The organism is Enterococcus sp. M190262, assembly GCF_005843965.1.
Classification (GTDB): domain Bacteria; phylum Bacillota; class Bacilli; order Lactobacillales; family Enterococcaceae; genus Enterococcus_D; species Enterococcus_D gallinarum.
In genome coordinates this window covers 115,343-173,013 of the sequence record NZ_CP040461.1, presented here as the reverse complement: position 1 = coordinate 173,013, position 57,671 = coordinate 115,343, and the positions used below count along the sequence as shown (strand labels likewise).

Below are 57,671 nucleotides of genomic sequence, written 5' to 3'. Positions count from 1 at the left end.
TCAAATCAGCATTCTTGATCGTGGAGAGGCGATGGGCAATGACAAAGCTTGTTCGATTTTTCGTCAATGTGTCCATTGCTGTTTGGATCATTTGTTCGGTTCGGGTATCAACACTGGAAGTCGCTTCGTCCAGAATCAAAATAGCTGGATCTGCCAAAATTGCACGAGCAATCGTCAAAAGTTGTTGCTGACCTTGTGATAGTTCGGTTTCGGATCCTATGATCGTCTCGTAGCCCTTCGGCAGTGTCCGAATAAAATGATCGCATTGTGCTGCTTTTGCGGCGGCAATGATTGCCTCTTTCGTTGCATCTTTTTTGCCGTAAGCAATATTCTCTGCAATCGTTCCTTCAAACAACCATGTGTCTTGTAAAACCATCCCAAATTTTTTGCGAATGTCTGTGGCTGAGAAATCCGTCATATCGTAGCGATCGATCCGGATCTTGCCTCCATTCAGTGGATAGAAGCGCATCAGCAAGTTGATCAAAGTTGTCTTGCCGGCCCCAGTAGGCCCCACGATGGCTACTGTCTGTCTAGGTGCAACTTGTAGGTTCACATGTTGCATCAATAATTTATCTGGAGAATAGCCGAAAGAAACATCTTCAAAATCGATTCTCCCCGACAATTCTTCTGGGACTGCAAGAGGGTGTTGGGTTTCTTTTTCTTCTGGATAATCCAAAATCTCAAAGATCCGTTCCAATGACGCTAATGCACTTTGTAACGTATTAATAATATAAGAAGCTTGTGTGATCGGTTCGGAAACTTGATTGGTATATTGCAAGTAGGCTTGGATCAACCCGATGGATAACTGTCCATTGATTACCATCATTCCACCAATCACAGCACTTACGACAAACCCGATTTGGTTGATAAAGCGAATGAACGGATTGATCGCATAGCTAGCAAATTGTGCTTTACGAAAAGCATGAAATTGCTTTTCACTTAATTCGTGCATTTCTGAAGCGACAGCAGATTGCTGATTGTAGGATTTGATCAATAAATGGGCAGTATAAAACTCTTCTGCCCGGCTACCGACTGCTCCCAATGTTGTCTGATTTTCTGAAAAGTAAACCAAATTTCGCTGAGCCAGTCGATGGGTAGCGAAAGCACTTATCAGTAGGATAATGATAATCCCTACAGTTAATAATGGACTGAGCCAAAACATCACACCAAGACCAAATAAGATACTGAGAGTGGCTGTAATGAGTTGCATCAATCCGACTTGAAGGACTTCAGAGACTTTATCCAGGTCTAGAATTGCTCGGCTTAAAATATCGCCTGTCTGATGCGTATCGTAAAATCGTACCGGCAACCGATTAAACTTGTGCGTCAATTCTTTTCTGAGGGTTAAGGTCAATGTTTCGCTGACACTTGCCATTGTGTATTCTTGTAAAAATGAAAATAGACTAATCATCAGCCAGGAGATCCCTAGAAGGAGCAGTGGCCATTTGATGACTTGCAAGAATTCACTTGGTTGCCAGCCTCCTTGCTGAAGCAAAGTGATGAGATTATCCAATCCTTGACCCAACAGTAATGGTGCGATTGTCATAAGTGTCGCGTAGCAGAGAGCAGAAATCAAAATCAGTCCGAAGCGGCTTTTTTGCTGGAATAATAATTGTAAGAGCCGCATGCTCGTATGTTTTAAATTTTTTGGTGCATCAGTTATTTTTTTGCTCATTTTTTTCTCCTCCTATTCCTTGCGAAGCCGCAAATTCTTGATAGGTGCTACAGGTTTCCATCAGTTCTGAATGGGTCCCTTTTCCGACGATTTTTCCTTCATCAAGAACGATGATTTGATCAGCATCCATGACAGTTGCAACACGCTGAGCCACGATCACTACGGCTGAATCACGGACATAAGATTTTAATGCTCGCCGTAAATTTGCATCTGTTTGATAGTCAAGCGCCGAAAAACTGTCATCAAAAAAGTAAATGTGAGCGGGCTTCACTAATGCGCGCGCAATACTCAAACGTTGTTTTTGCCCGCCAGAAAAATTGCTGCCCTTTTGAGCAACGTGACTGTCGATCCCATCGGGTAGACTTTCGATGAACGACTCTGCTTGCGCGATTTTGACGGCCTGTGCTACTTGTTGCGGATCGGGATTGACAATCCCGAAAGTCAATGTGTCCCAGATCGATCCACTGATCAACAATGCTTTTTGAGGAACATAGCTGATAAATGATCGTAGTGCGACCTGTGAGACTTCTCGAATATCACGATCATATAATGTGATTGAGCCGTTAGAAACGTCTTTTAACCGCAAAAGTGCTTTGGCGATCGTACTTTTTCCTGATCCGGTGCCGCCAACAATCGCAGTGGTCTGTCCGCGATGGATCTCAAAATCAATATCTTCCAGTACGGGTTCCTCTGCCCCAGCATAGGTGAAGGAGACATGATGAAAGGCAGCTACTAATGAGCTTTCTTTTGGCAAGATTGGCTGTGGACCGTCTGTCATCGTTTCTTCTTCAGACAAAACTTCTTCAATCCGCTGCAAGGATGTCAATCCTTTTGGGATCATGACGATCACCATTGCTGCCATGGTCAAAAACCAAAGGCTCAAAACGGTATATTCGATGATCGCAGTGATACTGCCGATGGGCAGGTTTCCTGAGAGACTTTGGAAACCGCCGAATCCCAAAATGCTTAGAATGGACAGCCCCATGAAAAAGTGTACGGCTGGATTCAAAACAGCGAATAAACGATTGACTTGGATCATCACTTTTGCGTACCCTTCAAAGGTTTGGTCTGTCCGCTTTTTTTCGAAACTAGCTTTGTCAAAGGCGCGAATCACCCGTACGCCTGTATAGGTTTCACGCAAAATTCGCATCATAGTATCTACTTTTTTCTGCGTTTTCTTTGCCAAAGGGATTGCTTGATAAATGACGAAAAGTGCGACGATCGAGAAACAAGCAATCGCTGCAATAGGGATCCACACCATTCGCCAAGATACACTACCTGTTAAAATAATCGAAGCCAAAATGATCAGTGGAGCGGGAAGAATCATTTGTAAAGCCATCATCAAGATTTGTTGAATGTTATTGATGTCATTCGTTGTTCTTGCAAGCAAGGTTGGTGTACCATATTTTTCAAAACTAGAGATCGCAAGCTCCTGTATTTTGTTGAATAGTTTGATCCGAAGATGATGTCCGAACTTCCCTGCTAGATGGGCAGAAAAATAACTAGCACTGACAGCAATCACACCAGTTCCTAGTGCAACAGCCAGCATCCAGCCCCCATAGCGGATGATAGCTGATTGGTCTTGTTTTAAAATGCCATCATCAATGATCTTGGCTACAAAATAGGGAAGAAAAAGTGTCCCGAAAGAATGGATCAGCATAAATAAAAAAGTACCTAGAAATAGGCGTTTTTCGGTGAAAAAAAATTGTTTTAATTGTTTCATAAAAATTCCCTCCAATTACGTCGTTCTGTGCTAGAATAAACTGTAACGTAACGTAACAGTCAATAGGAGGGAGGCATTTTTTTTGAAAAAATTTTTGACCATCAGTGAACTTGCGGCTTATGGCGGTGTTAGTCGTCGTACACTGCTTTATTATGATCAAATCGGGCTGTTCAAACCTAAACAGATCGGTGAAAACGGGTATCGTTATTACGGATTTGAACAGTGTGCGGAATTAGATGTGATTTTGGTCTTGCGAGCATTGGATATGTCCTTAGAGGAAATCCAAACATTTCTAAGAAACCGCAATCCTGAGACGATGCAAAAAGAGTTAATCATCCGTCGTAAAGAAGTAGATCAGAAAATAACGGAACTAGAGGAACATAAAGCCGTTTTGGATCGGTTCATTTCGCGATTTGAAAAAGTACAGACAGCCGATTTTACCAATATGACTTATAGTTATCGGTCAGAAGAATATTTTGCTGTTTCTGAAGAAATCAATGAGTATGATGAGACTTCGGTCTTTCAGGCTTTTTCACGTTTTTATCCTTATTTAGATTACAAGGATTTATTTAGTGGCTACCCCATCGGTTATTTAGTAGAAGGATCTGCATTCGATCAAGAGTCGATCCATGAAGCGCCTTACCGTGCATTAGTGATGATTCCCAAAGAACGACTGCCTCTGTACTCGGATCAGGCAATTATTTGTAGACCAGCAGGAAATTATGTGTCGGGATTCGTCAGAGGGGAGATCCATCATTTAAAAGATTTTACAAAACGATTCAAAGCCTATCTGGAATCAGCTAATTTACAGATAGATGGAGATATCTGGGAACTGATGTGGCAAGATGATGTATCCACGGATCAAAAAGAACAGCAGATTTTTGAAGTGATGTTGCCTGTTAAGGAAAGAATACCAAGCTAAATCTACACAAGAATGGAGAGAGGAAGTCTGTTGACGACATTTTTGCCAAAATGTGTTATAATGATTGAATACGAGAAATATTTTTGTACCAACGTTATCTTGTTTTTAGGAAATTTATTCAAAACTGGCGTAACTTCAGAGTTACAAGGATGCAGTAGAGGTTAGGGATTGCATCGTTTAAATGAGAAATAAATAATAGTAGTAATAGTCTGCTTCAACTTTCAAAGAATAAATATTGCATCGTTAGATAGCCTTCCCGTCTTATGACAGGAAGGCTATCGTTCATTTTATGGGAAGTGTCAGCGCATTATCTGGACTCTTATCTTCCAATAGCGAGTCAACATATTTGTTTTAGAAAATAAGAATATGTTGCCAGCAGCTGGTATTCTTCAGAATGTCGAATCGTTTCTTTTTCTTCTTGCGAATAAGCGTCGTCACCAGTAAATAACGCTGCATTCATCTTTGCAATAAATGTACATAATGTGTTGATTTGTTCTTCTGTCAATTCAGTAACAGATGCGAGCTGTTGGCGCACCATTTTAGTTGTATCTTGTTGAAAAATGGTTGCTTGATAGTTGCTATACTGCAAAAGGTGAGGATCTTTCCGCTTGTTCTTAGCAGCCCATTGGTCCAAATCAATCACCTTTTTTTCGTAGTTGATCGTTTTATCAGTAAGTGTTACGACCCCATAGCCAAGTTCCTGTGTGGAATAAGAGCCGGTGACAATTTCCTGAATACCAGAGGGCCCTTCTGTAATATCTTGGATATGGATGTGTCCAGAAAAAATCGCTGGTACCTGATAAGCAGTGAGTAATTGCTGCAATTGCGCCGAGTTATCTAAAATATAACCTTCTTTCAACAATGAATTATGTTCCAGAAGATTATGGTGCATGAAGAGAAGCGGTGTCTGCTGCTGTTGTTTAGCTGCTTCTAGTTGATCCTTCAGCCATTCTAAGGTGCTTTCTTTCAAGCGGCCATTCGTAGTTGGCTGGTTCCAATTCACTTGTTCTTCATAAATACATGAATCGAGTAATACTAAGCGATACTGGTCATTGAGATTGATGCTATAGCTTAATGAGGTCCGATCAACACTGTCAGCTTTCTCGTAGCCTTCGGAAAAAATATCTTTGAAATCTTGCGGGCTGATTTGATCGGCATAAAATTCCTTATCCCCATCAAAAATTCTGGCCCAACCATTGTAAATCTCATGATTGCCGGGCAAACTCAGTACCATGATCGAAGCTTCTTGTAATGGTGCCAATAACTCGGCGAGAGATTCTGCACTTGCTTTCTCTCCATTCAATGTCATGTCCCCTGTCAAGATCACTCCTGTTGGCCGTTTTTCTAGGGCTTCAGCAACAAAAGCTTCCAAACTTTCTGCCTGATAGCGCATTTCTTTACCAGCGGCACCTTCAGCAAACTGGTTGAAGGCTATACCATTATCGTGAAGTGCTGACGACAGGAAATGAACATCGCTTAGCAGCCAAAATTCGCTTTCTGAATCTTGCTGCAACACACTGTTCGCTTTTTTGGTCGTCCAAAGAGCAAGCAAAAGTAAGCCGCAAACCAAAATGCTACTGATCCAGATAATTATTTTTCTTTTGGAAATGATGCTTCCTCCTTTCGAGCGGTATTCTTCCTATTATAGGAAGAGAAAACTTGCTTGTCACTTAGGAAGGATCAAGTATTTTGCTTACACGGTATCTTCTTTAATGAAAAAAGAAACGGATAAAGAGAGGGCCAAAAGAGAGAAAAAAGGGGATTCACACTGTAAAAAAGCAAATTTTTTGGTTTTTTCAGGAGTTTTTGGACTACCTGAAAAATAAAAAAGCGCTTTTTTATCGATTTCTTTTTTTGAAAAACATTTTAAAAATGCTGTTTTATCAAGCTTTATAGCTAGCATAGAAGAATATTTCTGATAAGAATTGTCTTTGAAACATTTTTGTAACATTCCTTTTATCTGTATGTCATATGCTTATGTTAGAATTCATTTGTCGTTAAATCGAACTTTAAATTTTCTTATATTAAGTAAATTTTTTATTAAGACAACTAATTTACACAAAAAGCGCTAGTCGGAGGAAAAACGAGTGAAGAAAAGTTTGTTATCAGCATTAATGGTGTGTTCTCTAACATTAACAGCAGTTGCAGGACCAGGATTAGTATCAGCAGATTCCATTGATGATCAAATCGAACAACAAAATCAAAAAATCGATTCCCTAAAAGGACAACAAGCAGATGCTCAATCACAAATCGATTCTCTAGAAGCAGAAATTGATTCAGTGAGTGCAAAAGTCAGTGACTTAGAAGCTAAACAAGTTGCACTAGGTAAAGAAGCAGAAAAATTACAAGATAAAATTGCCACTTTAAAATTACGTATCGCAAAACGTGAAGAAGCCATCAAAAAACAAGCACGCGATGTGCAAGTAAATGGTCAAAGCACAAACTTTATCGATGCAGTTCTAGAAGCGGATTCTTTGACGGATGTTATTGGTCGAGTACAAGCCATGACAACAATCGTAAATGCCAACAATGATCTAGTTGAGCAGCAAAAACGCGACAAAGAAGATGTTGAACAAAAAGTAAAAGAAAATGAAAGCAAAATTCAAGAAGTAGCAGCAACTCAAGCTGAGCTGCAAAATCAAAAAGATGCATTGGCTACAAAACAAGCAGACCTGAATGTGTTGAAAGCTAATTTAGCTGCTGAACAAGCAACAGCTGAAAAAGACAAAGATGCGTTGAACAAGAAAAAACAAGAAGCGGAAGCTGAAAAAGCACGTGTCTTGAAAGCTCAACAAGAAGCAGCGGCTGCTAAAAAAGCAGAAGAAGCAAAACAGGCAGCAGCATTGAAAGAAGCGCAAGAAAAAGCAGCTGTTACAGAAGATGTTCAAACAAGTACAACGAAGACAGAAAGTTCTTCAGATACTTCTGTTGTTGAAACAGCAACTGCTGGATCATCAAGCAGCTCAAGTTCATCAAGTAATAGTTCAAATTCATCAAACAGTTCTTCATCAAATACAAATAACAGCAATAATTCTACAGTCAATACCGGTGGTAGTGGTAAAGACCACTCATCATCAGGTAACATGTATGCAGTAGGACAATGTACATGGTATGTTAAAAATCGCGCACCATGGGTTGGTACTTACTGGGGAAATGGTGCCCAATGGGGTGCCTCAGCAGCAGCTGATGGATACACAGTGAATGGAACACCAGCCGCTGGAGCAGTTGTTGTCTTTGCCGCAGGCCAATCCGTTGGCGGAGAGTGGACAGCAGATGGTACGTATGGACACGTAGCCTATGTAGAATCTTATGATCCTGCAAGCAACACCATTACGATCTCTCAAGGTGGAATGGGCTTCCCTTCACCTACAGGACCAAACACAGCAACAATGAATGCATCTGGTTATACTTACATTCATCGTTAATCAATAGATTTAACCACTAATGATTCGTCATTAGTGGTTTTTTTGTATCTGCAAATAGCGGACGCTGCTCCAACTATTCCAACTGACAGTTGGACATTCAATGCTCTACTGTTGTTAAAATTTATGTAAAAAATCCTTCCGCGCTTGAATAAAACAATTGAATTGGAGCAATTGACACGAGCTTCCAGGGTTGACGATCGCTGCAATTTCAATTATTGGACAAATGTTGTGACGAAATTATTCCGTCTAGTTCTCATCCCATGGGAAATTTTTGCATCTACGTTTTTAAGATCATAAAAGAAGACAAGTAAGATTATCACAAAGGGATGCGGATCAACGAAGAAGAGTCGGAGGTTGAAGGGACAAGTCAAAAAGGCTTAGGGTAAATAAAGTGAAACTTCATTTATCCTAAGCCTGGACAGATGCATTTGCTCAAATAGACAAAAAGGTATTTTTTTCTAAAAAAACTTAGTTGTTAAGTGCTGGATCTGGCAGTAGTTTGATTCTGGGCTTTATTCAAGAATCAATGGTTTTCGGATTAGAAAAAGGCACTAAGTTCTTTTTTATAAGTAACCAGCATACTTTCCATGCCACGGGACAGCAGTGTATACAATATTCGCTTGTCTTGTGTTGTATAGAATTGTTCGTTTGAAACGTCATAAAGAATGACATGATCAAATTCTCTTCCTTTAGCGATGTCAATCGAATAAACAGGAAAGGGGAGTTGATTTGTCTGTCCTTTGAGATATTCTTCCAAAAAAGCAGCCTCCTTATGGCTCTTTGTCAGTATCGTATATTGCCTTCCCTTTTTTATGAAAGGTGTGATAGTTGCCAGCCATTCCAACTCGTTTTCAAAACGAATAAATCGAGGAGGCTCTCCGGCCGGGCGAACAGGCATGATCGACATAGTTGTATGGTTGGCAAGCTTTGCAAACAATTTAGTAATTTCACCACTGGAACGGTAGCTAGTTCGTAAGTCATAGCGTGTGACTGATCGATTGTTAGCCTCAAAGATTTCTTGAATCTCTCTAAAATCAATCGCAGAATTAAAAATTGCTTGATTTTCATCCCCAACCATGGTGAAGGCTGCTCGAGGAAATAGTGTCAATAACAGCGTACACTGAGCGGGTGTATAATCTTGGATTTCATCGATCAGCAAAAAATCCAGCGAGGGTACAGGAAGTTTCTCGATAAATAGGTGTCGGTTGAATAAACGAATTACTGCTTCATCTAACGTGATAGTAGAATGTTTCAGATAAGGCTGTTGGGTGAACGCCGTATAATAGTGTTCTAAAAATTGATCCTCATCGATCCAGCTATTCTGTTTCAATTGTTCATCAACGACTTGATACCTCGTTCGCAATAATTGTTCAGTATACTTTTGAATACTGGAGGGAGAGTCGTCTTCGATCAAATGACCAAAGTATCGTTGCTGCTGCTGTTCAGAAAGTGCTAATACTTGATCTTGCAAGTGGTTCTTTTTGGCATTTCTGATCAATTGTGACTCCCACTCACTTATTAATCGTTTCTTGGTTGCTTGCAATCGCTCGATCATAGGGAGTTGTGGTGTAGATTGATAGATTGACTGAATCTTTTCTTTGGCTATAACGACTTTAACCTTTCGAAGGATTGAGTGAAACGAAGGTTCGATCAGGGCTGTCTTGCTGGCTGATTCTTGCAGAAAGGCCACAAACTCATTGCTGCGGAGCGTTTCTGTTTGAAAAGAAGTAGGTTCTTGTAAACGGGAAAAATAGGCTTCCTCATTTTCTAAAGGAACTGTATTTGCTTCTTGCAGCAAATACGAGCAAAATTGACGAATCGTCTGATTTAAAGGATTCTTTTCACCTAATGAAGGCAAGACATCTGAGATATAGTGGATAAAATCTTGATTGGGTGAAAGGATCAGTACATTGTCAGATGTGATCTGACTACGGTATTGATACAATAAATAAGCGACCCGTTGCATAATAACTGAGGTTTTTCCACTACCGGCTACTCCATTGACCAATAAGGTTTGACTTGATTGGTCACGAATGACTGCATTCTGCTCTCTTTGGATGGATGCTGTGATGTCGCGCATTTTTTTGCCGTCGTTCTTTTCTAGTGCGGTCAATAAGACATCATCTTGGATCGCGACAGAAGTATCGAAAAAGCGGATCAGTTTATCATGAGCGACAATTAATTGCCGTCTATTTTTAATAGATACAGCAATTTCATGTTCATTGACTTGGTAAGAAGAATCCCCTAACGTATTGTTATAAAAAAGCTCAGCGATTGGAGAGCGCCAATCATAGACTAAGTTATGACTATCTTCATCTGCAAAGCCGCTGATGCCAATATAAAAGGATTCAGCGGATTCACCATCAAGAAAGTCAACGACTATTTTCCCGAAATAGGGTGACTGGAGCAAACGTTCTACGGCTGCCAGTTCTTTTTCGGCTGTTTGCAAACTCAGATTCATTTGGTCAATTTCACGATTTTTGCTCTCAATGGCAGCATAAGTTTCCAGACTGTCTGACAAGTTATCAAAATTGAGTCGAATATCCGTGCCAATTGTTTGGAGGTCTTGCAAATGGCTTGCGTAGCCTTTATCCAGAAAAGAGCGTAGGGCTTTTTTTCGAGTGACCAATTTTTGATAAACAAAAGATAAATGACGTTTCTCTAATATGCGTTGCTTTTCCATCTGTTTTCACATCCATTTCCCAGAGTATGTTTCATTATACGAGGTGGCGGCAAAAATACTAGTCTGTTTTTTACTCGTTTTTTCCTGTATAATAACTATAGGGAAAAGAATTGCTGATAGAATTATTAATCAGCAATTCTTTTTTGTTTTTAAAAATAATAAAGGCTAACTCCATACTTAGCTAACGGGAGACTGTAGTTTTCAGCAAAGTAAATTGACTTTTGGTCTATTCGCCTACTGTTCTTTGATTCATGTTCAAAAAAACAAACTCTTTCTGCTTGTATTTCTATGTGTAACAACTATACTGATAACAAGCAGAAAATGCAATTTAATGAGTAGCGGAGGAATGTCAGTATGTCATTACTATTATCGCCAGTTGAACTGGCGGGGTTATCGTTAGAGAATCGTGTTGTCCTTTCACCAATGTGCATGTATGAAGTGAAAAAAGAGGATGGGATTGCCACGCCATTTCACTTTGTTCACTATGGTGCTCGTGCATTAAGTAAAGTTGGCTTGCTGATCATTGAGTCAACTGCTGTGGAAGCAGATGGACGAATCACCAAGAATGATCTTGGTTTATGGAATGAAGCGCAACAAGTTGAGTTATCAAAACTCGTTGCATTGCTTCATGGTTTCGGTAGCAAAGTGGGGCTTCAGTTGAACCATGCTGGGCGCAAAGCAGCGGATGCAGGTTACCCAATAGCACCTAGCGCCGTTCGCTTTAACGAAAGCTATGCTGTTCCTCACGAAATGACGCTTACTGAAATCAATCGTGTCCAAGAATCCTTTGTGGCAGCAGCCAAACGTGCGCAAGCTGCTGGCGTAGACATGATTGAATTGCACGGAGCTCACGGATATTTGATTGATCAATTTCTCTCACCAATCGTGAATCAGCGGACAGATGAATATGGCGGATCATTAGCAAGCCGCTATCGTTTCGTCAAAGAAATTGTTCAAGCGGTTCGAGCTGTCTTTGATGGGTCACTTTGGATGCGGTTGTCGTTAACCGATTATGAAACAGAGGATAAACAAAATTCAATCACAGAATGGCAACAAATTGGACAGTGGCTTGAAGCAGATGGGATTGATTGTTTAGATATCTCTACGGGCGGTTTGTTAGATAGAAAGCCAACGATCCCGGTTTATGAAGGGTATCAAACACCTTTTGCAACAGCTATGAAAGCAGCTGTTAAGATCCCAGTGGCTACCGTTGGGATGCTGGATAACCCTAATTTATGTGAACACATTCTGCAAACCAAGCAAGCGGATTTAATTTTACAAGGACGAGCGTTGATTAGAAATATTCACTGGTTGGCAGATGCCGCTACCCAACTCCACGATCGCTCATTTCAACCTTATAATGATTCCTATGGGCGAGGAATCAAAAGATAACCGAAAACACAGTATGTTTACACGTACTGTGTTTTTATTTTTTTAACTAGTATGCTTTACATACTAGATGCTTTTTGATATACTCAAATCAACTAATAGGTAAAACATACTAGTAGAAGATGATTCATGGAGGTGAAAGTCGTGAAAGAAACGCAGTTGTTAAAAGGTGTGTTAGATGGTTGCGTCTTGCAAATTATTTCAAAAAAAGAAATTTATGGCTACGAACTTGTACAAGAATTGAGAGGATATGGTTTTGAAACGATCGTTGGCGGTACGATTTACCCCTTACTTCAGAAACTGGAGAAACAACGTTTGATCAAAGCTGAACTGAAAAAATCACCAGATGGACCAGACAGGAAATATTTTTCATTGACCGAAGCTGGAGAAGAGTACCTAAACAGCTTTAAACAACAGTGGGAAAACCTAGTGAGTAAAGTAGAACGAATTATTGAGGAGTGAGAGCATGAATAAGAAAAAACAACTAGCTTATTACCGAGACAAAACAAATGAGATTTCAAAACAACTGTCAGCAAGCAATCAGAAATATTTTGAAGATTTGAGAGAGTATTTACTTTTTTCTAGCCTGTTTCAAGATGAATATGCTGTGGTTGCTCAAGTCTATGAGATAGCCAATGATTTACTTGAAGCCCAAAATCATGGTGAAACAGCAAAAGAATATTTTGGGAAAAATCCTAAAGAAATGGCAGATGAGCTGTTGCGTAACACACCCAAAAGCCGTTTGATCGATCAGTTGAATTTGATTTATATTATGGTCGGCGTCTCATGGCTGGTCAAACTGTTTAATGACTTTTCTTCTGATAGTGTCTTGCAGTTAAATCTTTATTCTTATGTGACAACTGCTGTTTTTTCAGTCGTTTTGGTCATCCTCTTTTTCTTTGGGGTGCAAAAAACGATTTATTTAAAGCAAGGTTTTTTTCAGAGTAAGTTAAAGAAATTTCTGGTTTTGTGGGTGATAGCGATGGTCTGGATTGGTGGTTTGGTTTTACTGAATCTATATACCCCTAACCTTTTTGTGGTGACGTTATCTTATCCAATGGATATGGTGCTAATGTTGGTGCTATTAGTCGCTGCCTGCGCCTTGATTTTCTTGCGCAAGGAAAAAGACTTTTATCCCGTCGCCTTTATGCTAACGATTTTCGTTATACTTGGAATCCTTCAACGATGGGCCTCCAAAGAGAATTTGACAAATGATAATCGGTTTAAAGGGCTGTTGATTGCATTGCTTGTGGCAGCTTTTGCTGTTTATATCCTTTGGACCAGACGTTCTGCAAAAGATAAGTAAGCCGTGATCGAGAATACGAACAGAAAAATCGTAGATCTTACAATCCTGGATTGGTGAAAACGTCATAAGCCATCTTTTATGCCATTCATGCTACACTAGTTATAGCTGAATGGAGGGAATGTATGGCGATTACAACAGATCTTTTTTTTCATGGCAATACGAAGAAAGCTGCATTTTTTGAAGGATGGTATTTCAAACATCAAATTGGGGATGAGGTGTATGCATTTATTCCGGGGCTATCGATTGAATCGGATGGAAGAAAACAGCCATTTATTCAAGTGATCAGCCATGAAGGCTCTCATTATTTTCCTTTTAGTGAAGCGGAATTTTCAGCTGCTGAAGATCAGTTATTAATTAAGATCGGGGAGAATCACTTTAGCGAACAGGGAATTTCGTTATCATTAGAGAGTGCGGAATTATCAGTTAAAGGCACATTGACCTACGGTGCCTTTCATCCAATATCTCGGAGTCGCTATGCCCCAAGTATTATGGGGCCATTTTCCTACCTTTCATTTATGGAATGCTACCATGGTATTTTAAGTATGGCTCATAGCCTCTCGGGAACTTTGCTATGGAATGAGCAGTCACTTGATTTCTCTGAAGGAATCGGGTATCTCGAAAAAGACTGGGGAACATCGTTTCCCGCTGCCTATCTTTGGGCGCAATGCAATCAATTTGAAGCGCCTGATGTCCGATTCTTTTTCTCAGCAGCAGACATTCCTTTTTTAGGAACGGCTTTTTTAGGGATTATTTCAGTCTTACAAATAGGGGATAAAGAATATCGCTTGGCAACGTATTATGGTGCCCGCTTAGATTCTGTGACTCGCAAACAAGGTCGATTAGTGATTATTGTTAGGCAAAAAGGGCTTGAACTAACGATTGAAGTTGCAGAAAAAGAGGGCCATTCCTTGATGGCACCAACGGATGGTGTGATGAATCGAATTATTCGGGAAAGTGCCAGTACGGAGATTTTGCTGACGTTGATAGAAAATGGCCAGACGATTTTCCGACAAACGGGTTTCTCTGCCGGTTTTGAAGAATCCGGCATCGTTCGTGGATATACCTATTAAGAATAAAGAGTGAATCCGCTGACATCATGTCAGCGGATTTTGCTATAATGGAATTATCCTAATTTTGGAGGCGGGTAAATGAAAATAAAAAAAGAGTCGTTGTTTGAGTTGAAAAGTGTGGCACAGCCAGTAGTTGCTGGTGAGCGCATATTCTATCTTGAGAATACAGTCAATGAGGAAAAGAATTGCTATGAATCGGAGATATTCAGTGTTGATCGAGTGACAAAAGAATCTCAGGTATGGGGCAACCAATTAAAAAATAGTACCGAGCTAAAAGTTTCTCCCGATGAAAAATGGCTGAGCTTTCTGTCGACAGAGAAAGAAACAGAAAAAAATCAACTAATGATTATGCCGTTAAACGGTGGACGAGCTTCTGTCTTAGTAGCAGAGCAGGGAATCAGCAATTATTTTTGGACAGACGATGCTACAGCGGTCTATTATCAAGTCTCAGCAGATAAATCAAAAGAACGAGTGGATGACTCTGAGAAAAAATACGATACGTCAAAAGAAAAAGCTGCTGAAAACGATTTTCCTAAAATAAAAATGACGACCAAATTAGGCTATCAAGCAGATGGTGCGGGCTTTTTATCTGAGAAAATCACGCGAGTAAAGAAAGTCTTATTAACGACGAAAGAATCAGCAACTATTTTTGAAACAGATCTGGAAATCCATCTTGAAGCAATCATGGAAAAAGAGCAAGGTCTACTCTATACCGCAGAGACGAAACCCGAACGAGAATGGCATTATGGAAGTATGCTGTATGCGTATGATCTGACAACGAATCAGCATCACTCATTTGAATCTGATCTGCCTGAAGGGACTTATTCTTTTGCTGCTTTATCTGGCAACCAATTGCTGCTTTTGGGGAATGACCTAACCTATGGATTTGTTACCCAGGAAGATCTTTATCTCATGGACCTTGAAACAAAGGAAGTAGTCAACCTCTCAAATGAACAAGACCTTGCCATCGGCAATACGATCATCGGTGATTTTCAACAAAAAAATCGTGGTGTTTCAGTAACCTGGATCAACAAACAACAGTTTATTGTACCAGTGACTACTCATGGAAAATTGCAATTGTACCGTGTCGATACGAAAGGACAATGGACATTACTATTTGACCAATTAATGGATATCACTGATGCAACAAAGATTGATGAAACCCACTTAGCAATCACTTATTCGACACCAACGATCCCAAGTCGACTAGCGGTGCTTGACTTAACTAGTGGCGAGCTAGAACTAGTAGCTGATCCGAATGAAGCTCTGATGAATGACCTGTCGATCAGTGAACCGCAGCGTTTTTGGTATGAGGGAGCAGATGGTTGGCAAATCCAAGGATGGTATCTACCACCGATCGAGACCAGTCAAGAGCACCCTGCGATTTTATATATTCACGGTGGACCGCAAGTTTGCTACGGGGAGACTTTCTTTCACGAAATGCAAGTTCATGCAGCCAATGGTTACGGAGTGATTTTGCTGAATCCTCGCGGTGGGCAAGGCTATGGTCAGGAGTTTGTTCGCTCGATCCTAGGAGATTATGGCAATAAAGATTACCAAGACTTGCTCTTAGGTGTGGATGACGTGCTTAATCATCATCCAGAGATCGATCCCCAAAAAATTCATGTCGTTGGCGGTAGTTATGGGGGCTTTATGACCAATTGGATCGTAGGGCACACGGATCGTTTCTGCTCTGCCGTCACACAGCGGTCTATCTCCAATTGGATCAGTTTCTATGGAACCAGCGACATTGGACCATTTTTCGTAAAATATCAGTTGCTGCATGACCTAGATGAGTCTAAGACACTCTGGGAAATGTCACCATTAGCGTATGCAGATCATGTCAGCACACCAACGCTTGTTTTACATGGCGAAAATGATCTGCGTTGTCCGCAAGAACAGGGGCAACAATTTTATACGGCATTAAAACGGAATGACATTGACACGAAATTGATCCTCTTTCCGCATTCTAGTCATGGCCTTTCTCGCAGCGGATTGCCCAATCTACGTCTTGAACGCTTATCGGCCATCACGGATTGGATGAAGACACACGAATAATAAAAAACAAGATACCAGTAAAGTATTGGATAATTACTAGAACAATTTTTAAGAAGTTGTTCTAAAATACCAGCTTGCGGGTATCTTATTTTTTTGTTAAAACAAAGTTTTTAAAGAGAGAAACAGCTATTTTTATTTCTGGTATTTTATTAAGTAGAATTTTTTTCAGAAACGATCAACGACTCATATGAAACATCTTTCATTTATAAAATAACAAAAATATAAAAAACTTCTTGAATCTTCTACTTTTCTATGATAAGGTTTAAAACGTAATCGTTACGTTTTGTTTTTGAAGAGATTTTTGGAAGGAGTTTGAGGATGCGAAATAATATTATATTGGAATGTGTAGAAACCGGAGAACGACTCTATCTGACTAGCAAAAATCAGCGCAACACACCCTATCGATTGGAATTAAAAAAATATTCACCAAAACTACGGCGAAAAGCAATTTTTCGTGAAATAAAGAAGTGAGTAAAGAATACAGATGAATCTTAAAGAGAGAAGTAGGACGATAAAGGAGGAAAAATGATTGGAAAAAACAGATCTGGCAAGTGCTTATCGCCGCTTGAAAAGTCCAAATATCAAGACTCGCAAGCGTGCGCTAAAAATTATCCATGAATACAAGCGGAACAAGAAAAAAATTAGCTAACGAAACTATTTTTCCAAGAAAGGATTAAAAAATGGCAGTACCAGCTAGAAAAACTTCAAAGGCAAAGAAAAACCGGCGGCGGAGAAATCAACAATTGAAGAAGCCAGCCATCCATTTTGACAGTACCAGTGGGAATTATACACGAAGTCACCATGTGTCATTAAAGGAATATCTTTTGAAGAAACTGATCATAACGAAAGCAAATGACTGAAAGGAAGTAGAGAATAATGATGATCCAATATCCATCATTGGTTGAAGAGGCTTATTGCTACCAAAAGAAAGTTGATCCGACAGTCACTAAAGCAGAAATTTTTCAGCTTTTATATCACAAAGGATTGATTGGGCCAAAGGGTGAACCAACCAAAGAAGCATTAGATTCAGGTTACGTAAAGGATTATACAGAGTCCATGGACCTGACATACACTGATTTCTTAATTCTCTATCCAGTATTTGCCAGATTTTCGGCTGACCATTTCAAAAAGATCGACCATTTCTGGGAAATGGATCGAACACTGCAAGAAAGGATTTTAGGTGAAGTAGAAACGAATCAGTTTACAGAGGATGAATTGATTGATTTATCGGCTTATTTTGAAGACCGTAGATTATCAGAACCAACTGTCGAATAGAAAGATCAATTGAAAAAAGCTTCTTTTCAATAGAAGATATGCAAATACTTTAACAAAAAAACGGTGTTGTTTTCCATCCGAAAAATAGCCCTTCCTACTTTCGTTTTTCTTTTGGAGATATTAAAACTGGGAAAAACAAAGCAAATCAATTTGGTTTTTAAATAGAAGTTGCTACAATAAGATTCAGGAGGGGAAGTACAATGAAAAAAATTGAAGATGTGAAAGAAACTGAGGTGCTTGCCAAAGCCTATATCGCTGTAAAAGGGTATCAAGACCAAATCAATGTTTCAGGGGATGAAGTAAGTTTTTCCGGAGAAGTCGACAGTGGTAAGCATGATGGGGTACCAAGCAAATTACCCGATACAGAAGATGAAATCAAACAAGCAATCGATCAAATGATTGAAACCATTAAAAAAGAAACGATTTAAGTAGCCACAGCTGACAATGATGCAAAAACATGAAGCATCCATTGAAACGCATGATGAGCACAACCAATCATTTATGATTTTAATTGTATTCAATAAAAAGGCATTGGCAAAATCAGGTGATTTTTGCCAATGCCTTTTTATTCAATTATTGAAATCAGCAAAGGACATAATTAGACGACTAGCTGTTTTAAAGAAAAAATAGTAAAAAAAGAAAGAGGTGATACGAATGAGGCTGCTAGATTCTTTTATTCGTTTATTAAAACCCTTTGATTACCTCCTCTTTGCTGCATTGATTGTAGGATCTTTTCTGCCATTCTTTTTCTCTGCACAAGCTGCGGAGAATACAGGTGATCGTTACGCGATCGTTCGAATCAACGGGCAAGAGGTTGACCGATTCAATCTCGAACAAATTGAATCATTGACAAAAACGTATGCTCCGTCTGGAAAACAATATAATATTATCGAAATAAATAACGGGAAAATTCGCGTGAAAGAAGACAATAGTCCAGATCAGATTGCTGTTAAAACTGGCTGGATCTCTCAAAATGGACAAACCAGTATTTGTTTACCTCATAAATTAGTGATCGAGATCTATCAGGCAGGAAGCGATGACTATTATATTTACTGATTGAGACCGTCTGGATTGAATAGTATTTATCGTAGAAGCAGTTGAAAAGTGCTCTTGCCAGTCATTCTAAACAAGAGTTAATTCTGCCTTTTTGAATGATCAGCAACTCGTCTTTGTTCTTCTAAAAAATAGTTGAATGTTTCGTCATTGTTTCCGGTAATATCGATGGTGCCTCTATTGATTTTAACGAGTGCACCATTCGCACCGCCGGATCCGGTATCGACCATGGGGTGCCACCCTTTATGAGGATCTTTTCCTCTTTCACGTAATTCAAAGTTCTTTTTTCTTAAAATCAGTTTTTTTTGCTCTTTTTTCTTTTGGTGATTTTCAATGGAGTTCTTGATGATTTTCATGAGAATACGCCCTTTCACGATGTGTTGTCGGCCTTTTGATCCTATATAGCTTTATTGTAATGTTTTTTTGCTTTAAATACAATAAAACACCTTCTCAATTCAGTTGAGAAGGTGTTTTGCCTTTTACGAATTGCATCAATAGATTTTTTTTGTAAAATATTTCAAAATCAGTGGGGAGATCAGTGTGCTCAATAAAACCACAATTACTAAGGGTGAATAAAGAGCAGGTGTGATCAAGTTATTTTGTTGTCCGATTTGTAAAATAATCAGAGCCATTTCGCCGCGAGATATCATCCCTGCACCAACCATCCAAGCACTATTGTTGGAGAACTGAGCGATTTTTCCGCCAGCAAAGCCTCCGACAAGTTTAGTCAAAATAGCTACTACCGTAAAGGCTAAGATAAAGAGTAATTGCTCATTCAACAAAGAAAAGTCTACTTCTAAGCCGACACTAACAAAGAATACTGGAATAAACACGGCATATCCCAATGCTTCTACACTGTGTTCCACTTCTTCTTTGACTTTTGTTTGGCTAACAGCGATCCCGGCAAAGAAAGCACCAATCACAGAGCTCAAACCGACTAAGTCAGCAAGATAAGCCATACCTAAACAGATGATCAGAGACATGATGATGACTGAGGCATTGGCAAAGAGCTTTTCTGCTAAAGAAAGTAAGAACGGCGCAATCCATTTAACAAGTAAGAAGATCAAAACAAAATAAATAAGTTCTACAAATAGTGTGACAGGCAAAGGGGTGCTTTGCGTACCAGAACCTCCCAAAAAGGAAAGGCTGAGGCTCAATACCAAAACGACCAAAATATCGTCGACAACTGAGGCGCCTAGAATCGTCGAACCCTCTTTGGTATTAACAACATTTAGTTCTTTGAGTACCTCGACAGAGATACTGACAGAAGTTGCTGCTAGAACAATACCAAAAAAGAAGGCTTCCGTTCCGCTGCTTTGAAATCCGATACCTGTGAGATAGCCGAATAACATCGGGAAGAGGATCCCCAAGATCGCTACAAACATTCCAGGGCGAAAATAGCGTTTCAGTAAAGAAATATCACTTTCTAAACCAGCTAAAAACATTAGCAAAATAACACCGATCTCAGAAAAATCGTGTACTAAAATGTCTGGATGTACCCAATTAAGTCCTGCACCTCCTAATAAAACACCAGCCAACAATTGCCCAATTACAGCAGGGACGCCAATCCGTCTTGCTATATGAGAGAAAAGAGTTGTTGTGAGGAGGATTAGGCATAAGATACCCACAAATTCCATTAAATTCATCCTTCTTTCTTTCAAATAATCATTTTTAGTATAGCATGTAACCAGCAATCTTGGTGTAAGTAAGCATTGTTTGCTGATTTTCAAGTTGAAAGAGAAGAAAAATTGATCAAAGGCAGCAGAGGGTTCTTTTTATAACACTCTGCTGCCTGTCAAAAATGATTTTGTTTTAGTTTTTTTGTCAGTGGTCATTTAACCAGGTATTTAAACGGGAAAAAACCATTTGGACTTGGTCATCATCTGTTTCTTTCAGGAAGTCATGCGGCAGGTCATAAACAGCTATAAATTTACTATCTGGAATTTTCTTTAATGCCTTACTATAGCGAAATGGGACTTCTTCATCGGTACTGCTGGCTGTACTAAAAACAGGAGGAAAGAGTTGTAGCTCTTCCGCTGGGAGCGCATAATCCGTCAACTGATTGGAGGAAATGCCATATACCTCAGTCAATTTTTGTTGCTGAAGTACATAAATATAAAAGAGATAACGCTGAAACTGGGGATCATCCCATACTTTCTCTGTTAACTCGTTTTTTGGCAGAAGGGACTCAGACAATGGTGGTTGAGTCGTCTGACGAGAAGTTTCAATGAAAGCTAAGTCTGTATAGCCATAAAAGTTAATTAGGCTTTCGGGCATTGGCAGTTTTTCAGCAAAAATTTTTTTCGTCAGTGCCATCATCAAATACCCTCCCGCTGAACGACCGCAGATTCGATAAGGGTGCTCCTTGATTACTTTCGCTTTTAATTCCAAGAAATTCTCCCAGGTAGCGGCAATAATTTCAGAAAGTGAACTGTTTGGTGCCAACAAATAGTCCATAGATAGGATCGTATAGTTGTGTTCATGAAACAATTCGATCAATGGTTTGGGAATATCCTGCCGACTGCCGTAAACGAATCCGCCGCCATGCAAGTAAATCAGATAGCTCTCTTGCTCAATGGAATCAGCAGGGTAAAGACTAACTGAGGCACCGGTAGATAATAAAAAGTCTGTTTTCATTTATAAACGACTCCTTTTCTTCAATTCTAATAAATACGTACCGATTTCATAATTGACCAATTGGATAGGATTTGTCAAATCAATCTCCAGCAACTGCTCGATTTTGTTGAGACGATAGCGAATCGTTTTCGAATGCAGAAAAAGAGCCTCGGCAGTTTTCTTGTAATTGCGGTTGCTGATAAAAAAAGTATAGAAAGTAGTGAATAATTCCTCGTCTTCTTCTGACATTTGGTACAACTTTGGGGGAATGCTTTGCTGCAGTCGTTCCAGCTGATTTTCTTTGATAAAGGAGCTAAAGATTCCTAAATCACTGTAAGTTAAGATCGGTCCTAGATAGAACTGGCGGTTGAAGCGAATGGCATCGAGACATTGGGGCAAGATTTCCTTGATATGTTCTTTAGTGAAGACTTCGCTGACTGCTAAGCAAGCAGATTCTTCTGATAAGAGAGAGACTTCAAATTGTTTTTCCAAGTTCTTTTTACTGATTTCTTGGGCTAGCTGCTGAAAATTATACAGGACGACTAAATAATTATGATGCTCAAAAAACACATGGGCAGTTTTCAATGCCCGTAATTTGTGCAGGACAGCTATTTTTCTTTGCTTATCTTTAAAGGTATTGGAGGCAAAAGCAATTCCTTGGTAGTAATCATAACGATCTAATTGTGCCTCTTGCAGCAATGCAGCTAATTCTTCGGAATTATTCGGTGTACTTTGCAAAATGGCTTCGGCCAGATTGTTCATCCGATTATAGCGCTCTTTTTTTAGAAGATATTCCATTTGCAGCCGTTCGTAAATAACGTCTACGACATTCTCGATAATCATGACCTTTGCTTCGGGGATCTGAGAATCTTTTTGATAAACGATCAATGTACATAAGTCATTGAATGGGTTGATGATATCCACTTTGATTGCAGTGACATACTGATTGTTCTCATGAGAAAAAAGCTCTAGATATTCATAATGATTTTTTGTGAATTCGATGGTTTTCATTGGTTCACTCTTTGTGACTACATAATTCTTAAAGGATTGACCGATCGCAACTTGAACATCCAAATGGGGGATCCGTAATGAACAAGGTTTTTCGATCAACTGATAAAACTCTTGCATGATCTGCTCAAAGGACGAATGGTTGCGTTCAACCTTCATGAAACGCTGACGGACCTCATAGTAGGTTCGCAAGAGATGTGTTTGGTGATTCAAAAGCGGTTCATAAACCGCCAACATGATTGCTTCGTAACTAACATCTTGCTGTACTTTGATCAATGGGATCTGATAATCAAAACTAAGACCAATGATCCATTCAGGAATCATTGGAATCAGGCGATCGACTTTGACGACTAACCCACTGACCCCAATCTGCTGCATCTTTTCAAAAAAAACACGCAACTGATCCATAGAAAGATCCGTGAAGGCATAGAATGAAGTCAAGATCAACTGATCTTTCTTACTCCATTTTTCAATATCGATGGCTTCAAGCACCATGACAGAGGCCACTGGATTTGTTAAACCAATCGTGCCAGTCAGTGTCTTGCTATCTTTGAAAAGCGGCAGCTCAATCAATTCTTTTAATTGCATAAGATTCTCCTTTTTCCCCTTTTGGATAAAAAGTATAGCATTTTTTTAGACTTTTATCCAATGAAAACGCAAACAAGTCACGTTAGAATAAAAATATAAGAAAAGGAGGAGAACAAATGTTAAACACAGTGATCTTAAAGAACAACTATCAAGATTCGATCAATCTCATGTTGTTGACGAATACGATCAATGATCTTGATGGCGTGACAATGAGTCAGATCATGATGGGGACAGACGCAAACAAAGATATTTTAAATAACACTGGCTTGCTGACGCCTGAAGCAGAAGCTGCTTCCCCGAATGACATGATGATCGTTGTCGACAGTGAAGACGAGCAAATCATGGAGGAAGTTTTACCGGCGATCGATACCTTTCTAGCTGATCTTTCCGCTAAAGGTGACGACAAAGAGAAACCTGCTGCAGCTTCTTGGCAAGAAGCACTGACTGCTTTGCCGGATGCCAATGTGGCGTTGTTCAGTATTCCGGGAGAATATGGCGCAGCCGAGATGGAAAAGGCTTTGAAGAATGGTCTGCATGTTTTTTCTTTTACGGACAATGTAGCTATTGAAGATGAAGTTCGCTTAAAGAAATTAGCACATGAAAAAGGACTATTAATGATGGGACCAGATTGCGGAACAGGGATCATCTCTAGTATCCCGATTGCCTTCACCAATGTGGTTTCACCTGGAAATATTGGTGTAGTTGGTGCATCAGGGACAGGGATCCAAGAAGTCACAACGATCATTGATCGTCTAGGTGGCGGGGTAGTACATGCAATCGGAACTGGTGGACGTGATCTCAGTGATAAGGTGGGAGCCATCACTGTGAAAGATGCGATCGTCGCTCTGGAAAATCATGAACCAACCGATGTGATTTGTGTCATTTCGAAGCCACCTGCAAAAGAAGTGCGGGATGAAGTCGTTCAATTGCTTCAAAGCATCAGCAAGCCAGTCGTTGCTATTTTCTTAGGTGAAAAACCTGAAGCCCATGAAGGAAAAGTTTACTTGGCACACACATTGGAAGAAACTGCACAAATCGCTGTTGATTTAGCAAATGAAGAAGCTGTCAAACGGAATTATTTTACAAAATTGGACAAACCAAACGTATCCACTTTAGACAAAGACAAAGTTGTTAAAGGCCTTTATTCTGGCGGCACACTAGCTGCTGAAGCGGGCATGTTGATTTCGGAAGCGTTGAACTTAGAAGGTTTAGTCAAGCAAGAAGGATATATTTTGCATTCTCACGGCTACGATGTGATCGATTTAGGCGATGATATTTATACGCAAGGAAAACCTCATCCAATGATCGATCCAGAGGTACGGATTCAAAAAATCGAAGAGTATGCAGAGGATGAACAAACAGGAATTATTTTGTTCGACGTGGTTTTAGGTTACGGTGCACATGAAGATATGGTCGGAGCATTGCTACCTGCCATCGAAGCAGCACAAACAACAGCTAAAACAGCTGGGCGTGATCTTTACTTCGTGGCTACAGTCTGCGGAACCACGAAAGATCCGCAAAATTATCAAGATGCAGTCGATCGCTTGAAAGCAGCGGGGGTTTATGTAGCAGAAAGCAACGCGAAAGCTGTTCAATTAGCACTCTTGTTAAAAGGTGTCGAAATGTCAGAAGCAGATAAAGCGGTGGAAGACTACACGGGGACAACGATTGATGTACCAACGGTTAGTGAGCAAGTGATGGAATTATTGACAACAAAACCGCGAATCATCAATGTCGGCTTACAAAGTTTTAATGAATCGATCTTGCAATATGGTGGACAAACGGAGCAATTTAACTGGCGTCCTAGAGCGAGCGGCAATAAAAAAATGATTCGCATTCTGGATGCACTGGAAGATTTTGAGGATCAAATTGCAGCGGACAACCAAGAAGTGACAGACAAAATCAAGAATGCGCAACCTTTCTTGATCGATGTGGTACCTGCTAAAACAGTCATTGCTGAACTAAATGAGCAGCAAAAAACGTTATTACATGCTGGACCTCCAATCGAGTGGTCAGAAATGACTGGACCGATGCAAGGTTCTTGTATTGGCGCGGCGTTATTTGAACGGTGGGCAACGAATGAAGAAGAAGCACGCCGGTTGTTGGAAAGCGGAGAAGTTCGTTTCATGCCTTGTCATCATGTACAAGCTGTTGGCCCGATGGGTGGAATCACTTCTGCAAACATGCCTGTCTTTGTGGTTGAAAATCGTCTGACAGGAAATCGTGCTTACTGTATTTTGAACGAGGGTATCGGCAAAGTGTTACGTTTTGGTGCTTATTCCCAAGAAGTCATTGATCGCTTGGATTGGATCAAAGATGTTTTAGGACCGACGATCGCTAAAGCATTGCAGTTGACAGAAGAAGGCATCAATTTGAATGTCTTGATCGCGCGTTCGATCACGATGGGGGATGAATTCCACCAACGAAACATTGCGGCCTCATTGAACTTCTTGAAAGAAATTTCGCCACTAATCATTCAAACAGATATTCCGGAAGATCAAAAGTACGAAGTTATCAAGTTCTTAGCAGATACTGATCAATTCTTCTTGAACATCATGATGGCTACCGGTAAGGCCATCGTTGACGGTGCTCGTTCAGAAACAAAAGGGACAGTAGTGACAACGATGACCCGTAACGGTGTCAATTTTGGGATTCGTATCGCAGAAACAGAGGACGAATGGCACATTGCCCCGGTCAATACGCCAAAAGGTCTGTACTTTACCGGCTTTACTGAAGCAGACGGTAATCCTGATATCGGAGACAGCGCCATTACGGAAACCGTCGGTGTTGGGGCAATGGCCATGGTTGCTGCACCAGGCGTGACGCGTTTTGTCGGTGCCGGCGGTTTTGAAGATGCCTTGGAAACATCGAATGAAATGGCAAAAATTTGTCTGGGACACAATTCGACATTTTCGATCCCAACATGGGACTTCCAAGGAACATGTTTAGGAATCGACATTCGAAAAGTAGTCGAAACAGGGATCACACCAGTGATCAATACTGGAATCGCCCACAAAGAAGCTGGAGTAGGACAAGTTGGTGCGGGAACGGTTAGAGCACCTCTAGGCTGTTTTGAAAATGCTCTAACAGCTTATGCGAAGAAACTAGGGATCGACGTTGACTGAAAAAATCGTTGCGAGTGATTACCTGTCTCCGATCCAGCAATTTGGAGGAATGGGGAAAATCCATAGTGTATTTGATCGTTCATTTAATATTCAAGTCAATGAACAGTTGATCAACATCAATAATTACCGCAGCTATCTGGCAGGATTTGGGATGTATTTACCTGAAGAACAGTTTCGGGCAATCATGCCTTATGTGGAGCCGGGAAATTTAGTCAAGATACGTAGTCATAGTTTGACATTTTATAGTACCAAAGGAACGATTGTTTTGCCTTTGACAGATGTTGCTTTTGTTTCGCTGCAAGTGAAGGACCTTACCTTCACTGCAGCGGAGCGAAACAGCTTAAAAGAAATACTGACCCAGCAAAATTTAGTAGAAAAAATTGGACTTCCTTTAGAAAAACGAGCCTTAGAAATTTTTGAAGCGTTGCGGCATCCCGAGCCAGATTGGCAGCAAGTGACTGCTTATCTAATTGGCCGAGGGAAGGGATTGACACCTAGCGGAGATGATCTATTGGTTGCTTACCAAGCAATGCTTTATGCCTTTGACCAACCAGTGGAGAAGTTAGCAACTGCTCTAGCGGTTCCTTTGTCTACTACTGATGTCAGTAAAGCCTATATTTCCGCCTCTATCAAAGGTTATGTCAATTCATTGATCTATCGATTATTGACTGATTTGAAAAGCCAAGATCAGCAGCTGATCGAAAAAGATGTAAAGGATGTCATGAAAATCGGCCATTCATCGGGCATTGATCTGTGTTTTGGCATGCTGCTAGCATTGGAATCAATCACTTTAGAATAGAAAAGAGGAGAAATCATGGAATCTATCAACCAGCGACCAGCTGAAAAAGTAAGTAACAATTATTGGAAAAAAGTTGTTGCCATTTTCTTTGTGGGTTGGATCTTAATGTATGCCACAAGGACGATCTTTAATCCAATCATGGGTGTGATCGGAGAACAATTCAATTTAAGCAATACGCAACTAGGTCTAGCAAATAGTATCTTCTTCTTGACCTATGCCATCGCCCAAATTCCTTTTGGGATCGTTGGGGACAAAATCGGTCGAAAGCTAGTCATTGCCATTGGGTTTGTACTGCTGGCCGTGACCACGTATTTCAGTGGATTAGCTACGAGTTTTGTCTTGTTTTTAGTCATTCGCGCACTTGCCGGTATCGGTCAAGGTGCGTATTATGGGCCTCAATACGCGTTATCAACAGAAGCGATTCCAGATAACAAACGAACCGTTGGGAATGCGATTATCAACAGCGGAATGGCTTTTGGGACTTCTGGCGGGTATCTATTGTCAAGTAAACTTGTTTTGGATAATGGCGATCATTGGAGCAAACCATTCTTTATCATGGCGATCCCAACATTGATTCTCGGTATCTTGTTTTACACGGTATTGAAAGAGAAAGTCATCCGTCCTGAAGATGAAGAAAAAGTGGTTAAAGAAGAAGGACCAAAAGAAAAAATCTCTCTTAAACAAATTTTTTCTAATCGTAATTTAGTGGCTGCCTTTATCTTATGTTTTACTAGCATTTATGCAAATTTTGTTATCATTACATGGTTACCACAATTTTTGATCGCAGAACGTGGATTTGAAGGAGCAAGTGTTGGATTTATTGCTTCTCTCGTCCCATGGGCTTCGATTCCTGGTGCCTTGATTTTTGCTCGGTTGAACGACAAAACAGGAGCAACGAAAAAACTGGTGTATTTCTTGGTACCCCTTGCGACACTTTCAGTTTTTGCGATTGCCTTTGTTACAGACCGCACGATATTGATCGCCGTGTTGATTTTGTATGGATTGACGGGCAAGCTTGCTCTTGATCCAATCGTGGTGACATTTGTAACGAAAAATGCACCAGCCGGAGCGTTAGGCACGACGCTTAGTGCCTACAACTTCATCGGAATGTCTGGTTCGATCCTCGCGCCATATGTCACAGGATTTTTAGCAGATTCATTAGGATCAATGCAAGTCGGTTTTTACTTATCGTGTGTGTTGCTGCTGATCGGATTAGGAATATTTGCCGTATTAGCGAAGGAAAATGAGAAGGAGACAGTAAAATGAGTTTAAATGTGATCGCACTAGGCGGAAATGCCATTTTGGATAAAGACCCTAGTGATAGTGGACAAAAAGCGGTAGTTGCTCAAGCAGCCAAATATATTGCTGATTTTGTTGAAAAAGGCGAACAAGTGATTTTGTGTCATGGAAATGGCCCACAAGTCGGTAATTTGCTGCTTCAGCAAAGAGCTGCTGAAAGCGAAAAAAATCCACAGCTGAAATTGGATACCTGTGTTGCGATGACGCAAGGAAGTATCGGCTATTGGTTGCAACATGCACTAACCAATGAATTTGCCCAACGGGGTGTGCCGCAATCCGTGATTTCTTTAATCACACAAGTCAGAGTGGATAAAAACGATCCTTCTTTCCAGAAACCATCGAAACCGATTGGTCCTTTTTATGATAAAGAAGAAGCGGAAGCAGCGATGGCTAAAACCGGGGGTGTCTATCAAGAAGATGCCGGACGGGGCTACCGAAAAGTGGTTCCTTCTCCGATGCCACAAGAAATCGTCGAAAAAGACGTGATCAAGACCCTAGTCGATGCCGGGGTAATCACGATTTGTGCTGGAGGTGGTGGGGTACCTGTTTATCAAGAAAATCAGCACTATGTTGGCGTGGAAGCAGTCAATGACAAAGATTTTGCAGCCAAGGTTTTGGCAGACAATGTCCAAGCAGATCGTCTGATTATTTTAACGGGTGTTGATAATATCTACATTAACTACAATCAACCAGACCAACAAGCTCTCAAAGAAATCACTGTCGAGCAAGCAGAACAGTATATTGAAGAAGGACACTTTGCTGCTGGCAGTATGTTACCGAAGATCCAGGCAGCCATCGGCTTTGTAAACGAGGATGCGTCAAGGACAGCAATCATTACCTCAATTGAAAATTTAGCTGTACTTGATCAACAGGTAGGGACTATACTCCGCAAATAAAGAGGGGATCAAGGTGAAAATAAAAAAAATACCAATGGTCACACAAATCGTTATTGCTGTTTTGTTGGGGATCGTTTTTGGATTGCTGTTTTCACAAGCGGGCGTTCACTTAAAAATCGTTGGCGATATTTTTCTACGGCTCATGCAAATGGCAATACCGGTATTGATCTTAGGACAAATCATTCAGGCTGTTGGGGGCATTGCCCCCAAAGAATTGACACGGTTAGGTGGGAAAACAATCGCGGTCTTCGGGATTTCCTCCTTACTTGCTGCGGCTTGGGGTGTCGCAATGGCAGTTTTCTTTACCCCTGGTAAAGGGATCGATTTTTCACAAACTGCTGCTGACACTGTCCAAGCGCAAGAAATCTCACCATCGGAGACGCTGATCAATTTTATTCCTACCAATATTTTCGATGCCTTGTCAAAAGGATCGATTATTCAGATCATCGTTTTTGCCCTGTTTTTTGGGATTGCTTTAAATCGTTTTTTGCAAAAGAATCCGCAGTCGCAATTATTAACAATCATTGTTGACTTGAATGAAGTCGTGCTGACGATCATCCGCTATGTCATGATTTTAGCGCCCATCGGGATCTTTGCGCTGATTGCTTCAACGATCAGTTCTTTGGGGTTACAGATCATTTTACCTCTAGGAAAGTATCTTCTAATCTATGGGTTAGCCACACTGACGTTTCTTGCCATATGGATTGTTGCTTTGATGATCTATTGCCGCGTGAATCCATGGCGCTTGATCCAAAATATGAAAAATATGACCATTATGGCATTAGCGACTACCTCGTCTGCCATCACATTACCGGTCGCTATGGAAGAAGCCCAACATAAGCTGGGATTAAGCAGCCGTATCACAAATCTAGTCTTACCACTAGGAATGTCTTTAAATAGTAATGGTTCTGCGATGCATATGGCGATCACAGTGATGACGATTGCCCAGATGTATCAAATGCCTTTTGATTTGATCCAAATGATTACAGTGGCTGTCACTGCAACATTCGTGTCCTTGGCGAATGCAGTTGTTCCGGGAGCTGGCCTCGTTTCACTGGCGATTGTCGTCCCTCAATTAGGACTCCCAATCGAGAGTATCGCGATTTTTGCTGGTGTAGAATGGTTTGTCGGTATGCTGCGAACGATTTTGAATGTCAATTCAGACGTTTATTCTGCGATGATCATTGCGAAATCTGCGGATGAATTGGACTATCAGATATTTAATCAATAAGAGAAAGGAGAAGTCGCTGTTGTCACTATCAGGTACTTCTCCTTTATTGTTAAAGGAGGATTCACGATGGAAGAACTAGTCACTCTTTCTATTACTCAATTGGAAGAATTGATGAAGAAAAAACTGATCGCTGCTGGGTTGCCGCAAGAAGCTGCCAGCGAAACGGCGAAACATTTAGCTATTGCAGATGCAACAGGTGTCCATTCCCACGGTGCTGTACGCATGGACTATTATGCCGAACGGATCGCTAAAGGCGGAATCACATTGGCGCCTAAATTATCTTTTGAGAAAACCGGCCCTGCTACAGGGATTTTTCATGGCGACAATGGCATGGGACAATACGTCTGTAATGAAGCGATGAAGATTGCGATCCATCTTGCCAAAGAAGCTGGAATTGCCTATGTCGGTGTCGAACAAACCAGTCATAGTGGTACCATGGCTTATTATGTCAAAAAAGCGGCAGAAGAAGAGTTGATCGCATTAGCGATGTGTCAATCAGATCCAATGGCAGTTCCCTTTGGCGGTACCCGCAATTACTTTGGCACGAACCCAATTGCATTTGCTGCGCCACGAGCGGGACATGAACCCATTGTTTTTGATATGGCTACCACCGTTCAAGCGTGGGGCAAAATACTCGATGCCCGAGCCAAAAATCAGCCGATCCCAGAAAATTGGGCAGTGGACGAGACAGGACAACCAACCACAGATCCTACGGCCGTTAAAGGATTATTACCGATCGCTGGCGCCAAGGGCTATGGCTTGATGATGATGGTGGATATTTTAGCCGGTTCACTGTTAGGACTGCCTTTCGGGAAACATGTATCTTCTATGTATGCCGATCTCACTGAAAAAAGACGCCTAGGACAAATGTTTCTAGTCATTGATCCCAAACGCTTTACGGATCTTTCGGCATTTAAAGAACAGATGGATCAAATGGTAAATGAATTACATGAAATTCCGCCTGTAGAAGGACAATCAGAGGTCTATTATCCAGGCGAGATCAGTCAACTACAGTTTGAGAAAGCAAAGCAAGATGGTGTACAGATTCCGCGTTCCATCTACGAGTACTTGATCAGTGAGATCATCCACCAGAATAAGTATGGAGGGCAAGATGCATTTGCGAAGTAGGTGCTGAACTATTTTATAGTGGAGAATAACGAATAGGTATACGTCTTAAAAAGAAGATGAACATACGTATTGAGGATACATATGTTCATCTTCTTTTATTCTGTGCTAGTTATCTTTGGTAGTAGCATTTTTTGCTGAATAACTAAGATAATAAAATCCAGATACGAGAACTGCACCACCTACTATATTTCCTAGATAGACAGGGATAAAATTTAAAATAAACGCTTTCCAAGTAGCTTCTCCTTCAAAGATTGCTGCGGGAATAACAAAGCAGTTAGCGACACTATGCTGGAATCCAATTGCCACGAAAATCATGACTGGAAACCAGATAGATAGAATCTTTCCTGCCGCATCTTTTGCACCGTAGCATAACCACAATGCGAGTCCAACAAACCAGTTACAGCCAATACCGGAAATGAAGGCTTGTGAAAAAGAAGTGTTTAGCTTGTGCTGCGCTATTTTTATGACCTGTTCTCTAAAGACATCAGTATGCGTCAGTCCAACAAAGTAACCAAAAAAATAGGCAACAAAAATTGCTCCAATCATGTTTGTAATTGTAATCAATACCCAGTTGCCTACAAGCTTCTGATAAGAAATCCGGTGATCGTAAAAGGCAATTGTTACAGCCATCATGTTTCCAGTGATTAATTCCCCGCCAGCTAGTAAAATGACGATTAATCCAATAGGAAAAATTGCTGATCCTAACAATGTCCCTAATCCGGAAAAGTTTGATGGTATGGGGGCGGATACTCGGATATAAGCTAAATATCCCAAAGAAATCATAGCACCGCCAATAAAGCCTAACAAACATTTTGCTATTAGTGTTTTTTTTGTTTTGTTTGCCCCGTTTTTGATTGCTATTTCAACAATTTCTTCTGGTGCGTACATGGTTCGCTTCCTTTCAGTAGATCACTTAAAAAAGGAAGTGTGACAGAAGTATAAACTAGCCAAAAGGTATCCGTTCTCTATAATGATGAACTGTCTTTCTCTTAAGATTGTGCTGAAGACCGACTTCACCGTAAATAGTATCATGCAGTTCAGATGTTTAGTTTATTAAAAAGTACTTATATCACAGTTCCTGGGAAAAAATAATCCGTGTTTGATTTAATCAAAAAGCGCATTGATTGCGGCATCGATGCTGCTTTGTTCTGCAAGATAAGGGATAGTGATATGATCAGTCCCTTGATTCATTTTGTTATATTCAATGGACGTTTCAATTGCGTGATCATTCCGAGCCCAGCTTCTACGTGCCACTCCGCCCATCGTATCCCAGGCAATCGCTGACTTGATGATCTCGTCCACTTGTTCTGAACCATCTAGTACAAGTCCAAAACCGCCATTGATTGATTTGCCAATTCCGACACCACCACCGTTATGCAGTGCAATCAAAGACATCCCCCTAGCAGCATTTCCGGCGTAGCATTGTGTAGCCATATCGGCACAAACATTACTTCCATCTTTAATATTTGATGTTTCACGAAATGGAGAATCTGTTCCAGAAACATCATGGTGATCACGTCCTAGCATAACAGGACCAATTTTACCTTCTCGAACCAATTCATTAAATTTAAGTGCAATATTCACTCGCCCCATACAGTCTTGGTATAAGATTCGAGCTTGTGTACCAACGACTAATTGATTTTTTTCTGCATCACGAATCCAGTTGTAATTGTCTCGGTCTTGATAACGGCGAGTCGGATCAATCACTTCCATTGCAGCATGATCTGTTGCGACCAAGTCTTCGTGTTTACCGCTTAAGCACACCCAACGAAATGGACCGTAGCCATAATCGAAAAGCATTGGTCCCATGATATCTTCAACATAAGATGGCCAAATGAAGCCATCCTTATCATCAATCCCATTTTTTGAGATTTCTTTAATGCCAGAATCATAGATTGCTTTCATGAAAGAGTTACCATAGTCAAAGAAATAGGTGCCTTTTGCAACAAGCGACTTGATTACATGGTAATGGCGTTTCAATGTTTCATCCACTAGCTGATGGAATTTTTCACTATTTGTGGCTAATAGTTTTGTTCTTTCTTCAAACGTAATGCCAGCAGGGCAGTATCCTCCATTGTACACATTATGACAAGAGGTTTGATCAGATAGTAAATCAACTGGTACATCATTTTGGTCAATGTATTCCAATAAATCGACAATATTGCCGTGATAGGCAATTGAAGTCTTTTCATTTTTATTTAGATAGCTTGTAGCAATGTTTATTGCTTCTTCTGGAGTTTCCGCAAGATTAGAAATCCATCCTTGTTCTAATCTTGTATCGATTCGTGACTTATCCACTTCAGCAATAATTGCCACTGCATTGGCGATTTCTCCAGCCTTACCCTGAGCGCCAGACATCCCACCAAGTCCAGAGGAAACAAACAGTTTTCCAGCTAAATCGCCATCATCTTTAATTCCAAGTTTCAAACGACCAGCATTCAAAAGGGTATTAAACGTGCCATGAACGATTCCTTGAGGACCAATGTACATCCAGCCGCCAGCGGTCATTTGTCCATAATTGGTTACTCCCATTTCTTCGGCAATTTCCCAGTCATCAATATTATCGTATTCCCCAACTAATAATCCATTCGTGATAATCACACGGGGAGCGTCTTTTTTTGATTTGAAAAGGCCCAAAGGGTGACCTGATTCAATCACCAATGTTTGTTCCTCTGTCATGATTTCGAGATATTTTTTAATCAAGTGATACTGCATCCAGTTGGAACAAACCTGACCAGTTTCTCCATAAGTTACAAGTTCGTAGGGATAAAGCGCCACAGCAAAATCAAGGTTATTATCAATCATTACCTGCATTGCTTTTGCGGCAGTACATTTACCTTTATATGCATCAATTGGTTTGCCATAGATTCTTTCCTTAGGATACCACCGATAACCGTAAATACGCCCACGTGTCTTTAACTCTTCTATAAATTCTGGAATCACGATTTCATGATATTTTGGATGAATGTAACGCAATGCATTTTTTAATGCGAGTTCTGTCTGGTCTTTTGTTAAACGGAATCCGCGATCAGGTGCGCGGCGAATGCCTTCTTGAAAAATAGTTTTTTCAGGTAAAAAGTCATCTAACTTAACTGTCATCGCTTGTTCGATGTCTTGTAATTGAATCATTAATATTTCCTCCTCAAGTGTATAATAATGGTGAATGAATAAAATATTCTTAATCGGCTTACGATTCTCAGTATATGTAAGCGGTGTCAACGAAACGTCTATCCGCACAAATAATTTTATTCCAATTTTATGAATGGTTGAGATGCGTCGTTTGACTTCTGTTAGACTATGATTTTTTATACTCAGAATATGAATAATTTGTAGAGGAGTAAGAATAATGAAAGCAGAAAAAATTTTAAACAATTTTAGTCAAATTTTTTGTCCGATTGATCAGGGTGCACCATTGAGAGGAAAGCAGATGAGTGAAGCGATAATCATCAACGGAGGCTATATCGCTATCAAGGATGGAAAGATTTTGCACGTAGGGGAAGGACAGCCAAACAATGATTTGGTTGATAAACATACGGAAATTATTGATTACACAGGGAAACTAGCGACACCTGGATTAATTGATTGTCACACACACCTCGTATATGGTGGTAGCCGAGAGCATGAGTTTGCCAAGAAATTAAATGGTGTGCCTTACTTAGAGATTTTAGCTGATGGTGGTGGGATTTTAAGTACAATGAATGCGACTAGACAAGCTTCATTTGACACGCTGTATAATAAATCCGCAGATCTGCTGGATAAAATGCTGATGCATGGTGTGACAACAGTAGAGGCTAAAAGCGGCTATGGATTGAATTGGGAAACAGAAAAAAAACAATTGGAAGTTGCAAAAAAATTGAATAACGAGCATGCAATCGATATTGTTTCTACTTTTATGGGAGCTCATGCGATTCCAGCAGAGTATCAGGGACGTTCTAATGAGTTTATTGATTTAATCATTGATGAAATGCTCCCAAAAGTAAAAGCAGAAAAACTAGCAGAATTTTGTGATGTGTTTTGTGAAGAAGGGGTTTTCTCTGCCGAAGAATCTTATCGATTGTTAAAAGCCGCAAAAGAAATGGGATTTAAATTACGTATACACGCGGATGAAATTGCATCGATTGGGGGAGTAGATATTGCTGCACAGTTAGGTGCAGTTAGTGCTGAACACTTAATGATGATAACTGACGAAGGAATCAGAAAGTTGAGCGAAGCCAAAGTTATCGGGAATTTGCTGCCTGGAACCACCTTTAGCTTAATGGAAAACACGTATGCACCAGCAAGAAAAATGATCGACAAGGGTATGGCAATTACATTAACGACAGATAGTAACCCTGGAAGTTGTCCAACAGCAAATTTACAGTTTATTATGCAGTTAGGTTGCTTCATGCAAAAGCTTACTCCAATTCAAGTCTTTAATGCGGTTACGATTAATGCTGCGTATTCTATTTGTCGATCAAAGAGCGTAGGAAGCCTAGACAAAGGAAAATCGGCAGATATTACTATTTTTGATGCACCGAATATCGATTTTCCATTGTATTTTTTTGCAACTAATTTGGTTACACATGTATATAAGGCTGGAGATCTTGTCGTCTCGCAACGTCAGCATAGTTAGAAATCTTTTTGCAGAGAACTCTCCAATTCTAGTGATAGAGTTAGAGAGTTTTTCTTATAAAAGGTTTAGAAGGTTTAGAAGGTTATAATGGACAGTGTTGTAAGCGGTATCTTTATTAGGTTGGTTGTTTTAAAATAAAGATTAGTAAAACTGAAAGAAGGAGCAGTGATGGAGCATACATTGTCGTTTAAATTATTAGGAACACCAACAATAAAAGTGGATGGGAACATAAAAATTTTTTCTTTTTCAAAAATCAATGCTTTGCTGTATTACATGGTGATCAACAAACAAATTAGTCGGGATGAAATAGCAGGTATTTTATGGCCTAGTAAAGATGAAAAAAGTGCCAAGAAGAATTTGCGAAATACAATTTATCAAGCAAATCGCTCGTTGGGAGGGGAATTTATTGTTTCACCGAATAAATCTATTTTGACGTTTAATTCTGATTTAATCATTGAGAGTGATACGTATCGTTTTGAAAAGGATGCTTATGCTCATCTGGAAGACTATCGGGATGAATTTTTAAAAGGATTTTATTTGAAAGATTCCGATCTGTTTGATGCATGGTTGACTAAGATGCGTAATCTCTATGAACATCAATTTATAGAATGCTGCTATCAAAAGGTTGCAGAAGACATTTCATTTCATGCCGTAGCCGATGTAGAAAAAAATATCAGAAAATTAATTGCAATTGATGAATTTGATGAGCGCAATTATCAATTATTGATGCAATTTTATATTGAAAATCATCGCAATGGGAAAGCAATTGAAACCTATTATGAATTGGCAGAGACACTTAGAGATGAATTAGGAATTGAACCAAGTGAAGAAACAAAACAGCTCTATCAAAGAACATTACAGATTGCCAATCAAAAACAGCGAGTAAGTCAAAAAAAACGCGCGAATCACTTTTATGGTCGATCCAATGATGTAGGACGGATTTTGCGGACATTCAAAATAAAAAAGAATGTGGAGGTAACAGACAATGGCAAAGACAATTTTTGAGGAAATGGGCGGCAAATACGAAAGGCAAGGCGATTATTTAATACCGTGCTTAACTGTACCCGCCGAAGAAGAACAGCCGATAGGCATCTGGGGACAGCGGCATTTGGATTATCTGAAGCATCACTGCAAAGTTACATACACCAATCTTCTTACAAGCGGCAGACTTAACGCTTACCTTGCCGACATTGACAGACAGGCACAGGAACGCTTTGAAAGGCTCATAGAGGGTATGAAACAGGCACAGGGCATAACGGAACAGCTAAAGGCAGAAAACGCCTTAGAATGGACAGGATGCCTCAATAACATAAGGGCTTGTGCGAGGGAGATTGTGGAAAAGGAAATTATTTTTGCATAAACAGATGATTAGTGGCAGGGGGAAATCCTGCCGCTTTTTCTGCTTTAGTTTGTCAGCTTGACAAATAAAGGGTTAAGGAATATAATTAGATTCAGTATTATACAAGGAGTTAATAAATATGCGGCAAGGTATTCTTAAATAAACTGTCAATTTGATAGTGGGAACAAAAAGTAGCAGTCCCGTTTCACTTTTAATATGGGGCTTAGTTTTTTGTACCCAGTTTAAGAATACTTTTATCATGTAATTTTATATGCCCGAAAACATATAAGTGTTTTGGGGCTATTGGAGTTATTTACCCAGTGATAGGAGTATTTATCACTGGGTATTTTTATGCCCTTTTTTGGGTGTTGATAGGAGGAAAATCACATGAAAATAATTAACTTAGGCATTCTGGCTCACGTTGACGCAGGAAAGACAACATTAACGGAGAGTTTATTGTATACCAGTGGTGCAATTGCAGAACCAGGGAGCGTAGATAAAGGCACAACAAGGACAGATACAATGAATTTGGAGCGTCAAAGGGGAATCACTATCCAGACAGCAGTGACATCTTTTCAGTGGGAGGATGTAAAAGTCAACATTATAGATACGCCAGGCCATATGGATTTTTTGGCGGAAGTATACCGTTCTTTATCCGTATTAGACGGAGCAGTATTATTAGTTTCTGCAAAGGATGGCATACAGGCACAGACCCGTATACTGTTTCATGCACTACAGACAATGAAGATTCCGACAATTTTTTTCATCAATAAAATTGACCAAGAGGGGATTGATTTGCCAATGGTATATCAAGAAATGAAAGCAAAGCTTTCTTCGGAAATTATAGTGAAGCAAAAGGTTGGGCAGCATCCCCATATAAATGTAACGGACAATGACGATATGGAACAGTGGGATGCGGTAATTATGGGAAACGATGAACTATTAGAGAAATATATGTCAGGGAAACCGTTTAAAATGTCAGAACTGGAACAGGAAGAAAACAGGAGATTCCAAAACGGAACGTTATTTCCCGTTTATCACGGAAGTGCTAAAAACAATCTGGGGATTCGGCAGCTTATAGAAGTGATTGCCAGTAAGTTTTATTCATCAACGCCTGAAGGTCAATCTGAACTATGCGGGCAGGTTTTTAAGATTGAATATTCAGAGAAAAGGCGGCGTTTTGTTTATGTGCGTATATATAGCGGAACATTGCATTTGAGGGATGTTATTAAAATATCTGAAAAAGAGAAAATAAAAATCACAGAGATGTGTGTTCCGACAAACGGTGAATTATATTCATCCGATACAGCCTGCTCTGGTGATATTGTAATTTTACCAAATGATGTTTTGCAGCTAAACAGTATTTTGGGGAACGAAATGCTGTTGCCGCAGAGAAAATTTATTGAAAATCCTCTCCCTATGCTCCAAACAACGATTGCAGTAAAGAAATCTGAACAGCGGGAAATATTGCTTGGGGCACTTACAGAAATTTCAGATGGCGACCCTCTTTTAAAATATTATGTGGATACTACAACGCATGAGATTATACTTTCTTTTTTGGGGAATGTGCAGATGGAAGTCATTTGTGCCATCCTTGAGGAAAAATACCATGTGGAGGCAGAAATAAAAGAGCCTACTGTTATATATATGGAAAGACCGCTTAGAAAAGCAGAATATACCATCCACATAGAAGTCCCGCCAAATCCTTTCTGGGCTTCTGTCGGGTTGTCCATAGAGCCGCTCCCTATTGGAAGCGGAGTGCAGTATGAAAGCAGAGTTTCACTTGGATATTTAAACCAATCGTTCCAAAATGCGGTTATGGAGGGGGTTCTTTATGGCTGCGAGCAGGGGCTGTATGGATGGAAAGTGACAGACTGTAAAATCTGTTTTGAATATGGATTGTATTATAGTCCTGTAAGTACCCCCGCAGACTTTCGGCTGCTTTCCCCTATCGTATTGGAGCAGGCTTTAAAAAAAGCAGGGACAGAACTATTAGAGCCATATCTCCACTTTGAAATTTATGCACCGCAGGAATATCTCTCACGGGCGTATCATGATGCCCCAAGGTATTGTGCAGATATTGTAAGTACTCAGGTAAAGAATGACGAGGTCATTCTGAAAGGAGAAATCCCTGCCAGATGTATTCAAGAATACAGGAACGATTTAACTTATTTCACAAATGGGCAGGGAGTCTGCTTGACAGAGTTAAAAGGATACCAGCCAGCTATTGGTAAATTTATTTGCCAACCCCGCCGCCCGAATAGCCGTATAGATAAGGTTCGGCATATGTTCCACAAGTTAGCTTAACAGCTTGCAAAAGTCATATAAAATGAGATTTGAAAGGATTAGAGACTAATTATGATGAAATGCGAATGGATATTGTGTCCTGTTTGTGGGAGCAAAACCCGTAATAAAATTAGGAAGGACACTGTTTTGGAGAATTATCCCCTTTATTGTCCAAAATGCAGACAAGAAAGCTTGATTAAAGTTGACAACTTGAAGATAACTGTCATCAAAGAGCCAGACGCTTAAGACGCAGAGCCGATGAAATTGTGGAACAATTCACGAATCATCGGCTCTTTTTGTTTCGTATTTGAAAGAACAAACTCACCAAATAAAAAAAACGATATTCGGGTGGGTTATTTTGTTATACCCTAAATTACCCTCTGAATTTGTTTTTAAATTTGGAGGGATTTTTTTATGTTCTTTTTTCGGGCGGTTATTCATCTGCTCATACGAAGTAAAATTTATCAATACATAGCATATCAGAGAATGGCAGGAAACCAGTTAAAAAAATTTCTGCCAGTGCAGCGGTACTTCTCACCTTGAAAGTGGAAGTACAATCTCCATACAACAGAATTTGTATTTCCCATAACCGTGAAGGTCACAGAGCCTTTGCGGTTTTTCTTTTGTCGTTTTTTGTTGGAAAGTGCCGCAGGGCTGTTTCTGGTGTGCGTTGCCGCTCCCCGCCTCTCCATCTGGATTTTTACATTTCAAAAATTCAGATTGGAGGTATTAGCGGTGAAATACGCACCAAGAAAAGTATATATCAAAGAAAGCGGCGGCTATGTGGAACTGTCCTATACGGATTTCTGCCGCCGCAGGCAAGCCGACAAGGGATATATGGACAAGCTGTTTATCCCCGTCCAAGGTTGTCTGCTTGAAGTCGTAAGGGAGCAATATGCGGACTTCTACCGTGACAGGGAGCGGTGGCGTTACCTGCAAAAATTAGATGCGAGGAACAGCCTGCTATCTCTGGACGGATTTACGGACAGCGAGGGGAATCCTCTGGACTTTATCGCTGATGAAGCGGCGGACATTGCGGAAACCGTTGTCAATGCTGTTATGGTGGACAGGCTGAAAGCCGCCCTGCCTTTGTTGTCGGATAGTGAGCAGGAGTTGATACAGGCAATCTTTTTTGACGGACTTTCCGAGCGTGAAGTCGGGGCGAGGTTAGGCATAACCCAGAGCGTTGTGAACAAACGCAAAGCCAGAATCCTAAGAAAACTAAGAAAGATAATAGAAAATTAAAATTTAAGGCGTTCAGCCCCCTTGTTTTTTCCTTTGGGAAAATGAGGGGGCTTTTCTCTGCCCTCTCAATCAATTCTGATTGGAGGAAGAAAGAATGGCATACAACCACGGACGGGAGGACAGGAAATGGCGTATCTGGAAAGAAGCGGAGGAAAAGCTGCTGCGTGAGTGCGGCGTTGATGAAGTGACCATTGAGCAGATACGCATAGCGGACAGGGCAGACTTCAATTCCAACAGGCGGTTTTACCGATGGACGAATGACGTTGCGGAATACCTTGAGGACATGGCAGACAGGGAGCGGCAAGCGGAGGTGAATACAGTTGCGGAGTTACTGGACGAGATTGAGAGCGAAAATCTCTATCAAGTATTAGTCACGGTGGACGGGCGTACCTTGAAAATCGTCCTGCTGAAAATGCAGGGGTATTCCACAAAGGAGATTGCCCCACTTGTGCATTTGACGACTGGTGCCATCTATGCGAGGTTAGACCATCTGCGGAAGAAGCTTCGGAAAATTTTGTAAGCGTCTAATACATCCCATTATTCTGCGGGCTACTGGGTGGGGAGTGGAATCTCCCCGCTTATTTTTGGCAGGAGGAAAACGGGATGGCATATAAAGCTAAGGCGTACACGCTTCGGGAGGAATCCACGGAAAGCGGTATAAGGTATTTTATCAGTTTTAAGGACGGGCAGGGGGAACACCACGAACTGGAAGTATCCGAGCAGTTATTCTTTGAATTTCGGCAGATGGAACGCAGGAACAGGAATCTTCTCCAATGGGACGAGCGGCACAGGGAGTTTTCGGAAGTATGGGACGAAACGCTGAACAGGCGGGCGTTAAAGCTGCCTAAGAGCATTGAGGAACAAATGATTGAAGCAGAACGGGCGGAACTGCTCTGTAAGGCGGTTGACAGACTGCCAGAGATACAAAGGCGACGTTTCCTGCTCTACTACGAGTATGAGTTCAATTTTTACCAAATCGCCGCTATGGAGCATTGCACCGCTTCTGCAATACAGAAATCCGTTGCTGTTGCAAAGAAGAAAGTAAAAGCGGAAATGAGGAAATATCTCCAACCATGACCGACACCGCCCGAAAAAGAAATCTGTTTTTTATTTGTGTGGGATTGGCGGTATTACATACTCTCACTTTTTTCGTGGGAGTAAATCTATTTTTAAGGAGGTCAACGCCTATGTGCAACAAAAACAAGATAACTGCCCGAAAGGAGGAAACCCATGCAGAAGTTACAGACAGTCAACGCCGAAACGCTCCTTTATGAGCCGCTTGAGAAGCCGTCCTTTGTGGTGGACAGCCTTATCCCCACAGGCTTGTCGCTGTTCTGCGGCTCACAGAAGATAGGCAAGAGCTGGCTCATGCTGAAGCTGTGCTTATGCGTGTCGCAGGGAATCCCCTTATGGGACATGACGACAATGGAGGGCGATGTGCTTTACCTCTGCCTTGAGGACACGTTCTGCCGCATACAGGACAGGCTGTTCCGTTTGACGGACGAAGCGAGCGGGCGGCTTCATTTTGCCGTGGCAAGCTGCAAGCTGTCAGACGGTCTTATCGTGCAGCTTGAGGATTATCTGAAAGACTATCCAGACAGCAGGCTCATTGTCATTGATACCTTGCAGAAAGTCCGTACAGCTTCAAAAGACAACGCCTATGCAAGCGACTATGGGGACATCTCCCTAATCAAAGATTTTGCCGACAGGCACTCTCTGGCGGTCATTGTCGTACACCACATCCGAAAGCAGAATGACAGCGATGTGTTCAACAAGGTGTCTGGGACGACAGGCTTAACGGGGAGTGCGGACGCTACCTTTGTTCTGGAAAAGGAGAAACGGGCATCTGACACCGCCAAGCTGTATGTAACGGGCAGGGACACGCCCTATCAGGAATACACGCTCCGTTTCCGTGATTGCAGTTGGGAACTTGTGGAGAGGAAAACGCAGGAGCAGCTTGCGAAAGAAACGATACCAGATGTCCTTTTTCGGTTGGTGGATTTTATGAGGGATAAGGAAGAATGGGCAGGCACGGCAACGGAGCTGTTAGCCGCTATGGGGGAAACGGAAACCATACCCACGGTGATTACGAAATGGCTGAATGAATATCACACCACATTTTTAAGCGAGAACCGTATCTGCTACCAGTACAGCCGCAGGAAAGACGGCAGGCAGATTGCCCTTGCAAGGAGGGCGGGTGACAGCGGTGACAGCGATATTGGGATACCCCCTGTTACTGTCATTGACGCTTAAAGCCATGTAAAGTTGGCGGCTCTGCCCTGCGGGTGACAGCGGTGACGGCAGTGACAGTGATTTTAGGATACCCTGCCGCTGTCATCCCTACGGGAGAACACCCCGCAAACGCAAAATGCAGGCGTGGGATTCACCCGCCCTTTTCGGGCGTGTAAAATCACCCCTGCGGTCAGAAAAATCTCTCCGATTTTTCCGACTGCGTTTACAGGGTGTAACACACTACACTTTGCCCTGCAAAGAGCCGTGTGCCAGACGTTCCCTCTGGACTCCCTTATGGCAGGTCTTACGCCCTGCTATCCTACGCCTTGCGGCTTCGGATAAAAGAACGGCGGCATGACGGTTACAGCTCTTGCGAGGGAGTATCCCAAAAACACCGTCACCATCGTCATGACCGTCATGCAGGGGATAAGGGTGACAGTTACGGCAATCGGCAGGGGGCATCCCAAAACTGCCGTCACCACCGTCACCGCTGTCACCCAAAGGGCAGTTACCCGCCGAAGAAAGGAAGATGATGGATTATGCCCTATGCAATCCTGCGTTTCCAGAAACGCAAAGCGGGCGGCGTTGCGGCTTGCGAACGCCACAACGAGCGGAAGAAAGAAGCCTACAAAAGCAACCCAGATATCGACATGGAACGCTCTAAAAATAACTATCATCTTGTCGCACCGCCAAAGTACACCTATAAGAAAGAGATTAACCGAAAGGTAGCCGAAGCAGGGTGCAGGACAAGGAAAGACAGCGTGATGATGGTGGAAACGCTCATCACGGCTTCACCAGAATTTATGAACCAGTTACCGCCCGAAGAACAGAAAGCGTATTTTACGATGGCTCTGGATTTCATTTCGGAGCGTGTCGGGGAGCAGAATATCCTCTCCGCAGTCGTCCACATGGACGAGAGAACGCCCCATATGCACCTCTGCTTTGTGCCGATTACACCAGACAATAAGCTGTCCGCCAAAACAATTTTAGGCAATCAAAAGAGCCTGTCGGAGTGGCAGACCGCCTACCATGAGCGGATGTCCTCACGTTGGAATCAGCTTGAGAGAGGTCAATCTTCGATGGAAACCAAGCGGAAACACGTCCCCACATGGCTCTATAAGTTGGGCGGCAGGCTTGATAAGCAGTATGGGGAAATCGTGTCTGCCCTGTCCGACATCAACGCCTTTAACGCAGGGAAAAAGCGTGACAAGGCTCTGGAACTGGTTGCCGCATGGCTGCCCGAAGTGGAGAAATTCTCTAAGGAAATCGGCAGACAGCAGGCGTATATCGACAGCTTAAAGGAGCAAATCGGGCAGGAAGCCGACTATGCAGGGCGTATGCGTGATGAAAAGTACGAGCAGGAATTAAAGGTGCAGAAAGCCAACCAGAGGATATTTGAATTGCAGAGAACCAACGAGCAGATGGGGCGGCTGCTCTCAAAGATACCGCCAGAAGTGTTGGAAGAATTACAGAGAACAGGCAGAAACAAATCAAGAGAAAGGTAAAAAGTGAATGAAGAAACAGGATTTTAAGGTGTTAAAGACCAAAGATTTATACCCGTTTCCCGACAATCCGTTTCATGTTGTGGAGGATGAAACGCTGTCAGAGTTAGCGGAAAGCATCAAGGAATTTGGCATTGTCACGCCGATAATCACACGCCCGAAAGAGGACGGGAACGGTTATGAAGTGATTGCGGGGCAGCGGCGTGTCCGTGCGTCCGAACTTGCAGGTATAAATACCGTGCCTGCATTTGTCCTGCCCTTAGACCGTGACCGAGCCATCATCACCCTTGTAGACAGTAATTTACAGCGTGAAAATATCCTGCCATCGGAGCGGGCGTTTGCCTACAGGATGAAATCCGAAGCCATGAAGCGGCAGGGTTTCCGCACAGACTTAACCTCGTCACAAGTTGTGACGAAGTTGCGGACGGACGACAAAGTGGCACAGGGCTTCGGCGTGGGCAGGATGACCGTCCAGCGTTTTATCCGCCTGACGGAACTGATACCGCCGATTTTGCAGATGGTGGACGAGGGGAAAATCGCCCTCACACCTGCGGTGGAACTGTCCTTTTTGAAGAAAGACGAGCAGGAAAATCTCTTTGCCACGATGGAGAGCGAAGAAGCAACGCCCTCACTCTCACAGGCACAGCGGATGAAAAGCATGAGCCAGAGCGGGCAGCTTGACATGGATATGATATTTTCCATTATGACGGAGGAAAAGGGAAACCAGAAAGAAACCTTGAAAATCAACACAAGCAAACTGAAAAAATACTTTCCGAAGGACACAACGCCGAAGCAGATGGAGGAAACCATCATCCGACTTCTGGAACGTGAGTTGCAGAGAAAACGGAGCAGGGACAGCCGCTAACCTTCTTTTTTCGGGAAGTAAATGCAGGAATTTGGAACAGAAGAAAGACAGAATTTTAAGGAGAATGAGGTAAGGAATGAAAGAAATCCAGTATGAGATTGTAAAGGAAATCGCCGTATTGTCTGCGAGTGACAGCGGCTACACAAAGGAAATCAATCTTATTTCATGGAACGGGAGAGAGCCGAAATATGACATCCGCAGCTTTTCCCCGAACCGTGAGAAGTGCGGAAAGGGTATCACGTTGAACGCTGATGAAGCAGCGGCACTCCTTGAAGCATTACAGAAAGAAGTAAACAGCGGGGATTGATGGTATCTGATTGACAGGGCGGGGCGTTTCCAGACGTTCTCCTGCCCTGTCTGGAAAGGAAGATTTAAGTATGGGCGAGGATAGGAAAACAACTGGAAGAAGAAAGCGTATTGTGCCAAAAGGGCAAGTACAAATGATTATCAGTCGAGAATATATCGGCACACAGACCGTTGCAGAAGCGTTTGTCCCGATTATCTCCGAGGATATTCGGAAGAAGATTGCCGAGGGCGACACCTTCGACAATGAGGGGCTGTCCGCTTAGAATGTACGCAATGGAACATGAAAACGTTAGGACAGATATGGAGGTTTTACAGTATGGCAGGAATAAGAACGGAGAACAAGATTTATGAAGTCGGCATTTACTGCCGCTTATCAAAGGACGATGGCACGGATAACGAGAGTGCGAGCATTGCGACACAAAAATCCATCCTCACGGATTATGTGAAAAGGCAGGGATGGCATTTAGCAAAAACGTATGTTGACGATGGCTACTCTGGAACAAATTTCCAAAGACCAAGTTTCCAGAATATGATTAAGGACATTGAAAACGGGCTGATAAACTGCGTGATTACAAAAGATTTATCCCGTCTGGGGAGGAACTATCTTGATTGTGGGTTATATCTGGAAGTCTTTTTCCCAGAGCATAACGTGAGGTATATAGCGGTCAATGACGGCGTGGACACCTTAAACAAATCCGCTATGGACATCACGCCTTTCCGCAACATCCTAAACGAAATGTATTCTGCCGATGTGTCAGTCAAGATAAAATCGGCGTACCGTGCGAGGTTTCAGCAGGGGAAATTCATGGGAACAACAGCCCCTTATGGCTATGTCAAAGACCCTGCCGACCACAACCATCTGCTGATAGATGACAAAGTTGCCCATGTGGTAAGGGAGATATTCGACCTTGCGTTAGCGGGCAACGGCATCGCCAAAATCCGCAAGCACATCAACAAACAGCATATCCTACGCCCTGCCGCTTATGCGGTGGAGCAAGGGGCAACAGGCTATGAGCGGTACTTTGAGGATAACGAGGAAAACCGTTATATTTGGAGCGAGAACAGCGTGAGGGGCATTTTAAGAAGCCCGATATATGCGGGCAACCTTGCAGGCTACAAGCGGATTGCAGCCAACATGAAAAGCAAGAAACGCCCCTCTAAGCTGCCCGAAGAATGGGAAGTGATACCAGACACCCATGAGGGGATAGTCACGCAGGAGGAATTTGACACCGTACAGCAGCTTATGACGAGCCGCAGGCGGGAGCAGAACGCAGGGGGATTTGAGAATATCTTTTCGGGCGTTATCAAGTGTGCGGACTGCGGCTATGCGATGCGGGCGGCGAGTGCCAACAGGAGGAAACGCCCCGACATCATCGACTGCGTACAATACACCTGCAATAATTATGGCAGATATGGCAATGTTATGTGTACCGCACACAGCATTGAAGCGAGGGACTTATTCAATGCCGTCCTTGCCGACATCAACCGCTTTGCGGATATGGCGGTCAATGATGAAAAGGCGGTCAGAGCCATAGAAAGGCGGCTCACGGAAACAGACCAGAGCAGGGCGAAATCATTAGAGAAAGAAAAGAAGAAGCTGAACAAACGCCTTGCGGAGCTTGACAGGCTGTTTTCCTCTCTCTATGAGGACAAGGTAATGGAGCGTATCACGGAGCGGAATTTTGAGATGATGTCGGGGAAATACCAGAAAGAGCAGCTTGAAATTGAAGCACGGCTGAAAGAGGTAACGGAAACGCTCAATGACAGCTATGAGAAATCGCAGGGCGTGAGGGACTTTCTATCCCTAATCCGCAACTATCAGGGGCTGAAAGAGTTGGACGCAACCATCATAAACGCACTCATAGACAAGATACTTGTTTCGGAACGTGAGAAACTTGCGGACGGGACAGTAAGGCAGGAAATCAAGATTTACTATAAATTCATCGGCTTTGTCGGTGAATTACATATCACACCCACAAAGCGGTGGACGGCGTTAAAGCCTAAAAATTGTACGGTGTGCGGTGTTGAATACGTCCCCAGCTCTGGAATATCAAAGTATTGTCCCGCTTGTGCTAAGAGGATACAGAGGGAGAAATCAAACGAGAGCAAACGCAGGAGTAGGGAGAGGAACCGAAGGGCATGTATTGAACTGTCCGCAAAAAATGACCGACTGAAGTGGAGCGCTTGGAGTTGAATTTGGCGAATTTAAAACAAAAAAAGCCATTTCAATCGGTCTTAGTTACCGGAGATTTAGGTGTGGGAAAGTCTTCACTGTGTCAATTAGTCATAGAAAATATTCAATATCCTTATGAGCTATTCAAAGTGACTTGTTATAAAACGGAACAAGAGCATTGCTTGCGTCCATGGCGTGAACTACTGCAACAGATCATCCATTTATTGCAAAGAGAAAAGCTAGCTGAAGTTAGTCAATGGCAACAAACATTTAGTCAACAATTTCCATTTTTTAATGATTTAATAGCACAACGCGTACTTCGGTCCATTGATTCTGTTGAGTTAAATTTTTTGGCACAATGCATATCGGAAGCTTTGCAACAGTTGGGGAAAATAACTCCTGTTGTCATTTTTATTGAAAACTTACAATGGATGGATCGAACCAGTATTAGGCTATTAACGAGTTTAATTCTGCATAACCCCCATCGGGATATCATTTTTATCATGACATTGCAATCAAGCTTTCGCAAGGAAATACAAGACTTTATCGTAAGCGTTCGCCGCTATGAAAAAATTATCACATTGAAATTACTTCCATTTCAAGATTTTGAGGTCAGGGCTTTTTGTGAGAAACAATTGCCTAATCATACGTTCCAAACATCTACAATAGATTTTATTATGAGAGAATCAGAAGGTGTTCCTCTGTACATTAGTGAGTACTTAAATCAATTGGAAGAGAGCAACACATTGGAAAGATTAACGCAAAACATAAAGGATAAGCTTAGTCTACAGTTTGTAAACTTATTGCCTGTAGAAGTGGAATTGATTGACTTGATTTCTTTCTTTCAGAAATTAGCATTTATGAGTGTACTAATTGAGTTAGTCGATGGTCAAAAAGCAGAGGTTTATAAAGCGCTCGATAATTTAATCAAGCAAGGATTGATCAATGAGAATATTTATCTCGATGAAGTATGCTTTAGTTTTAAACATAATAAGATGAAACAATTTATTTATGCAAAACAATCAGATATGAAATTACGTGTGATACATGAAAAAATTGCTGTTTTATTAGAGCAAAAGTTAAATGAAGCAAAAAACGATAGCGAATTATTGGCAGCAATCGGGTATCACTATCGTCAGGCGCATCAAGAACTTAAGTCCTTAGATTATGAACTTTCTCATCATCAATTATTTTTACGTATTCAACATGAACTCTTTCCAATCTATCATCAAGAACATTTGGCATCACGTGAATCGGTCAGAAGAGAAGACCCAAATGAATTAGAAAAATTCAAAGAGATAGGTGCAAGACTTAAAGAAATTGAAGGACAGTATGCAGAAGATAGTACTTATCAGTTGTTGCTCGTCAGATTTCTTTATCTAGAAGGTCGCTTTTTCATCAATTCCGGGGACTATAATCGAGGAATTGAAAATATTCAGCGAGTAATCGTAAAAGCGAAAGACTTTCATCTAACAACCTATTTATTGCGAGGGTATCGCCAAATGATTTATTACTATATTCAAACTGATAATGCGACGGACATGGCACATTATATCGATTTGGCAATGGATGTAGCAATTACTGCCAATAACAACGAATCTATCGGTATTTTATTGCGATTGAAAGGTTTGTATCATCTGATGATCGGTGATTTGGATCAAGCAGAATCGTACATCCAAGAATCGATTACAATTTTTAATATTGCCAACCGTTTTGACGAAAAGTATAACAGCAATATTGCTGCCGCGTATGATTATCTAGCAGAAATCCAGCGTTTGCGGTCTAACTATGAGCAGTCTATCAAACTGCAACAAAAAGCCATCAATTTGTGTGAAGGAAATAATTTGGTGACGAGCTTGGCTATTTTTTATGTTGATATGGGAATTACACTGTATGCAAAAAAAGATTATGATCAAGCGGAAACCTATTTTCTCAAGGCAAATGAATATTTTGAAGTTACTACTTCATTATGGAAAAGGGTTCAGTTAAATGCTTATTTAACATTAATTTACCTTCACAAAAAAGATTATGGAAAAGTGATAGAGTTTATTGAAAAGACAAGCTGTTACCAAAATCAACTAGCTAATCCGCGTGATAGTGGTCTCGTTTATTTTATCAAAGCACTGGTAAAAGAAAAGTGTCTAAATGAGAGGCATGCAAATCTACAATTAAATCATTTGGTTGAAGAAGATTTATCGTACTATTTGACAAAAGCAATGGACAACCTTAGTCAATACCGAGACCGCTATGAGTTGCAAGTTTTAAAAGAATTCTTTCATGTAAATCTATAAGATTGATATCTGAGGCTGTGACAGATGTGATCAGTTTCAAGAAATGAGAAGGAATTTCCGAAAAAGCTATTACTAACCGCTTATTCAGAAGAAGCTGTGACAAAACTTTTGTCACAGCTTCTTTTCACAACTAAGGGTTGAGTCGATAAAGTTTCTTCTTTAGAATGTTCAATGCTGCTTCGGGATAGTTTTGACTTAAAAGTCCCATTGCAGATAAAAGGTAGTCTTGGTCAATAAGAATTTGCGGATCTACTGGTAGCAAAGTATTAGACATGCCCTTGATGTCAGGTTTAACTATTTTTTTAGGAGATTGACTATGAATGATAACGCCACCAGTACCAATGATTGTTTGGAAATTTCGAAGATCTTTTCCATGCTGGTAGTAGATTGTACGATTTGGCGTATATTCTTTTCTTATCTTTCCAGCATGTCTCTCTAAAGCGATAGCCGTTGCCGATTGAGCTAAAAATTGATCAATTAGGCATTCTTCTCGTGTCTTTGGTACATATGTTGGATGACTACATCTATAATAGCAAGCAGCTTGAAGGGTCGTAAATTTCCAAGAAGACAATGCCCTGATTCGATTGGAATCTTCTACAATGCACCTTAGCAAGCTTACTGCAGAAGAACGCATACCGAGATCACCTTCTACGGTACGCTTCAAATAGGGTTCTTCCAATCCTTCAAAGTAAACATTTTCTGCTTGGGGTAAACCATCTCCAACAGAATGAATATCTGTTGTCGCTCCCCCAATGTCAACAACGACTAAATTCCCAAAACCTTTCGAAGCTTGTGTCCCTTCTTTTAATAGCTTGGCTGCAGCTAATACAGCTTTAGGGGTGGGGATGATGGGGGCACTTGCGTGAGCTGCAACTTGATGGATCCCTTTTGAATGAACAATTTTTTCTAAGAAAACTTTTTGGGCAATTTTTCTAACCGGAATAGGATTCAGCTTATTAACATCAGGCATCACGTTTTCGGTAAAGTAAGTATTATTTCGATCTTGCAAGAGCTTAGATAATTCTCCATAGCTGTCTTCGTTGCCAGCTACAATCAATGCAATCTCTGTAGAAAGCTGAGCAAGAAGACGGGCATTGTGACGGATGATTTCTTGATTTCCACCATTACACCCTCCTGTCAACAAAACAACATCTGGCTTTTGTTGTTCTATTTCCTCAAGCTGGTCCAGTGTCAAACGATAACAAAAAGTTTGAAGAATACGACTGCCTGCCCCCAGAGCCGCTCTTTTCGCCGCTTCTAATGTCAAACTCTCAGTTAAACCAATGGCAATCATTTTAAAGCCTCCCCATGCGGAAGAACAGAAATATTCTTCTATCTTTACTTGATCAGAAAATTTTAACGTTTGAAGTAATGCTTTTTTCCCTTCTGTATAGCACAACTGTAACCCTTCTTGACTACTTGTGGGAATCTGAGCTGTATGAAGGACTTCCATGGCGCTAGGATCGACCAGAGTTAATTTTGTATATGTGCTGCCAAAATCAATCAACAAAACAATTTTCTTCATGTTTCCACCTCTTTATTTGCTGATAATTTTCCAAAAGTTCAAAAGAATTATCGGCATAATAATTATTTTTTTCTAATGTTTATGTATAAAAAACGAAGGGCACCGACTATTAAACGTCAAAAATAAAACTTGAAGATTTTTTATGTGTTGATTACAAATTTTTGTTTATGAGTGTACCTATTCAAGCAAAAAAAGTACTTTGTAAAAGAAATCAAAAAGATTAAATAAAGTCTGTCTTGTTTTTTATTCAATGCGCAACGATAGGTTACCTTCAGTTTAAAAAAGAAAGTCAAAAAAAGGTCAAATAAAATAAAAGACAAAAAAATGCGGAAGACAATTAGGCGGATTTTCCAAAAAAAAACAGAATTTTAATTATGAAAAAATTATGAAAAGCTTTTTTTTACGGAGTTTGCAACCGATTTGAAAGAGTGTTAAGCTGATTTCGGTGAATGAAAGCGGTAACAAACAAACTGGTATATTAGGAGGTGTGGAAATAAAAATAACGCTATTCATAGATTTTTTTTAATGTAGTAAGAACAAATTTATGCCGTACCTAAAGTTCAAAATAAAAACAAGGAGCAATAGACCATGACAAAATTAATTGAATGTATTCCGAACTTCAGTGATGGAAGAAATCAAAAGGTTATTGATGGGTTGGTGGAGATCGCTAAGAATGTTAAAGGTGTCACATTGTTGGATCATTCTTCTGACACATCTCATAATCGTAGTGTTTTTACACTCGTTGGTGATGAAGAAGGAATCCAAGAAGTAGTATTTCAATTAGTGAAGTTTGCAAGTGAAAATATTGATATGACGAAGCATCAAGGAGAACATCCTCGTATGGGGGCAACAGATGTGGTTCCTTTTGTGCCGATCAAAGATGTCACCATGGAAGAGTGCATTGCTATTTCTAAGAAAGTAGCTCAACGAATCAATGAAGAATTACAGATTCCCATTTTTCTATATGAAGATTCAGCCACTACACCCGTACGTAAAAATTTAGCGAAGATCCGCAAAGGACAATTTGAGAAAATGCCAGAAAAACTTTTGGAAGAAGAATGGCAACCAGATTATGGCGAACGCAAAATTCATCCAACCGCTGGTGTCACAGCAGTGGGTGCCAGAATGCCTTTAGTTGCATTCAATGTGAATTTGGATACAGATAATATTGAGATTGCCAATAAAATCGCTAAAATTGTTCGCGGATCCTCTGGAGGATGGAAATACTGCAAGGGTATTGGTGTCATGCTTGAAGATCGTAATATTGCTCAAGTATCTATGAATATGGTGAACTTCGAGAAAACACCACTGTATCGTGTGTTTGAAACGATTCGCTTTGAAGCAAAACGTTATGGTGTGTCGGTTATTGGCAGTGAAGTAATCGGATTAACGCCAGCAAAAGCCTTGATTGATTGTGCTGAATATTATTTACAGATTGAAGAGTTCAATTATAATAAGCAAGTTTTCGAAAATCATTTATTGAATTGATAGGGGGATTGTCATGAAACTCGTTGAGATGCAAATAAACGATTTCATTGCTGTTTTAGGTTCGGATACACCGGCACCAGGTGGGGGATCTGCTTCAGCATTAGCTGCCGCACAGGGAATTGCTTTGACAAAGATGGTGACAGAACTCACGATTGGCAAAAAAAAATATGCAGAGTTCGAAGACGAAATTGAATTACTGAAAAAAAAAGCTAAATCTTTGCAAGAGGGTTTACTCAGGGCAATTGATGAAGATACAGAAGCTTTTAATCAAGTGTCAGCTGTTTTTGGACTTCCAAAAACAACCGAAGAAGAAAAAAAAGCCCGCCGAGAAGCAATGCAGAGTGCTTTAAAAGGAGCAGCTGTTACACCTTTTTCTATGATGGAAAAAATTGTGGATGCGTTAAAAGTCACACAGGCTGCGGTTGGCAAATCAAATACCAATGCTGCTAGTGATTTGGGAGTAGCTGCTTTGAATTTAAAGGCAGCTTTACAAGGTGCGTGGTTGAATGTATTGATTAACCTTGCAAGCATCAAAGACGAAATGTTTGTTCGCCAATACCGCAAAGCCGGGGAATCGCTAGTTGAGGAAGGCAGCAAAATTGCTGATGCAACCTATCAACAAATACTTGAATCGCTGTAATCATTTAGATTGGTAGATAGAAAGGAAGTTTATGGACATGGTCTTATCAGATATTGAAATTGCAAATTCTGTTGTGATGAAGCCGATTGAAGAAATTGCTGAATCAATTGGTATTGCTAAAGAAAATCTGTCTCTTTATGGAAAATATAAAGCAAAGATCAATAATATTGAGTCATTGGATGACAACGAGGATGGCAAGCTCATTCTAGTGACCGCAATTACGCCTACACCTGCTGGAGAAGGAAAGACCACTACTTCAGTAGGTCTCGTCGATGCATTGACAGCCATTGGGAAAAAAGCAGTGATTGCATTACGCGAGCCTTCATTAGGTCCTGTATTTGGTGTGAAAGGTGGTGCTGCTGGTGGTGGACATGCTCAAGTAGTCCCAATGGAGGACATCAACTTACATTTTACCGGTGATTTTCATGCAATTAGTGCCGCCAATAATTTATTAGCGGCACTATTAGATAATCATATTCATCAGGGGAACCTTCTCCAAATTGATTCTCGCAGAATTACTTGGAAACGTGTGGTAGATATGAATGATCGCCAATTGCGTCACATTGTAAATGGTCTTCAAGGACGAGTAAATGGCGTGCCACGTGAGGATGGGTATGACATTACAGTTGCATCAGAAATTATGGCCATTCTATGCTTAGCTAACGATATTGCTGACTTAAAAAATAAGCTGAGAAAAATCATCGTTGCATATAATTACGATGGGGAGCCGGTAACTGCTGGGGATTTGAAAGCAGAAGGGGCAATGGCCGCCCTATTAAAAGAGGCAATTCAGCCAAATATTGTACAGACATTGGAGCATGCCCCTGCTTTTATTCACGGAGGTCCATTTGCAAATATCGCACATGGATGCAACAGCGTATTGGCAACGAAACTTGCGCTAAAGTATGCCGATTATGCAGTGACAGAGGCCGGCTTTGGCGCTGACTTGGGAGCTGAGAAATTTATAGATATCAAATGTCGTTTAGCTAATCTACGACCAGATGCGGTTGTTTTGGTAGCAACGATTCGTGCGTTAAAAATGCACGGTGGCGTGAAGAAAAGCGATTTAGGAATAGAAAATGTCGATGCAGTATTTGCTGGAATACCTAACTTGTCTAAACACTTAGAGAATATTAAAGAAGTATACGGGATGCCAGTTGTTGTAGCTATTAACAAATTTCCAACAGATACAGCTGCAGAATTAGCTGCGGTAGAGAAAGCTTGTAAAGAAATGGACGTTGCAGTTGTTCTATCTGATGTTTGGGGGAAAGGAAGTGCAGGCGGTAAAGAGTTGGCGGAAAAAGTAGTTGCACTAGCAGAAGAGCCAAATCATTTTAGCTATGTCTATGATTTGGATGATTCAATTGAAGAAAAACTAAATAAAATCGTCCAAAAAGTATACGGTGGGGCAGGCGTAGAATTGGCACCAAGTGCGAAAAAAGAATTAAAGGAATTGGAACGTCTTGGATTTGGTAATTATCCAATTTGTATGGCAAAAACTCAATACTCATTTTCAGATGATGCGTCACTACTTGGAGCGCCAAAAGATTTTACTGTGATGATCCGTAATCTCAAAGTATCTGCCGGGGCAGGATTTATTGTTGCGCTGACACGAGCTGTTATGACGATGCCGGGATTACCAAAATCTCCAGCAGCTGAAAGAATTGATATTGATGAAAAAGGAAATATAACCGGATTATTCTAGCAGTTGAGAGCTATTTTACAAGGAGGTGGAGGGAACTCTCCTTGTAAAATAGCTAACATGAACTGCTTACTAGAATAAAACGTGTAATTGAAAACGTTTTACAATAAAAAAAGAAGAGGTGAAATAGTATGCAAAAAGATGTCGAGGTTTCAGAGATAACGGATATTAAAGACATTGACTCCGCAGAGCTAGCGAAAAATGAGAATGCAAAATTTAGCTTTGGTGGTGCGACGCTATACGGAATCAATGCAGTAATTGGTTCAGGAATTTTTCTTTTGCCCCGAACCATTTACCAAGATTTAGGTCCTGCTTCTCTTGTTGCAATGGTTTTAGATGCGGTCTTGGTTTTGATGTTGGCCGTTTGCTTCGCCGAAGTTGCGGGTTACTTCAATAAGAATGGCGGAGCTTTCCAATATTCGAAAACAGCATTTGGCGATTTTATTGGATTTAATGTTGGTGTTCTGGGGTGGTTTGTGACGATTATTGCGTGGGCTGCAATGGCTGCAGGTTTTGCGAAACTTCTGATCCAAACTTTTCCAGCGTTAGAAGGACAGAATACATTGATTAGCATTTGTTTGGTTATTTTCTTATCTGTGATTAATAGTATGGGGATTAAGACTTCAAAAATTTTTACGGTTGTTATTACAATAGCTAAATTGATTCCAATTATTGCCTTCACACTGATTGCAGTTTTTTTCATCAAAAATGGAATCAATCAAGGAAACTTTACACCGTTTCTACAATTGAATCCTGACATGACTTTATCTAAAGCCATGGCCTCAACGTCACTCACTGTCTTTTATGCTTTTATTGGTTTTGAAGCTTTACCTGTAGTAGCTGGAGAAATGCGGAATGCCAAAAAAAATGTGCCAAAAGCGATTATTGGATCCATAAGTATTGTTTCGTTGCTTTATTTTATGATTATTGCGGGAACGATTGCCATGCTTGGAACGGGAATTTTACAAAGCAATGCGCCAGTTCAAGATGCTTTTGTTGAAATGATTGGACCAGCTGGGAAATGGATTATTTCAATCGGGGCCTTGATTTCAATTGCTGGCTTGAATATGGGAGATTCTCTGATGATTCCGCGATATGGAGCTTCAATCGCGGATGAAGGATTGTTACCTAAGGTGATTGCTAAAAAAAATAATAAAAATGCACCTATCGTTGCTATTATTTTTTCTGGTTTACTAACCATAGCTTTTCTACTAAGCGGATCATTTGAACAATTAGCGGAACTGTCCGTAGTCTTTCGTTTCTTCCAGTACATTCCGACTGCATTGGCAGTTATTTGGTTGAGAAAAAAAGACATGGAAAATGTGCCTGCTTTCCGGCTGCCGTTTGGTCCAGTCATTCCAATTATCTCCATAGTTGTTAGTATTTGGATGGTCGCTGCGGCCAATCCGATCAATTTAATAGCTGGAGTTATTGGAGTTATAGTAGCAAGCATTTTGTATCTACTCTTAAACAATAATAAATCGAAGCAAGTAAATTAGAAAACTTGTGGAAACTGATACTTGGAAGGAATTTATTAGAAAAGTGGGGAATAAAACGATGAAAATGTTGATAAAAGAAGAAGCTCAGAATACCATTCCTAGTCAAGAAATGATTATTTTGGATGGTGCTAGCCTAACTTTAGAAGACGTAGTGGCTGTAGCACGCAACCATCGTCAATGTGTAATAGCCGAAAGTGCCAAAGAAGCAGTGAAAGAGTCGCGCAGGATTGTTGATAAAATTGTAGAGGAACGTCGCGTTGTTTATGGAGTCAATACGGGATTTGGTTCTCTTTGTAATGTCAGTATTTCAAAAGAAGACACTGTGCAATTACAAGAAAATTTGATTCGTACTCATTCTGCTGGTTACGGCGAGCCATTTTCGGAAGATATTGTGCGAGCTATTATGCTGATTCGAATTAATTCGTTGATTAAAGGCTATTCTGGTATTCGTTTAAGCACTGTAGAAGCATTGTTAGCGATGTTGAACGTAGGTGTCCATCCCTACATTCCAGAGAAAGGCTCATTAGGAGCATCCGGTGATCTAGCCCCATTAGCTCATATGGTTTTACCATTACTAGGTTTAGGTAAGGCTTATTATAAGGGCACGTTGTATTCTGGGAAAGAAGCAATGAAAAAAGCAGGATTGAAAATGATTCAATTAAGTGCCAAAGAAGGATTAGCTTTTATCAATGGGACA

At 40.9% G+C, this 57,671-nt stretch carries 50 protein-coding genes and 1 pseudogene (2 of these 51 running past the window's edge); 39 read left to right on the top strand and 12 right to left on the bottom strand.

Translation table 11 applies throughout. The features are described from left to right. Together FE005_RS00795 and FE005_RS00790 are read right to left on the bottom strand one after the other, a co-directional pair. On the bottom strand, positions 1-1,675 hold the 5' portion of the coding sequence (locus FE005_RS00795; protein ID WP_103300262.1) for an ABC transporter ATP-binding protein. It extends 110 nt beyond the left edge of the window; only the first 1,675 of its 1,785 coding nucleotides appear in the window; the start codon lies at positions 1,673-1,675; its stop codon lies off the left edge, out of view. Further along, entirely contained in the window at positions 1,656-3,398 is a 1,743-nt protein-coding gene (locus FE005_RS00790) for an ABC transporter ATP-binding protein (protein WP_103300263.1), read from the bottom strand. Before FE005_RS00790 ends, FE005_RS00795 begins: the two co-directional genes overlap by 20 nt. Positions 3,399-3,480: 82 nt before the next feature. Between FE005_RS00790 and FE005_RS00785 the strand changes: the two genes are divergently transcribed. Then, positions 3,481-4,320, top strand: a complete 840-nt coding sequence (locus tag FE005_RS00785) for a MerR family transcriptional regulator (protein WP_113849365.1) — start codon at positions 3,481-3,483, stop codon at positions 4,318-4,320. Between the two features lie 282 nt (positions 4,321-4,602). On the opposite strand, the pseudogene FE005_RS00780 reads toward FE005_RS00785, so the two are convergent. Both FE005_RS00780 and FE005_RS00775 read right to left on the bottom strand, forming a co-directional pair. Continuing rightward, a pseudogene (locus FE005_RS00780) lies at positions 4,603-5,890 on the bottom strand (metallophosphoesterase). Between the two features lie 123 nt (positions 5,891-6,013). Next, positions 6,014-6,271 carry a hypothetical protein gene (locus FE005_RS00775; protein WP_081132113.1) on the bottom strand — a complete coding sequence of 86 codons (258 nt, stop codon included), beginning with the start codon at positions 6,269-6,271 and terminating at the stop codon, positions 6,014-6,016. A 136-nt stretch (positions 6,272-6,407) separates the two neighbouring features. On the opposite strand from FE005_RS00775, the gene FE005_RS00770 reads away from it, so the two are divergent. Next, positions 6,408-7,745, top strand: coding sequence for a CHAP domain-containing protein (locus FE005_RS00770; protein WP_081132112.1), 1,338 nt, complete (start codon positions 6,408-6,410; stop codon positions 7,743-7,745). A 538-nt stretch (positions 7,746-8,283) separates the two neighbouring features. Here FE005_RS00770 and FE005_RS00765 read toward each other — a convergent pair. Next, positions 8,284-10,428, bottom strand: a complete 2,145-nt coding sequence (locus FE005_RS00765; protein ID WP_138371128.1) for a UvrD-helicase domain-containing protein — start codon at positions 10,426-10,428, stop codon at positions 8,284-8,286. A gap of 354 nt (positions 10,429-10,782) precedes the next feature. On the opposite strand from FE005_RS00765, the gene FE005_RS00760 reads away from it, so the two are divergent. The 11 genes from FE005_RS00760 (at position 10,783) to FE005_RS00710 (ending at position 18,582) form a co-directional block, all read left to right on the top strand. Continuing rightward, positions 10,783-11,820, top strand: a complete 1,038-nt coding sequence (locus FE005_RS00760; protein ID WP_138371127.1) for an NADH:flavin oxidoreductase/NADH oxidase — start codon at positions 10,783-10,785, stop codon at positions 11,818-11,820. Between the two features lie 141 nt (positions 11,821-11,961). Continuing rightward, positions 11,962-12,279: a PadR family transcriptional regulator gene (locus FE005_RS00755; RefSeq protein WP_113850285.1), complete on the top strand. Its 318-nt coding sequence runs from the start codon at positions 11,962-11,964 to the stop codon at positions 12,277-12,279. 4 nt (positions 12,280-12,283) lie between these two features. Next, a complete protein-coding gene (locus FE005_RS00750; RefSeq protein WP_113849368.1) occupies positions 12,284-13,123 on the top strand; it encodes a DUF1129 family protein in 840 nt (279 codons plus the stop codon). A 122-nt stretch (positions 13,124-13,245) separates the two neighbouring features. Further along, entirely contained in the window at positions 13,246-14,193 is a 948-nt protein-coding gene (locus tag FE005_RS00745) for a tocopherol cyclase family protein (protein WP_113849369.1), read from the top strand. Positions 14,194-14,271: 78 nt separating this feature from the next. Further along, on the top strand, positions 14,272-16,251 hold the full coding sequence (locus FE005_RS00740) for a S9 family peptidase (protein ID WP_103300270.1): 1,980 nt from the start codon (positions 14,272-14,274) through the stop codon (positions 16,249-16,251). 318 nt (positions 16,252-16,569) lie between these two features. Beyond that, complete coding sequence (rpmG, locus tag FE005_RS00735) at positions 16,570-16,722, top strand: 50S ribosomal protein L33 (protein WP_081132107.1); 153 nt, start codon at positions 16,570-16,572, stop codon at positions 16,720-16,722. 58 nt (positions 16,723-16,780) lie between these two features. Continuing rightward, positions 16,781-16,900: a putative metal homeostasis protein gene (locus FE005_RS00730; RefSeq protein ID WP_021150266.1), complete on the top strand. Its 120-nt coding sequence runs from the start codon at positions 16,781-16,783 to the stop codon at positions 16,898-16,900. 31 nt (positions 16,901-16,931) lie between these two features. Beyond that, positions 16,932-17,111, top strand: a complete 180-nt coding sequence (gene rpmF / locus FE005_RS00725; protein WP_086269035.1) for a 50S ribosomal protein L32 — start codon at positions 16,932-16,934, stop codon at positions 17,109-17,111. A 16-nt stretch (positions 17,112-17,127) separates the two neighbouring features. Beyond that, the gene (locus FE005_RS00720; protein WP_081132106.1) at positions 17,128-17,526 is read left to right on the top strand and encodes a hypothetical protein; all 399 of its coding nucleotides are present in this window, start codon (positions 17,128-17,130) and stop codon (positions 17,524-17,526) included. Between the two features lie 200 nt (positions 17,527-17,726). Then, on the top strand, positions 17,727-17,954 hold the full coding sequence (locus tag FE005_RS00715) for a hypothetical protein (RefSeq protein ID WP_003125702.1): 228 nt from the start codon (positions 17,727-17,729) through the stop codon (positions 17,952-17,954). A gap of 226 nt (positions 17,955-18,180) precedes the next feature. Further along, positions 18,181-18,582: a NusG domain II-containing protein gene (locus tag FE005_RS00710; RefSeq protein ID WP_081132103.1), complete on the top strand. Its 402-nt coding sequence runs from the start codon at positions 18,181-18,183 to the stop codon at positions 18,580-18,582. Positions 18,583-18,659: 77 nt separating this feature from the next. Here the strand turns inward: FE005_RS00710 and FE005_RS00705 are convergent, their stop codons facing one another. From FE005_RS00705 to FE005_RS00690, 4 genes are all read right to left on the bottom strand, one after another. Beyond that, positions 18,660-18,935, bottom strand: a complete 276-nt coding sequence (locus tag FE005_RS00705; protein WP_086269038.1) for a hypothetical protein — start codon at positions 18,933-18,935, stop codon at positions 18,660-18,662. A gap of 135 nt (positions 18,936-19,070) precedes the next feature. Further along, the gene (locus tag FE005_RS00700; RefSeq protein ID WP_005470619.1) at positions 19,071-20,216 is read right to left on the bottom strand and encodes a cation:proton antiporter; all 1,146 of its coding nucleotides are present in this window, start codon (positions 20,214-20,216) and stop codon (positions 19,071-19,073) included. A gap of 187 nt (positions 20,217-20,403) precedes the next feature. Next, complete coding sequence (locus FE005_RS00695; protein WP_138371126.1) at positions 20,404-21,216, bottom strand: alpha/beta hydrolase; 813 nt, start codon at positions 21,214-21,216, stop codon at positions 20,404-20,406. After that, entirely contained in the window at positions 21,217-22,791 is a 1,575-nt protein-coding gene (locus FE005_RS00690) for a PucR family transcriptional regulator (protein ID WP_081131580.1), read from the bottom strand. A 116-nt stretch (positions 22,792-22,907) separates the two neighbouring features. On the opposite strand from FE005_RS00690, the gene fdrA reads away from it, so the two are divergent. From fdrA to allD, 6 genes are all read left to right on the top strand, one after another. Next, on the top strand, positions 22,908-25,916 hold the full coding sequence (gene fdrA / locus FE005_RS00685; RefSeq protein ID WP_103301027.1) for a DUF1116 domain-containing protein: 3,009 nt from the start codon (positions 22,908-22,910) through the stop codon (positions 25,914-25,916). Continuing rightward, positions 25,909-26,715 carry a DUF2877 domain-containing protein gene (locus tag FE005_RS00680; protein WP_138371125.1) on the top strand — a complete coding sequence of 269 codons (807 nt, stop codon included), beginning with the start codon at positions 25,909-25,911 and terminating at the stop codon, positions 26,713-26,715. The genes fdrA and FE005_RS00680 overlap by 8 nt, the downstream gene beginning before the upstream one ends. Before the next feature lie 15 nt (positions 26,716-26,730). Beyond that, complete coding sequence (locus FE005_RS00675) at positions 26,731-27,981, top strand: MFS transporter (RefSeq protein WP_060814492.1); 1,251 nt, start codon at positions 26,731-26,733, stop codon at positions 27,979-27,981. Next, positions 27,978-28,910, top strand: a complete 933-nt coding sequence (gene arcC / locus FE005_RS00670) for a carbamate kinase (protein WP_138371124.1) — start codon at positions 27,978-27,980, stop codon at positions 28,908-28,910. The genes FE005_RS00675 and arcC overlap by 4 nt, the downstream gene beginning before the upstream one ends. A gap of 13 nt (positions 28,911-28,923) precedes the next feature. Next, a complete protein-coding gene (locus tag FE005_RS00665) occupies positions 28,924-30,141 on the top strand; it encodes a dicarboxylate/amino acid:cation symporter (RefSeq protein ID WP_113849376.1) in 1,218 nt (405 codons plus the stop codon). Positions 30,142-30,207: 66 nt separating this feature from the next. Then, a complete protein-coding gene (gene allD / locus FE005_RS00660; RefSeq protein ID WP_081131575.1) occupies positions 30,208-31,269 on the top strand; it encodes an ureidoglycolate dehydrogenase in 1,062 nt (353 codons plus the stop codon). 105 nt (positions 31,270-31,374) lie between these two features. Here allD and FE005_RS00655 read toward each other — a convergent pair whose 3' ends face one another. Both FE005_RS00655 and FE005_RS00650 read right to left on the bottom strand, forming a co-directional pair. Then, positions 31,375-32,157 carry a formate/nitrite transporter family protein gene (locus tag FE005_RS00655; protein ID WP_138371123.1) on the bottom strand — a complete coding sequence of 261 codons (783 nt, stop codon included), beginning with the start codon at positions 32,155-32,157 and terminating at the stop codon, positions 31,375-31,377. 216 nt (positions 32,158-32,373) lie between these two features. Further along, complete coding sequence (locus FE005_RS00650; RefSeq protein WP_003125719.1) at positions 32,374-34,398, bottom strand: urocanate hydratase; 2,025 nt, start codon at positions 34,396-34,398, stop codon at positions 32,374-32,376. A 217-nt stretch (positions 34,399-34,615) separates the two neighbouring features. Between FE005_RS00650 and hutI the strand changes: the two genes are divergently transcribed. The 15 genes from hutI to FE005_RS00565 all read left to right on the top strand — a co-directional run bounded on the left by hutI (position 34,616) and on the right by FE005_RS00565 (position 50,120). Beyond that, positions 34,616-35,881 (top strand): imidazolonepropionase, encoded by a 1,266-nt coding sequence (gene hutI / locus FE005_RS00645; protein ID WP_113849379.1) that lies wholly within the window; start codon positions 34,616-34,618, stop codon positions 35,879-35,881. A gap of 168 nt (positions 35,882-36,049) precedes the next feature. Continuing rightward, complete coding sequence (locus FE005_RS00640; RefSeq protein WP_217496822.1) at positions 36,050-36,886, top strand: BTAD domain-containing putative transcriptional regulator; 837 nt, start codon at positions 36,050-36,052, stop codon at positions 36,884-36,886. Then, on the top strand, positions 36,867-37,241 hold the full coding sequence (locus FE005_RS00635; protein WP_001140406.1) for a TnpV protein: 375 nt from the start codon (positions 36,867-36,869) through the stop codon (positions 37,239-37,241). Before FE005_RS00640 ends, FE005_RS00635 begins: the two co-directional genes overlap by 20 nt. Before the next feature lie 366 nt (positions 37,242-37,607). Next, positions 37,608-39,527 (top strand): tetracycline resistance ribosomal protection protein Tet(O), encoded by a 1,920-nt coding sequence (gene tet(O) / locus FE005_RS00630; protein WP_000691759.1) that lies wholly within the window; start codon positions 37,608-37,610, stop codon positions 39,525-39,527. Positions 39,528-39,578: 51 nt separating this feature from the next. Then, positions 39,579-39,752 (top strand): cysteine-rich KTR domain-containing protein, encoded by a 174-nt coding sequence (locus tag FE005_RS00625; protein WP_011528024.1) that lies wholly within the window; start codon positions 39,579-39,581, stop codon positions 39,750-39,752. Between the two features lie 489 nt (positions 39,753-40,241). After that, the gene (locus tag FE005_RS00610; protein ID WP_000872511.1) at positions 40,242-40,751 is read left to right on the top strand and encodes a sigma-70 family RNA polymerase sigma factor; all 510 of its coding nucleotides are present in this window, start codon (positions 40,242-40,244) and stop codon (positions 40,749-40,751) included. Positions 40,752-40,845: 94 nt separating this feature from the next. Further along, positions 40,846-41,271: a sigma-70 family RNA polymerase sigma factor gene (locus FE005_RS00605; protein WP_000323896.1), complete on the top strand. Its 426-nt coding sequence runs from the start codon at positions 40,846-40,848 to the stop codon at positions 41,269-41,271. A gap of 83 nt (positions 41,272-41,354) precedes the next feature. Further along, complete coding sequence (locus tag FE005_RS00600; protein ID WP_000323521.1) at positions 41,355-41,828, top strand: sigma factor-like helix-turn-helix DNA-binding protein; 474 nt, start codon at positions 41,355-41,357, stop codon at positions 41,826-41,828. Positions 41,829-41,981: 153 nt separating this feature from the next. After that, positions 41,982-43,004, top strand: coding sequence for an AAA family ATPase (locus FE005_RS00595; protein WP_138371122.1), 1,023 nt, complete (start codon positions 41,982-41,984; stop codon positions 43,002-43,004). Between the two features lie 518 nt (positions 43,005-43,522). Next, positions 43,523-44,488 (top strand): MobV family relaxase, encoded by a 966-nt coding sequence (mobV, locus tag FE005_RS00590; protein WP_001145977.1) that lies wholly within the window; start codon positions 43,523-43,525, stop codon positions 44,486-44,488. A 7-nt stretch (positions 44,489-44,495) separates the two neighbouring features. Continuing rightward, the gene (locus tag FE005_RS00585; protein ID WP_000743701.1) at positions 44,496-45,350 is read left to right on the top strand and encodes a ParB/RepB/Spo0J family partition protein; all 855 of its coding nucleotides are present in this window, start codon (positions 44,496-44,498) and stop codon (positions 45,348-45,350) included. Positions 45,351-45,426: 76 nt separating this feature from the next. Then, positions 45,427-45,657: a YdbC family protein gene (locus FE005_RS00580; protein WP_000659121.1), complete on the top strand. Its 231-nt coding sequence runs from the start codon at positions 45,427-45,429 to the stop codon at positions 45,655-45,657. Between the two features lie 70 nt (positions 45,658-45,727). Further along, complete coding sequence (locus FE005_RS00575; RefSeq protein ID WP_000503424.1) at positions 45,728-45,919, top strand: hypothetical protein; 192 nt, start codon at positions 45,728-45,730, stop codon at positions 45,917-45,919. A 53-nt stretch (positions 45,920-45,972) separates the two neighbouring features. Beyond that, positions 45,973-47,850 (top strand): recombinase family protein, encoded by a 1,878-nt coding sequence (locus tag FE005_RS00570; protein WP_138371121.1) that lies wholly within the window; start codon positions 45,973-45,975, stop codon positions 47,848-47,850. Further along, positions 47,847-50,120, top strand: coding sequence for an AAA family ATPase (locus tag FE005_RS00565; protein WP_254696991.1), 2,274 nt, complete (start codon positions 47,847-47,849; stop codon positions 50,118-50,120). Before FE005_RS00570 ends, FE005_RS00565 begins: the two co-directional genes overlap by 4 nt. 130 nt (positions 50,121-50,250) lie before the next feature. On the opposite strand, the gene glmL is transcribed toward FE005_RS00565, so the two are convergent. Beyond that, positions 50,251-51,645: a methylaspartate mutase accessory protein GlmL gene (gene glmL / locus FE005_RS00560; RefSeq protein WP_081131571.1), complete on the bottom strand. Its 1,395-nt coding sequence runs from the start codon at positions 51,643-51,645 to the stop codon at positions 50,251-50,253. Between the two features lie 588 nt (positions 51,646-52,233). On the opposite strand from glmL, the gene ftcD reads away from it, so the two are divergent. The 5 genes from ftcD to hutH all read left to right on the top strand — a co-directional run. Then, positions 52,234-53,133 carry a glutamate formimidoyltransferase gene (gene ftcD, locus FE005_RS00555; RefSeq protein WP_003125723.1) on the top strand — a complete coding sequence of 300 codons (900 nt, stop codon included), beginning with the start codon at positions 52,234-52,236 and terminating at the stop codon, positions 53,131-53,133. Between the two features lie 13 nt (positions 53,134-53,146). Then, positions 53,147-53,773, top strand: a complete 627-nt coding sequence (locus tag FE005_RS00550) for a cyclodeaminase/cyclohydrolase family protein (RefSeq protein WP_138371120.1) — start codon at positions 53,147-53,149, stop codon at positions 53,771-53,773. Between the two features lie 37 nt (positions 53,774-53,810). Further along, entirely contained in the window at positions 53,811-55,478 is a 1,668-nt protein-coding gene (locus FE005_RS00545; RefSeq protein WP_138371119.1) for a formate--tetrahydrofolate ligase, read from the top strand. 128 nt (positions 55,479-55,606) lie between these two features. Next, complete coding sequence (locus tag FE005_RS00540) at positions 55,607-56,974, top strand: APC family permease (RefSeq protein WP_138371118.1); 1,368 nt, start codon at positions 55,607-55,609, stop codon at positions 56,972-56,974. A 109-nt stretch (positions 56,975-57,083) separates the two neighbouring features. Beyond that, a protein-coding gene (gene hutH, locus FE005_RS00535; protein WP_138372177.1) for a histidine ammonia-lyase crosses the window boundary here: on the top strand, positions 57,084-57,671 show its 5' portion. 945 nt of this gene lie beyond the right edge of the window; the window shows 588 of its 1,533 coding nt (coding positions 1-588); its start codon is at positions 57,084-57,086; its stop codon lies off the right edge, out of view.

Bases quoted from the DNA above. Each gene is read 5' to 3' on its own strand.
- FE005_RS00575 (WP_000503424.1), top strand. From the start codon at position 45,728: ATGGGCGAGGATAGGAAAACAACTGGAAGAAGAAAGCGTATTGTGCCA.
- FE005_RS00545 (WP_138371119.1), top strand. From the start codon at position 53,811: ATGGTCTTATCAGATATTGAAATTGCAAATTCTGTTGTGATGAAGCCG.
- FE005_RS00600 (WP_000323521.1), top strand. From the start codon at position 41,355: ATGGCATATAAAGCTAAGGCGTACACGCTTCGGGAGGAATCCACGGAA.
- FE005_RS00750 (WP_113849368.1), top strand. From the start codon at position 12,284: ATGAATAAGAAAAAACAACTAGCTTATTACCGAGACAAAACAAATGAG.
- FE005_RS00700 (WP_005470619.1), bottom strand. From the start codon at position 20,216: ATGGAATTTGTGGGTATCTTATGCCTAATCCTCCTCACAACAACTCTT.
- FE005_RS00695 (WP_138371126.1), bottom strand. From the start codon at position 21,216: ATGAAAACAGACTTTTTATTATCTACCGGTGCCTCAGTTAGTCTTTAC.
- arcC (WP_138371124.1), top strand. From the start codon at position 27,978: ATGAGTTTAAATGTGATCGCACTAGGCGGAAATGCCATTTTGGATAAA.
- FE005_RS00580 (WP_000659121.1), top strand. From the start codon at position 45,427: ATGAAAGAAATCCAGTATGAGATTGTAAAGGAAATCGCCGTATTGTCT.
- FE005_RS00650 (WP_003125719.1), bottom strand. From the start codon at position 34,398: ATGATTCAATTACAAGACATCGAACAAGCGATGACAGTTAAGTTAGAT.
- mobV (WP_001145977.1), top strand. From the start codon at position 43,523: ATGCCCTATGCAATCCTGCGTTTCCAGAAACGCAAAGCGGGCGGCGTT.
- FE005_RS00635 (WP_001140406.1), top strand. From the start codon at position 36,867: ATGGCAAAGACAATTTTTGAGGAAATGGGCGGCAAATACGAAAGGCAA.
- FE005_RS00595 (WP_138371122.1), top strand. From the start codon at position 41,982: ATGCAGAAGTTACAGACAGTCAACGCCGAAACGCTCCTTTATGAGCCG.
- FE005_RS00745 (WP_113849369.1), top strand. From the start codon at position 13,246: ATGGCGATTACAACAGATCTTTTTTTTCATGGCAATACGAAGAAAGCT.
- FE005_RS00655 (WP_138371123.1), bottom strand. From the start codon at position 32,157: ATGTACGCACCAGAAGAAATTGTTGAAATAGCAATCAAAAACGGGGCA.
- FE005_RS00760 (WP_138371127.1), top strand. From the start codon at position 10,783: ATGTCATTACTATTATCGCCAGTTGAACTGGCGGGGTTATCGTTAGAG.
- FE005_RS00675 (WP_060814492.1), top strand. From the start codon at position 26,731: ATGGAATCTATCAACCAGCGACCAGCTGAAAAAGTAAGTAACAATTAT.
- FE005_RS00605 (WP_000323896.1), top strand. From the start codon at position 40,846: ATGGCATACAACCACGGACGGGAGGACAGGAAATGGCGTATCTGGAAA.
- FE005_RS00720 (WP_081132106.1), top strand. From the start codon at position 17,128: ATGATGATCCAATATCCATCATTGGTTGAAGAGGCTTATTGCTACCAA.
- FE005_RS00775 (WP_081132113.1), bottom strand. From the start codon at position 6,271: ATGTTACAAAAATGTTTCAAAGACAATTCTTATCAGAAATATTCTTCT.
- FE005_RS00585 (WP_000743701.1), top strand. From the start codon at position 44,496: ATGAAGAAACAGGATTTTAAGGTGTTAAAGACCAAAGATTTATACCCG.
- FE005_RS00715 (WP_003125702.1), top strand. From the start codon at position 17,727: ATGAAAAAAATTGAAGATGTGAAAGAAACTGAGGTGCTTGCCAAAGCC.
- ftcD (WP_003125723.1), top strand. From the start codon at position 52,234: ATGACAAAATTAATTGAATGTATTCCGAACTTCAGTGATGGAAGAAAT.
- FE005_RS00710 (WP_081132103.1), top strand. From the start codon at position 18,181: ATGAGGCTGCTAGATTCTTTTATTCGTTTATTAAAACCCTTTGATTAC.
- FE005_RS00550 (WP_138371120.1), top strand. From the start codon at position 53,147: ATGAAACTCGTTGAGATGCAAATAAACGATTTCATTGCTGTTTTAGGT.
- FE005_RS00765 (WP_138371128.1), bottom strand. From the start codon at position 10,428: ATGGAAAAGCAACGCATATTAGAGAAACGTCATTTATCTTTTGTTTAT.
- fdrA (WP_103301027.1), top strand. From the start codon at position 22,908: ATGTTAAACACAGTGATCTTAAAGAACAACTATCAAGATTCGATCAAT.
- hutI (WP_113849379.1), top strand. From the start codon at position 34,616: ATGAAAGCAGAAAAAATTTTAAACAATTTTAGTCAAATTTTTTGTCCG.
- FE005_RS00690 (WP_081131580.1), bottom strand. From the start codon at position 22,791: ATGCAATTAAAAGAATTGATTGAGCTGCCGCTTTTCAAAGATAGCAAG.
- FE005_RS00570 (WP_138371121.1), top strand. From the start codon at position 45,973: ATGGCAGGAATAAGAACGGAGAACAAGATTTATGAAGTCGGCATTTAC.
- FE005_RS00790 (WP_103300263.1), bottom strand. From the start codon at position 3,398: ATGAAACAATTAAAACAATTTTTTTTCACCGAAAAACGCCTATTTCTA.
- FE005_RS00540 (WP_138371118.1), top strand. From the start codon at position 55,607: ATGCAAAAAGATGTCGAGGTTTCAGAGATAACGGATATTAAAGACATT.
- FE005_RS00740 (WP_103300270.1), top strand. From the start codon at position 14,272: ATGAAAATAAAAAAAGAGTCGTTGTTTGAGTTGAAAAGTGTGGCACAG.
- glmL (WP_081131571.1), bottom strand. From the start codon at position 51,645: ATGAAGAAAATTGTTTTGTTGATTGATTTTGGCAGCACATATACAAAA.
- rpmG (WP_081132107.1), top strand. From the start codon at position 16,570: ATGCGAAATAATATTATATTGGAATGTGTAGAAACCGGAGAACGACTC.
- FE005_RS00640 (WP_217496822.1), top strand. From the start codon at position 36,050: ATGGAGCATACATTGTCGTTTAAATTATTAGGAACACCAACAATAAAA.
- FE005_RS00705 (WP_086269038.1), bottom strand. From the start codon at position 18,935: ATGAAAATCATCAAGAACTCCATTGAAAATCACCAAAAGAAAAAAGAG.
- rpmF (WP_086269035.1), top strand. From the start codon at position 16,932: ATGGCAGTACCAGCTAGAAAAACTTCAAAGGCAAAGAAAAACCGGCGG.
- allD (WP_081131575.1), top strand. From the start codon at position 30,208: ATGGAAGAACTAGTCACTCTTTCTATTACTCAATTGGAAGAATTGATG.
- FE005_RS00625 (WP_011528024.1), top strand. From the start codon at position 39,579: ATGATGAAATGCGAATGGATATTGTGTCCTGTTTGTGGGAGCAAAACC.